Origin of the sequence: Cohnella silvisoli, assembly GCF_021190915.1 — a bacterium.
In the GTDB taxonomy this organism is placed as follows: domain Bacteria; phylum Bacillota; class Bacilli; order Paenibacillales; family Paenibacillaceae; genus Cohnella; species Cohnella silvisoli.
Genome location: NZ_JAIOAP010000015.1, coordinates 115,343 through 173,013, shown reverse-complemented (window position 1 = coordinate 173,013; position 57,671 = coordinate 115,343). Strand labels below are relative to the sequence as shown.

49 protein-coding genes and 1 pseudogene (2 of these 50 running past the window's edge) are annotated in these 57,671 nt (G+C 48.1%); 32 read left to right on the top strand and 18 right to left on the bottom strand.

The annotated features are described in order from the left end of the window. Positions 1 to 369 carry the 5' end (the start) of a sensor histidine kinase gene (locus tag K7P76_RS24695; RefSeq protein WP_232188242.1) on the bottom strand. The gene continues 1,125 nt to the left of window position 1, outside the view, so only the first 369 of its 1,494 coding nucleotides appear in the window; its start codon is at positions 367 to 369; the stop codon falls past the left edge of the window. Positions 370 to 401: 32 nt separating this feature from the next. Then, positions 402 to 782: a hypothetical protein gene (locus K7P76_RS24690; protein ID WP_232188240.1), complete on the bottom strand. Its 381-nt coding sequence runs from the start codon at positions 780 to 782 to the stop codon at positions 402 to 404. Between the two features lie 142 nt (positions 783 to 924). Between K7P76_RS24690 and speD the strand changes: the two genes are divergently transcribed. Next, positions 925 to 1,731 carry an adenosylmethionine decarboxylase gene (speD, locus tag K7P76_RS24685; RefSeq protein WP_232188238.1) on the top strand — a complete coding sequence of 269 codons (807 nt, stop codon included), beginning with the start codon at positions 925 to 927 and terminating at the stop codon, positions 1,729 to 1,731. A gap of 53 nt (positions 1,732 to 1,784) precedes the next feature. After that, the gene (locus K7P76_RS24680; protein WP_232188237.1) at positions 1,785 to 1,997 is read left to right on the top strand and encodes a hypothetical protein; all 213 of its coding nucleotides are present in this window, start codon (positions 1,785 to 1,787) and stop codon (positions 1,995 to 1,997) included. 756 nt (positions 1,998 to 2,753) lie between these two features. Here K7P76_RS24680 and K7P76_RS24675 read toward each other — a convergent pair. Genes K7P76_RS24675 through K7P76_RS24665 form a run of 3 tightly spaced genes read right to left on the bottom strand, consistent with a single transcriptional unit; the run spans position 2,754 to position 7,637 of the window. Beyond that, the gene (locus K7P76_RS24675; protein ID WP_232188235.1) at positions 2,754 to 4,355 is read right to left on the bottom strand and encodes an extracellular solute-binding protein; all 1,602 of its coding nucleotides are present in this window, start codon (positions 4,353 to 4,355) and stop codon (positions 2,754 to 2,756) included. Then, positions 4,352 to 5,827: a response regulator transcription factor gene (locus K7P76_RS24670; RefSeq protein ID WP_232188226.1), complete on the bottom strand. Its 1,476-nt coding sequence runs from the start codon at positions 5,825 to 5,827 to the stop codon at positions 4,352 to 4,354. The genes K7P76_RS24675 and K7P76_RS24670 overlap by 4 nt, the downstream gene beginning before the upstream one ends. Continuing rightward, positions 5,820 to 7,637 (bottom strand): sensor histidine kinase, encoded by a 1,818-nt coding sequence (locus K7P76_RS24665; protein WP_232188224.1) that lies wholly within the window; start codon positions 7,635 to 7,637, stop codon positions 5,820 to 5,822. Before K7P76_RS24665 ends, K7P76_RS24670 begins: the two co-directional genes overlap by 8 nt. A 312-nt stretch (positions 7,638 to 7,949) precedes the next feature. Here K7P76_RS24665 and K7P76_RS24660 point away from each other — a divergent pair, with 312 nt between their 5' ends. From K7P76_RS24660 to K7P76_RS24580, 17 genes and pseudogenes are all read left to right on the top strand, one after another. After that, positions 7,950 to 9,356, top strand: a complete 1,407-nt coding sequence (locus K7P76_RS24660) for an ABC transporter substrate-binding protein (RefSeq protein ID WP_232188222.1) — start codon at positions 7,950 to 7,952, stop codon at positions 9,354 to 9,356. A gap of 78 nt (positions 9,357 to 9,434) precedes the next feature. Beyond that, a complete protein-coding gene (locus tag K7P76_RS24655) occupies positions 9,435 to 10,343 on the top strand; it encodes a carbohydrate ABC transporter permease (RefSeq protein WP_232188220.1) in 909 nt (302 codons plus the stop codon). A gap of 15 nt (positions 10,344 to 10,358) precedes the next feature. Next, entirely contained in the window at positions 10,359 to 11,201 is an 843-nt protein-coding gene (locus K7P76_RS24650) for a carbohydrate ABC transporter permease (protein ID WP_232188210.1), read from the top strand. A 25-nt stretch (positions 11,202 to 11,226) separates the two neighbouring features. Then, positions 11,227 to 13,254 carry a DUF5107 domain-containing protein gene (locus K7P76_RS24645; protein WP_232188202.1) on the top strand — a complete coding sequence of 676 codons (2,028 nt, stop codon included), beginning with the start codon at positions 11,227 to 11,229 and terminating at the stop codon, positions 13,252 to 13,254. 241 nt (positions 13,255 to 13,495) lie between these two features. Beyond that, positions 13,496 to 15,088, top strand: coding sequence for a putative bifunctional diguanylate cyclase/phosphodiesterase (locus tag K7P76_RS24640; RefSeq protein ID WP_232188199.1), 1,593 nt, complete (start codon positions 13,496 to 13,498; stop codon positions 15,086 to 15,088). 39 nt (positions 15,089 to 15,127) lie between these two features. Then, positions 15,128 to 15,703, top strand: a pseudogene (locus tag K7P76_RS24635) (ROK family protein); the annotation flags it as partial. 19 nt (positions 15,704 to 15,722) lie between these two features. Next, complete coding sequence (locus K7P76_RS24630) at positions 15,723 to 16,676, top strand: ROK family protein (protein WP_232188180.1); 954 nt, start codon at positions 15,723 to 15,725, stop codon at positions 16,674 to 16,676. Between the two features lie 87 nt (positions 16,677 to 16,763). Next, on the top strand, positions 16,764 to 17,642 hold the full coding sequence (locus tag K7P76_RS24625) for an AraC family transcriptional regulator (protein WP_232188179.1): 879 nt from the start codon (positions 16,764 to 16,766) through the stop codon (positions 17,640 to 17,642). Between the two features lie 131 nt (positions 17,643 to 17,773). Beyond that, a complete protein-coding gene (locus K7P76_RS24620; protein ID WP_373692483.1) occupies positions 17,774 to 18,727 on the top strand; it encodes an ABC transporter permease in 954 nt (317 codons plus the stop codon). Positions 18,728 to 18,748: 21 nt separating this feature from the next. Further along, the gene (locus K7P76_RS24615) at positions 18,749 to 19,642 is read left to right on the top strand and encodes a carbohydrate ABC transporter permease (protein WP_232188178.1); all 894 of its coding nucleotides are present in this window, start codon (positions 18,749 to 18,751) and stop codon (positions 19,640 to 19,642) included. Positions 19,643 to 19,701: 59 nt separating this feature from the next. Further along, positions 19,702 to 21,366, top strand: coding sequence for an extracellular solute-binding protein (locus K7P76_RS24610; RefSeq protein ID WP_232188177.1), 1,665 nt, complete (start codon positions 19,702 to 19,704; stop codon positions 21,364 to 21,366). Positions 21,367 to 21,480: 114 nt separating this feature from the next. Further along, positions 21,481 to 22,473 (top strand): N-acetylglucosamine kinase, encoded by a 993-nt coding sequence (locus K7P76_RS24605; RefSeq protein ID WP_232188176.1) that lies wholly within the window; start codon positions 21,481 to 21,483, stop codon positions 22,471 to 22,473. Continuing rightward, on the top strand, positions 22,458 to 23,756 hold the full coding sequence (locus K7P76_RS24600; protein ID WP_232188175.1) for a 6-phospho-beta-glucosidase: 1,299 nt from the start codon (positions 22,458 to 22,460) through the stop codon (positions 23,754 to 23,756). Before K7P76_RS24605 ends, K7P76_RS24600 begins: the two co-directional genes overlap by 16 nt. Before the next feature lie 31 nt (positions 23,757 to 23,787). Then, positions 23,788 to 24,972: a beta-glucanase gene (gene bglS / locus K7P76_RS24595; protein ID WP_232188174.1), complete on the top strand. Its 1,185-nt coding sequence runs from the start codon at positions 23,788 to 23,790 to the stop codon at positions 24,970 to 24,972. 93 nt (positions 24,973 to 25,065) lie between these two features. Then, complete coding sequence (locus tag K7P76_RS24590; RefSeq protein ID WP_232188165.1) at positions 25,066 to 26,433, top strand: ABC transporter substrate-binding protein; 1,368 nt, start codon at positions 25,066 to 25,068, stop codon at positions 26,431 to 26,433. A gap of 118 nt (positions 26,434 to 26,551) precedes the next feature. Continuing rightward, entirely contained in the window at positions 26,552 to 27,445 is an 894-nt protein-coding gene (locus K7P76_RS24585) for a carbohydrate ABC transporter permease (RefSeq protein WP_232188164.1), read from the top strand. 13 nt (positions 27,446 to 27,458) lie between these two features. Beyond that, the gene (locus K7P76_RS24580) at positions 27,459 to 28,304 is read left to right on the top strand and encodes a carbohydrate ABC transporter permease (protein WP_232188161.1); all 846 of its coding nucleotides are present in this window, start codon (positions 27,459 to 27,461) and stop codon (positions 28,302 to 28,304) included. Between the two features lie 88 nt (positions 28,305 to 28,392). On the opposite strand, the gene odhB is transcribed toward K7P76_RS24580, so the two are convergent. Together odhB and K7P76_RS24570 are read right to left on the bottom strand one after the other, a co-directional pair. Further along, positions 28,393 to 29,667 (bottom strand): 2-oxoglutarate dehydrogenase complex dihydrolipoyllysine-residue succinyltransferase, encoded by a 1,275-nt coding sequence (odhB, locus tag K7P76_RS24575; protein ID WP_232188156.1) that lies wholly within the window; start codon positions 29,665 to 29,667, stop codon positions 28,393 to 28,395. 5 nt (positions 29,668 to 29,672) lie between these two features. Beyond that, positions 29,673 to 32,570: a 2-oxoglutarate dehydrogenase E1 component gene (locus K7P76_RS24570; protein ID WP_232188153.1), complete on the bottom strand. Its 2,898-nt coding sequence runs from the start codon at positions 32,568 to 32,570 to the stop codon at positions 29,673 to 29,675. 298 nt (positions 32,571 to 32,868) lie between these two features. On the opposite strand from K7P76_RS24570, the gene fliD reads away from it, so the two are divergent. Continuing rightward, the gene (fliD, locus tag K7P76_RS24565; RefSeq protein WP_232188151.1) at positions 32,869 to 34,113 is read left to right on the top strand and encodes a flagellar filament capping protein FliD; all 1,245 of its coding nucleotides are present in this window, start codon (positions 32,869 to 32,871) and stop codon (positions 34,111 to 34,113) included. A gap of 52 nt (positions 34,114 to 34,165) precedes the next feature. Here fliD and K7P76_RS24560 read toward each other — a convergent pair whose 3' ends face one another. The 5 genes from K7P76_RS24560 to K7P76_RS24540 all read right to left on the bottom strand — a co-directional run bounded on the left by K7P76_RS24560 (position 34,166) and on the right by K7P76_RS24540 (position 39,528). Continuing rightward, complete coding sequence (locus K7P76_RS24560; RefSeq protein WP_255678770.1) at positions 34,166 to 35,233, bottom strand: Ger(x)C family spore germination protein; 1,068 nt, start codon at positions 35,231 to 35,233, stop codon at positions 34,166 to 34,168. Positions 35,234 to 35,274: 41 nt separating this feature from the next. Continuing rightward, positions 35,275 to 36,375, bottom strand: a complete 1,101-nt coding sequence (locus tag K7P76_RS24555) for a GerAB/ArcD/ProY family transporter (protein ID WP_232188137.1) — start codon at positions 36,373 to 36,375, stop codon at positions 35,275 to 35,277. Then, a complete protein-coding gene (locus tag K7P76_RS24550) occupies positions 36,362 to 37,903 on the bottom strand; it encodes a spore germination protein (protein ID WP_232188135.1) in 1,542 nt (513 codons plus the stop codon). The genes K7P76_RS24555 and K7P76_RS24550 overlap by 14 nt, the downstream gene beginning before the upstream one ends. A 90-nt stretch (positions 37,904 to 37,993) precedes the next feature. Then, positions 37,994 to 38,866 carry a 1,4-dihydroxy-6-naphtoate synthase gene (locus tag K7P76_RS24545; protein ID WP_232188133.1) on the bottom strand — a complete coding sequence of 291 codons (873 nt, stop codon included), beginning with the start codon at positions 38,864 to 38,866 and terminating at the stop codon, positions 37,994 to 37,996. Next, positions 38,863 to 39,528, bottom strand: a complete 666-nt coding sequence (locus tag K7P76_RS24540; RefSeq protein ID WP_232188131.1) for a futalosine hydrolase — start codon at positions 39,526 to 39,528, stop codon at positions 38,863 to 38,865. The genes K7P76_RS24545 and K7P76_RS24540 overlap by 4 nt, the downstream gene beginning before the upstream one ends. 211 nt (positions 39,529 to 39,739) lie before the next feature. Here K7P76_RS24540 and K7P76_RS24535 point away from each other — a divergent pair, with 211 nt between their 5' ends. Further along, a complete protein-coding gene (locus K7P76_RS24535) occupies positions 39,740 to 40,309 on the top strand; it encodes a ribonuclease H-like YkuK family protein (protein ID WP_373692481.1) in 570 nt (189 codons plus the stop codon). A gap of 51 nt (positions 40,310 to 40,360) precedes the next feature. Here the strand turns inward: K7P76_RS24535 and K7P76_RS24530 are convergent, their stop codons facing one another. Then, positions 40,361 to 41,239, bottom strand: coding sequence for an AraC family transcriptional regulator (locus K7P76_RS24530; protein WP_232188129.1), 879 nt, complete (start codon positions 41,237 to 41,239; stop codon positions 40,361 to 40,363). Between the two features lie 124 nt (positions 41,240 to 41,363). Here K7P76_RS24530 and K7P76_RS24525 point away from each other — a divergent pair, with 124 nt between their 5' ends. The 5 genes from K7P76_RS24525 to K7P76_RS24505 all read left to right on the top strand — a co-directional run bounded on the left by K7P76_RS24525 (position 41,364) and on the right by K7P76_RS24505 (position 45,174). Then, positions 41,364 to 42,425: a Gfo/Idh/MocA family protein gene (locus K7P76_RS24525; protein WP_232188127.1), complete on the top strand. Its 1,062-nt coding sequence runs from the start codon at positions 41,364 to 41,366 to the stop codon at positions 42,423 to 42,425. After that, complete coding sequence (locus K7P76_RS24520; protein ID WP_232188125.1) at positions 42,422 to 43,300, top strand: sugar phosphate isomerase/epimerase family protein; 879 nt, start codon at positions 42,422 to 42,424, stop codon at positions 43,298 to 43,300. Before K7P76_RS24525 ends, K7P76_RS24520 begins: the two co-directional genes overlap by 4 nt. Before the next feature lie 2 nt (positions 43,301 to 43,302). Then, the gene (locus K7P76_RS24515; RefSeq protein ID WP_232188123.1) at positions 43,303 to 44,184 is read left to right on the top strand and encodes a sugar phosphate isomerase/epimerase family protein; all 882 of its coding nucleotides are present in this window, start codon (positions 43,303 to 43,305) and stop codon (positions 44,182 to 44,184) included. Between the two features lie 24 nt (positions 44,185 to 44,208). Then, positions 44,209 to 44,406: a cysteine-rich CWC family protein gene (locus K7P76_RS33240; protein WP_255678757.1), complete on the top strand. Its 198-nt coding sequence runs from the start codon at positions 44,209 to 44,211 to the stop codon at positions 44,404 to 44,406. Positions 44,407 to 44,889: 483 nt separating this feature from the next. After that, the gene (locus K7P76_RS24505) at positions 44,890 to 45,174 is read left to right on the top strand and encodes a late competence development ComFB family protein (RefSeq protein ID WP_232188121.1); all 285 of its coding nucleotides are present in this window, start codon (positions 44,890 to 44,892) and stop codon (positions 45,172 to 45,174) included. An 86-nt stretch (positions 45,175 to 45,260) separates the two neighbouring features. Here K7P76_RS24505 and K7P76_RS24500 read toward each other — a convergent pair whose 3' ends face one another. From K7P76_RS24500 to K7P76_RS24485, 4 genes are all read right to left on the bottom strand, one after another. Then, positions 45,261 to 46,385 (bottom strand): Ger(x)C family spore germination protein, encoded by a 1,125-nt coding sequence (locus tag K7P76_RS24500; RefSeq protein WP_232188119.1) that lies wholly within the window; start codon positions 46,383 to 46,385, stop codon positions 45,261 to 45,263. Beyond that, complete coding sequence (locus K7P76_RS24495; RefSeq protein WP_232188118.1) at positions 46,369 to 47,481, bottom strand: GerAB/ArcD/ProY family transporter; 1,113 nt, start codon at positions 47,479 to 47,481, stop codon at positions 46,369 to 46,371. The genes K7P76_RS24500 and K7P76_RS24495 overlap by 17 nt, the downstream gene beginning before the upstream one ends. Further along, positions 47,478 to 48,974 (bottom strand): spore germination protein, encoded by a 1,497-nt coding sequence (locus K7P76_RS24490; RefSeq protein ID WP_232188116.1) that lies wholly within the window; start codon positions 48,972 to 48,974, stop codon positions 47,478 to 47,480. Before K7P76_RS24490 ends, K7P76_RS24495 begins: the two co-directional genes overlap by 4 nt. Positions 48,975 to 49,145: 171 nt before the next feature. After that, a complete protein-coding gene (locus tag K7P76_RS24485; RefSeq protein ID WP_232188114.1) occupies positions 49,146 to 51,581 on the bottom strand; it encodes a beta-propeller domain-containing protein in 2,436 nt (811 codons plus the stop codon). Between the two features lie 182 nt (positions 51,582 to 51,763). On the opposite strand from K7P76_RS24485, the gene K7P76_RS24480 reads away from it, so the two are divergent. After that, positions 51,764 to 53,152: an MDR family MFS transporter gene (locus tag K7P76_RS24480; RefSeq protein WP_232188113.1), complete on the top strand. Its 1,389-nt coding sequence runs from the start codon at positions 51,764 to 51,766 to the stop codon at positions 53,150 to 53,152. 132 nt (positions 53,153 to 53,284) lie between these two features. On the opposite strand, the gene K7P76_RS24475 is transcribed toward K7P76_RS24480, so the two are convergent. Next, on the bottom strand, positions 53,285 to 53,644 hold the full coding sequence (locus tag K7P76_RS24475) for a hypothetical protein (protein ID WP_232188111.1): 360 nt from the start codon (positions 53,642 to 53,644) through the stop codon (positions 53,285 to 53,287). 304 nt (positions 53,645 to 53,948) lie between these two features. Between K7P76_RS24475 and K7P76_RS24470 the strand changes: the two genes are divergently transcribed. The 5 genes from K7P76_RS24470 to K7P76_RS24450 form a co-directional block, all read left to right on the top strand. Further along, entirely contained in the window at positions 53,949 to 54,389 is a 441-nt protein-coding gene (locus tag K7P76_RS24470; protein WP_232188109.1) for a hypothetical protein, read from the top strand. Between the two features lie 251 nt (positions 54,390 to 54,640). Further along, the gene (locus K7P76_RS24465) at positions 54,641 to 55,258 is read left to right on the top strand and encodes a phospholipase D-like domain-containing protein (protein WP_232188107.1); all 618 of its coding nucleotides are present in this window, start codon (positions 54,641 to 54,643) and stop codon (positions 55,256 to 55,258) included. A 257-nt stretch (positions 55,259 to 55,515) separates the two neighbouring features. Next, complete coding sequence (locus tag K7P76_RS24460; protein ID WP_232188105.1) at positions 55,516 to 56,175, top strand: HEAT repeat domain-containing protein; 660 nt, start codon at positions 55,516 to 55,518, stop codon at positions 56,173 to 56,175. Between the two features lie 281 nt (positions 56,176 to 56,456). Continuing rightward, entirely contained in the window at positions 56,457 to 57,062 is a 606-nt protein-coding gene (locus K7P76_RS24455; RefSeq protein WP_232188104.1) for a class I SAM-dependent methyltransferase, read from the top strand. A 204-nt stretch (positions 57,063 to 57,266) separates the two neighbouring features. Next, positions 57,267 to 57,671 carry the 5' portion of a DinB family protein gene (locus K7P76_RS24450; protein ID WP_373692478.1) on the top strand. The gene runs 123 nt beyond the window's last position, so only the first 405 of its 528 coding nucleotides appear in the window; its start codon is at positions 57,267 to 57,269; its stop codon lies off the right edge, out of view.

Genomic DNA, 57,671 nt, shown 5'->3' with positions numbered 1-57,671 from the left:
GCGAATATGCGATACAAGCGTCCCTTTGAGTTGCAATTCATTCAGAAGATCTGGCGGCGATGGATTTCCGACGATATCGCGGTTCGTGGAAGCGAGAACGCCGGCTTTCCCGTATAACGTCAACTCCAGCACGTTATTGTCTTTATATTGGATATAGTCGAAAATCTGCTGGACGTCTTGCATCGAATGGGATTCCTCGTATCTGCCGTTGATCGCGGTCGTCATTCCATCCAACTGGCTAACGTAGGTTTCTTCTACGGACTTTTGGAGGGTGTAGGAATCGAACAAGACGATGACGGACAGCATAACGGTAGTTACGACGGTGACCAGAATCAGGATTCGAGCTTGAAGGCTAAATTTTCTGAGCACGACGGTTCTCCTATAGGGGGAATAATTTTGGATTATTTGATTTCAAACTCAAAGGTATTCGTTACGTCATAGGGAGTATGGTCATTGTTGTGCAAAGAAACTTTCAAGGTGTGTTTTCCTTTAGCCAAATCCGTGAACACCTTCTGTCCTTCTTTGACCCCGATTTTCTCCCCGTTGTCCAAATACATATGTATGTGGCCTTCGCCGGCCTCGCGCGCCATTCCGTAATGCTCCGGTGAGATCTTCATGTCGGTGTTCACGGTTACTGTGACTTGGTTGCCGGATACGTCCAGCTTAACATCCATCGTAGGCTTGTGATCATGTACTTGTCCGTTGCTGGAATTCGATTTCGCTCCGCTGTTGCAAGCGGTCAAAATTAGACAACATACGAGTAATACAACCATGAATCTCATAAAATACCCCCGATTAATAGACTTGTACGTCTATTATAAAGGTTAATTGTATAAAATTGTTGGGAATTTTTTCCGAAAATTGTTCATCATTGAATCGTAGCGGGGGAAGAGGGGTAATATGAGTTATGAACGGAGGGGAACCATGACACTAACGCCGGAACAGCGAATAACGTTGCATGGCTTTAATAACCTTACGAAGTCGCTGAGCTTTAATATGTACGACGTCTGCTACACCAAAACCAAAGAAGAGCGCGAAGCTTATATTGCCTATATCGACGAGCAGTACAATTCGGACAGGCTGACCAAAATCTTAAATCAAGTATCCGATATCATTGGCGCGCACGTATTAAATACGGCCAAACAAGATTATGTCCCGCAAGGAGCGAGCGTTACGCTGCTGGTGTCGGAGGGGCCGATCGTCGAGGTGCCGACGGAATCCTACGATGAATCGCCGGGCCCGCTCCCGAACGCCGTCGTTATGCAATTAGACAAAAGTCACATCACGGTGCACACCTATCCGGAGTATCATCCAAGCGAAGGAATCAGCACTTTCAGAGCCGATATCGACGTGTCGACGTGCGGGGAAATCTCTCCGCTTAAAGCGCTGAACTATCTCATACACTCGTTCGACACCGATATTATGACGATCGACTACCGGGTTCGGGGTTTCACACGGGACATCAACGGCCACAAGCTGTTCATCGACCACGATATCAATTCGATTCAGAACTACATACCCAAGGGTATCATAGGCCAGTATGACATGATCGACGTAAACGTGTACCAGGAAAACATCTTTCATACGAAGTGCAAGCTTCGCGAATTCGATCTAAACAACTATTTGTTCGGATATACGAAAGATAAGCTGAACCCGGAAGAGCAGAGCGAGATCGCGAAGCAGCTGAAAGAGGAAATGGACGAGATTTTTTACGGGAAAAATCTATATTAAATAGACGCTCCAATGATGTAAAATAGACAAGAACACTTACATGGGGTGATAATATGAGCGACAATAATACGACACCGACCGACGCTTCAGCGGAAGAGCCGAAGAAGCTAAGCCAAGCGGATGCGATCAAACGCATTCTCGAGAAGAAAAAGCAGGCCCAGCGTCAGGCCAACGGCCAGCAAGGCAACCATTCTGGGGGAACCAAGCAGATGAAAACCCAGATCCACAAGGTGCAGAATAATCAGAAGAGACGCACGGGCGTTTAATTTTATGATTCAGGTTACTTATTACTAAGGGCCCCCTATATTTACTGTTTACAATGAGTATTCAAGGCCAAAAGGTACCTACATCGAGCAAGAGCCAGCTACATTTGAAGCACGAGGGCCAAAAAAGTGCCTTCATCGAGCTAGAGCCAGCTACATTTGAAGCACGAGGGCCAAAAAAGTGCCTTCATCGAGCTAGAGCCAGCTACATTTGAAGCACGAGGGCCAAAAAAGTGCCTTCATCGAGCTAGGACCAGCTACATTTGAAGCACGAGGGCCAAAAAAGTGCCTTCTATTGCTCAAAGCAGGGAAGATGGCCGATGCACCTCGCTATAGTCGGAAAAAGTGACTTTAAGCAGGGAAGATGGCCGAAGCTCGCACAATAGTCGGGAAAAACGACTATAGACAGGGAAGAAGGCTGAAGTACCTCGCTATAGTCGGAAAAAGCGACTTTAAGCATGGAAGAAGGCTGAAGCACCTAGCTATAGTCGGAAAAAGCGACTTTAAGCAGGGAAGAAGGCTGAAGCACCTCACTTTGTCACAAAAATCGATCAACAAGGACGGAGAACGGAAGCATTGTACTTGTTTGCCCAAAGTCGCTCCGTTACCCGAAATAAGCATGCGAAGGAGACTGTCGATTAACTTCTTGTTCGATAGTCTCCCAACATGTACTCTTTCCTCTCACCAACCCAATTTCACACACTTAACCCGACGAAACCTAGCTATTTTCCCTCACAAATCTAATTCACTTTATTTCCTTTAATCGATGCCCATCTCCTTAGCCTTGGCATTGACTTCCGCAATCATCCGGTCGAGTCCCTTTTCTTTATACCCGTTGATAATGTCCTGCCATATGACTTCTACGGGGAGCTTGCTGATCATCACGCGGATCATGTCGTCGCTGTCGAAGATCGTGAAGCTGTCCTTTGTCGGTGTGGAAAGCTTCGTCAGCCTGATTTCGAAATTTTGTTTGCTCGTCATTTTCATGGAATAGTCAAGCAGCTCTTGTTGCGCTTTATGCGCTTCTGGCGATAGGCCGACATAGCCCGGTTTAAGTTTAAACATGCCGTCCCAATCCAATAAATTAGCAAGCGTGGAAAATGGTTTGTATTTCGTAAGCAAGCTGACATTCGGATCAATCATAGTAATGGTATCCCCGGTTTTGGTGTAATCAACATCCTTCAAGCCATAATGCCGCATTTCCAAAAACTCGGGCGAATTCATGTAGTCGAACAATTGCAGAATACGATCCATTTTCTTGTCACTGACCTTGGACGAAATATAGCTTTCGGACCAGAAGGGTTTGAATATGGCATGGTATCGGTTGCCGTCCATTGATTTGAGCGGCTTCAGTACTTTGATTTTATCGTAGAAAGCCGTGTCGCCGGGATGAAGCTTGAGCCATCTTTCTTTGTAAATGTTAATATCCACGTTCTGAAATAAACCGGCCGTGATCAACGCCGCAGCTTTGCCTTGAGCGAATTTATCTCTTCCCATCTCGCCTCGTGTTACGGGAAGGTCGGGATCTATTAAACCCGAAGTATAGAAATTTCGGAGCAGCTTTAAAGATTCAACGGAATATTTGGAAAAAACCGCGGGAATATACTTTCCGTCTTCCTTGATCCATTTGAAGTCGCTTCCGCTGCCATCGCTTGTAGCCGCCGGAGAGCTATACAACCAGAACAGCCCGCCAAGCAGGAGGTTTCCTACGGAAGTTAAACCGGTAATATTTTTGTTTTCAGGGTCTTTATTCACGATCGCTTGGAGCATGGCCCTGAATTCGTCCCAAGTTTCGGGCTCTTTAGTGATGCCTGCTTGCTTAGCCAGATCCCATCGATAGATGACGAGCCTGTCCAGTAAGTTATAATCGGTGCTGTCATAGGTTTTGCGCGGAATAAAATAAAGCTTGCCATTGTCCTTCAAGTCTGGAATTTCGGGAGTTGATAAATACTGCGCAAGATGAGGATAGGCGGACAAATCATCGGGCAGCGATTTGATCACGCCTTGGTCTCTCCAATTTTTGTAATACTGAGTGTTAACCGCATCCGTGGAAAAAATATCGGGCAGCTGACCCGTGGAAGCCCACATCTGAAACTGCTGCACGTAGTTCGCACCTGTAATAAGGATTGGTTTTATTGTAATGTTCAGCTTGTTTTCCAGCTGCTGAACTAACGGGTCATCCTCCGTCAAATTCTCGGCAAGATCCCATAGAGCAACGGAAATTTCCATATGCTCGGCGGGGGGAGAGGAATCCGGCTGGACTTGTTTACTACCGGGCACGGGATTACGGCAGCCTGCGATCATGGTTATCAGGATTAAGATGACCATAAGAGAGGCTAATCGTCGTTGCGAACTGCTCATGTTCTCTCCTCCTGCCGTGGTTTGGGATCAGGTTTGCTTAACCCAGGCTTATCTTTAAGCCGAAACTGTCTAGGCGTTTGTTGAGTGTGTTTCTTGAATATTCTTATAAAGTAAAAGTAATCCCTAAATCCGATGTTTTCCGCAATTTCGCCGATTGATAAATCTGTTGTCTGCAGCAGATTTTTGGCTTCCTGCAAGCGCACTTTCGTTAAATACTCCGTAAACGTAAATTTCAATTCTCTCTTGAACAGCTGGCTTAAATAGTTGGAGTTCAAGTAAAAGCTTTTGGAAATGCTTTGTATGGAAATATCGTTACGGTAATTTTCATTCATATATTTGATGATTTCTTTTAAGTTGGCATGTTCCGTCTTGTTCTCCATTTGAAGGGTTTCGGGCTTCTCGAGCTCGCTCAGAAACTCCTTCAGGCTGCCGATCATCGAATCAAAGCTATGAAAGAGATGGTAAAGCTGCTCCTTGCTGAAAATATAGTCGTCTTCCGGCGTATTCGAACGGTCGGAGGAGGCATGGAAATACACGATATTATAAATTTTAAGCGCATGGAGGATGTTCAGGTTTTGTTTGTTCGCCGGCAATAGCATTTCGTCAAGCAAGTCGTGCAATAGGGAGGGGTCCTTCTTCGCAGCGGCTTTCTCGAGCTTCCGTACCAGTTGATTGGCCGTTTCGTCTTTGGTTTCATTTTCTTCCCAATAAAAGCCCTTACGCCCCTGGACAAAGAAATCCCATGCCCTTACGGTAGCTCGTTCTATACTTTTCATCATGCTGTTCATATTCCGTTCCGATCGCACAATGCCCACCCCCAGAATTCCTTCAGGGATAGGCTCCGAGATGGAGTTCTGCAGCGCATCCTGATCTAGGTTTTGCACGAAATAGCCGCTTCGCGCGCTCCCAAGATTGATTCCGATAGATTTCGCGTGCTCGTTAAAGCTTAATCGGCCTTTCCCCAGAGAGACGAGGACATGAAGGGTTTCCGTCGTCAGGTCGCCTTCGGATAAAATTTTATTAAATGTCGCTCGGGACATTTCGGTAGACATATCATCCATTAATTCAAGCAAATATCCTTCTCGTTTTTGTTTGATTTCGTCGATGACTTTGGCGGCCGTTCTGAGCAGCGTGTCAATTTCATAATCGTCGAACGGTTTAAGGCAGTACCCCAATACGCCGTAATTCAATGATTTCTGAACGTACGCAAACTCGGCATAGCCGCTAATCACGATAATTTGAATGTCCTTGTCCAGCTCTTTGATTTTCTTGATGAGCTCTAAGCCTGACATTCCCGGCATCCGGATATCGGTAAACACGATATGAGGCTTTAACTCGTTGACCAGTTGAAGAGCTTTGATACCGTTGTTGGCTTTGCCCGCTACGGAGAAGCCCGACTTCTTCCAGTCGACGCCGGCTTCGAGGCTCTTGATTACCAGATTCTCATCATCCACTAGAAGCACTTTATACATCGCTGTTCCCTCCCGGCAGGATGATGTCACTGGGCATCGTTAACGTAATGCAGGTTCCTTTCCCAGCTTCGCTCTCGAATTTCAACCCATATTCCAATCCATAGGCTAACCTAAGCCTATTATTCACGTTTAATATGCCGAGGCCGTCATTGTCAGGAAGGTCGTTGCTCAATCGGCTTATTGCGGATGGCTTTTCAAGCAGCCTTCTTTGAATTCCCTCTAATATGCCGCCTTCAACGCCGATTCCATCATCCGCGATTTGCAGCACGAGATTGGCTTCATCGTCCACTTTCCCGCTGATCGTGAGCATTCCCTTAGACGTCTTGGGCTCAAGCCCATGGAATATGGCGTTCTCCACGATGGGCTGCAGGATCATTTTCATTACGGGCACTCTTAAGGTTTCCTCGGTGAAATCGTAGGTTACGTCAAAACGTCCTTCAAAGCGTATAAGCTGCAGAAAAACGTAAGATCTAATCGCATTCAGCTCCTGATCGAGGGTCACATAGCCAGAGCCCTTGATGCTGTAGTGAAACAGCTTTCCGAGAGCCTTGGTCATATCCACGATTTTGTTAACCCCGACCTCCAGCGCAACCCCTTTAATCGATTCCAAAGTATTGTAAAGAAAGTGAGGGTTGATCTGGCTGCGCAGGTATGCCGTCGCGGCTTTTTCCTTCTCGATCTCGGCTTCCAGCAGATGAGTGGTCGTCTCCACGAGTTTGTGGGTCAAAATATTGATTTCGCCAAGCATTCCGTTTAGCTTCTCGGCGACAACGTTCATTTCGACGTTTCCTTCAAGCTGCAGGTTCATTTTCAACTCTTTAATATTGCCGGATTTATTGCTGTTAATGAACTTCACGAGAATTTGGATCGGGTGCACAATGTTGTTGATAATCATCGCAAAGGGCAGAGCCATCAGAATTAAAGCAAGAATAACGATTAATATGCTGCGGGTGCGAACGGAGTTAAGCTCTGCTAACAGCGCTTCTTCGGGAACAAAGCTCAGAACGGAAGCTTGGATTTGATCCAGCTTCTGAATTTGGACAGCCCCCTTGATCCCTCCGACGTAATCCGTAAGCTTCTGATTGCTCTCCGGATTACGGCTTAAAGCGCTGATACTTCTTGTGATATCGGGGGAATGGGTTTCCGGGAACACTTTACCGAACCGGTCAATGAGGTAGAAACCGACGCCCGGCTCCGTATTCGATTTGTCGTTATCGAAGAACATGGAATCCACGTTGACGATGACCGCAATATAACCCATTCGTTTCCCGTCGGTTCCGTCGTTCATATCGTTCGAATACATATTCTGGGCGAATACCATGCTGTTCTGTAAATTATTGCTGTAGCTGTATTTTTCTAATCCGCTGACATATACGGTTTTACTGTTCACAATTTCCGTTTCCAGTTGCTGCACGTATTCGATGCCTCCATTGAGGCTGTACCTCGTACCGCTTGTTCCGATCAGGACGATGTCCTCGAACCCTTTCCTGCCGGCCTTTAGGGAAATGATCTTGCGATCCAAGTCTTTGCCCATTTCGTACAACAGGCTGGGATTGGTCTCTGTCATGAATTTCTGCACGAAAGGGTCGAAGCCGAGGTTCAGCATAATCTGACTGATCTCATCTACCTTCTGCGACAAACCGAGCTTGAATTTACGAATCGTATCTTCCGAATATTGATTATTGTTTTTAATGACGATCTGGGAAGTCTGGGTATACAACGAAAATATAATCGTCAGCATGATGATCAGAATACATGTAACCGCTATCAAAATTTGTGTTTTTATGCGCAGCTTTTTCAGCAAACTCATGATGCCACCACCCTCTGTCACCATTCAGAATTTATTAGTTTCACGCTTATCCATTTCTGAATGGTCTCGATACAAACGTGTACCGCCGTCCCAAGGACGGCGAAGTCGTTTTACTTGAGGCAAGAATTATACAGTTTCGCTTTGTCCATGTCTATGTACTTTTATTATATCATCTTCTTTTTCGATAGAAGCGCTCTAACGCATACACCTAAGATTTATCCATTTTTATATAACTAGCGGACATACTTTGCTTGAAATAAATTGCCTATACTCACACTTGTAAACCAAAACACTTACAGGGGGAATTGATCCGTGAACAAGAAAAGAAAGACTTTCGTTTCTTTATTGCTCTCAACTATGTTAGCGCTTTCGGTACTGGCGGGCTGCGGAAAATCAAACAATACGGAAGCGACGGCGACGCCTAGCGCCTCTCCTTCCGAGACGACTCCGGCTGCCGCAACCGAGAAAGCATCCGCGGAAGCTTCCAGCCTTGAAGGAAAAGTCGTTTTCTGGTCCATGTGGAGCAATACGGAGCCTCAATCCAAAGTCATTGACGAGGCCGTCGCCGACTTTAAGGCTGCCAATCCGAAGGTGGACGTAGAGGTGAAGTATAACGGCCGCGATATCAACAAGCTGATTAAACCGGCATTGGAAAGCGGGCAGCAGATTGATATTTTCGAGCAGGATCCCGGAGCGGCGCTAGCCAATCTGAAGGATCATGTGCTCAAGCTCGACGATTTGCTCGCGCAACAGTCTGTCGGGAGCGACGGGAAGACGGTTAAGGATTCTATACTGCCTTCATTAATGGATTGGGTAAAATCTCTGTCCGTAACAGCTGGGCTGGATGAAGGCTATTACGCCATCCCGCAGCAACCTTACGCCGTTCTGTTCTTCTATAACAAGGCTTTGTTCGAGAAGGCAGGCATTACCGCGGTTCCTGCTTCATGGGAAGAGTTCCTTGCGGATTGCGAGCTGCTTAAGAAGTCCGGCGTAGAGCCGATTACGTTCGACGATGCTTACCGGGATTTGTTCATCGGCGGATATTTGGGCAGCGCAATGGGGAGCGATTGGACGGATAAGCTCGTGAAGGACAAAACCGGAGACATGTGGAAAGATCCGATGGTTCTTCAATTCGCGAAAGATATTCAAAATCTCAAAGATAAAGACTATTTCTCCAAGAAAATCGCTGGCAATAAGTACCCTGCAGGACAACAGGATCTGGCTCTCGGGAAAGTCGCGATGTACTTGAACGGCACCTGGTTGCCTAACGAGATTTCCGCAACGGCCGGACCGGACTTTAAATGGGGCTCCTTCCAGTTCCCGATCATTCCGAACGGCAATGACAAAGGCGGCCAACAAGGTCTTACTTTCGGCGCGCAAGGCCTTCTTCTGAATAAGAACAGCAAGAACGTTCCCGCTGCTTTCGAACTTGTTAAATATTTGGTGGGTAAGAAAGCGCAAGAAGGAATGGCTAAACAAGCAGTGGCGATTCCGGCTACCGTCGATACGGAATGGCCTGCGCCGTTAGCTGAAGCAGCTGTTGCCTTCAACAACGCGAAAGTGAACATGCCTTGGGGTTTCGGTATCGATAATGGCGCGGATTTCTCGACGGGAACCGTTATTCCCGTGTTTATGGAATTGGCAACAGGCAAGATTGGTCCCGATGAGTACGTTGCCAAGATGGCAGCGGAAGCCAAGAAATTCTACGCGGGTAAATAATTGATTATATTCTTATGGTCTGAGTGCGGCGGTTCGGTTGATCGCCGCACTCAGATTTTATGATTCGGAGGTGCTGTCATGAGGATGCAAAAATCAATAATCGCGCTGTTCCTATTACCGGCCGTTATTATCTACCTCGTTATTTTTCTCTATCCGACCCTGCGGACATTGGCGATGAGCTTTTACGATATTCCTTCCTTATCAAGCAAGGTTGCCGAATGGAAATTCGTTGGCCTGCTCAATTATGAGGATCTCATGCATAGTTCCTACTTTACCGGTTCGGTGAAAAACGTGCTCGGGATATGGGCGATAGGGGGAGTGCTCATATTCGCCTTCGCCTTTCTTTTTGCGGTCATCTTAACCTCGGGCGTCCGGGGAAAAAATTTCTGGAGATCGCTCATCTTTCTGCCCAACACCGTTTCGGCCGTCGTATTGTCTGTCGTGTGGCTGCAGTATATTTTTAATTCCAGTTATGGATTGCTGACCACGGTATTTAATCGCCTTGGTCTGACGGCGCTCGCCAATATACAGTGGACGGATAACGAGCATATTTATTTCTCGATGATCATAGCCTTCAGCTTCGGGTCGATCGGTTATTTCATGCTTATTCTGAATGCCGGAATCGACAGGATTCCGACGGATTATTATGAAGCCGCTACTCTTGAAGGCGCAAGCGTAGGGACAAAGTTCTTCAAGATCACCTTGCCGCTCTTACGGGATGTGTTTCGCACGACATTGGTTTTATGGACGATTACGGCTTTTAACTTCTTCGTATGGTCCGCGACGTTCGGGCTTGATGATCCGCATACGGTCACGCCGGCCTTCTATATGTATCAGAAGGTGTTTGGGAGAGGGAACAGCGTCTACGTGGAGGAAGTTTTTAACGTTGGATCGGGAGCCAGCGTCGGTATATTAATTACGATAGCCATTCTTGTCGTCTCCGCGCTCATTAATAGATTTTTCCCTAAAGACCGTTTGGAATACTGAGTAGGAGGGGACCTCATGCGTAGCGAACAATCAAAAATAAGAAAACGTCTATGGCCGGCCTATATTCCGCTTTATGCTTGGTTGATATTTTCCATTATTCTATTCGGTTGGGTGATATTGGCGTCGCTTAGCACGACGAGAGACATATTCACGAACTCGCTGCTCGGCAGCGGAGCCCACTTCTCCAATTATATAGATTTGTTCAAAAACCAAGGCATGGGACGTTATTTTCTGAATAGCGTTATCTATACGGTCGCGTCATGCATAGGCATTGTTGTCGTTGCGGCTCCCGCTGCTTATATTCTAGGACGGGTTCAGTTCAAGGGCCGGAGCCTTGTGAGTATGATGTTTGTTTCGGCGCTTGCGATACCCGGTATCTTAATTACGATCCCTTTATTCTCGCTATTCGTCGAGCTTAAGCTTACTGGCTCCATTCTTACCTTGATTTTGATTTATATTTGTACGAACGTTCCGTTTGGCGTATTTTTTATGACGGGTTTCTTTTCTTCCATTCCGAAGGAGTTCGAGGAATCTTCCGCAATGGACGGTTGCGGGCCGATCAAATCATTCATCCAGATCATTCTGCCAATCGCGCAGCCGGGCCTGATCACCTTGTCCATTTTCAACTTCTTAGGGGTTTGGAACGAGTACTTCTATGCTCTTATTTTCGCGAACGATCCGGGAACGCGTACTTTGGCTTTATCCCTTCAGTCTATCGTATACGGCTTTGCCAACACGGGTAATTACGGCGGTATTTTCGCGGCATGTATGGTTGTGTTCTTGCCTAGCTTTATTGTTTATTTGTTCGTATCCAAGAAAATTATTGCAGGCATAACCGTTGGATCCGTTAAGGGATAACACGATTAGGAGATGAAGTGAACAGATGAACGTATATATTTCGACTTTAACGCTGGAAGGCACGAAGTTGGATGGGGAAAATCCGCTTCCTATGTTCAGGAACAGAAACCCGCATAGGGAAGTGGCGGATAACGGAAGCTTCACGCCGGAGCAGAAGATGCATATGGGCGAAGAAGCCGGGGAGAGATATTTGCCTTACCGGATTCAGGACAGGTACACGAGACAACGCGGGAACACGATCTTAAAGACGATAACGCTGGAAAATGATCTGCTGAAAGCCGTCTTTCTGCCTGAATACGGAGGGAGACTCTATTCGCTTAAGGACAAGAGGACGGACAGGGAAATCTTATATAAGAACCCCGTGTTCCAGCCTGCCAATCTCGCTATTCTGAATGCCTGGTTTTCCGGAGGAATCGAGTGGAACATCGGTCAAGTCGGTCATACGTTCACGACTTGTTCTCCCGTTCATACCGCCAAGCTTAGCGACGATGAGGGGAATGAATTTCTCAGAATATATGAATACGAGCGTTGTAAAAATCTATTCTGGCATATCGATTTCCATCTGCCGAAGGGTGCAGAGCAGCTGCAAATTTATGTCCGGATGATCAACGATTACGACAATCCGGTTCCCATGTACTGGTGGACGAATATCGCGGTGGAAGAAACCGTGAAGGCTAGAGTGTTCTCCTCGACCAACGAAGCGATCTATATCGATGCTGGACTCAAAGGATATGGAATCGATAAGCTGCCGCACTTGCCATCGCTTAAAGAAGCTGATGCATCATACCCCGTGAACTTCCCTTTTTCGAGCGAATATTTTTTCCAGACTCCGGTTACTTGTCGCTCTCCTTGGGAAGCCGTCGCCTATGAGGATGGGAGATTGTTCTTCGAGCGTTCTACTTCGTTGCTGCGATATCGGAAAATGTTCTGCTGGGGCAATCATGCGGGAGGCAGACGTTGGTGCGACTTCTTAGCGAAACCGGGCGAAGGCAACTATATCGAAGTACAAGGCGGGTTGACTCCAACACAGCTTCATGGCATAGAAATGCCCGGGAATTCGGTGTGGGATTTCACGCAAATGATAGGTGTATCCAAGGTCGATACGAATTCGGCTTATCAGGACAGTTGGGATAACGCGCGTGAATATATTGAGCGGATTATTGACCAGGACCTCGGAGAAAATGAGGTATATGCGATTCACGATAGGCTGCAGAGTCTTGCCGATAAGTCGCCTGAGAAGATATTGCATACGGGTTCGGGTTGGGGAGCGTTAGAGAGGCTGCGGAGGGAAAAGGCGGATGGCAGATTGATTCCGCGCGGCTTCGAGTTTACGGATGGAAGCATTGCCGAGGCCCAGCACCCTTGGTTGGTTCTTCTACAGGAGGGACACCTACCGGATCAGGCGGTTGAGGAGATCCCTGCGTCTTGGATGATTCAGGACGAATGGATGGAATTGGTTCGGCGGAGTATTGGGGATAAGGATAATCGGACTTGGGTTGCGTTCCTGCATTATGGGGTCATGCTTTATGAGAAAGGGTTGGAGCAGGAAGCCGTTGAAGCGTGGGAAGCTTCATTGAACATAAAACCTGCCGCGTGGGTTTATCGGAATCTTGCCGAGGTCATGAGGATTAGGGGAGAAAAGGACAAAGCTCTATCCTATCTTGAGCAAGCTTATCTCGTCTCGAACAGCTTTCCCGATCGGTCCTTTGCGGAAGAGTATTTAAATCTATTGTTGCAAAATAATGAGTTTGAGAAGGCATGGCGCATTTACGAGTCATTGCCGCCGGAATTCGCCAAGGGCGATCGAATACAGATCATCGTAGGAGCGGCGGCGCTTGAGCTGGACAAAGAAGAGTTCATGAACAAGCTGTTTAATACTGAATTTGCCGTCATACGAGAAGGCGAAGTATTGATCATCGAGCTGTGGTATAAATACAACGCCAAGAAGCTTGCCAAAGAGAGGAATTCGGAGTTGACTCAAGAGCTCATCGAAGAGGCGAAAGTCAAGTTTCCGCCGCCTGCGCATATTGATTTTAGGACGATTGGTTCATAATACGTCTCGTTTAGTAACACGAACAGGCTGCCAGCGTATAAACGCGGCAGCCTGTTTGGCTATGGGGGGGGGGGCGTCACTCGTCTGGCAGCTTCGGGGATGTCAATCCGCTAAACCAGCTGAGCCAGTAACAATTCCTTCCCCCTCCAATGAAGGATTCCATTATTTTCTGGAGAATTGTGTAACTTAAGGTCGTCGTGGTTATTCAAGCTAGCGCATTCGAATGCAGGGAGGGCAAACCATGTCGAATCAAGAACATGAGCAGGGCAAAAATTCTACAATGCAATTGCCTCTCGTTGCTTCTCTGAGAATTTCCGTCATTTATTTGATCTGCGGAGCGCTGTGGATCTTGTTCTCCGATGAGGCGCTGAATGCCATGGTACCGGATAAGAAGATGTTCGCGTACTTCAGCCTGCTTAAGGGCTGGTTTTATATCGTGATGACGGCTTTGTTATTGTATTATTTGATCTACAAAGCCACCCTTCGAATGAGCGTTGCGGAGCGCAAGCTGCAACATCAATATACGGAACTGCTGCATAACCGGGAAGAGCTTCGCAGTATCGCTTTCAAAGATCAGCTTACCGGGCTGCCGAATAGGCTTGCTTTGTATGAGAATTTGACGTTTTTGAAAGATGCGTCGCTTTTCTATGTCGATTTGGATGATTTCAAATACGTGAACGATACGCTCGGACATGCATTCGGAGATCGATTGATTAAGGAAGTTTCAGCTAGAATTGCCGGAGGGCTGCATGCTTCGGAACAGCTTTACCGGCTTGGCGGAGATGAGTGGGTTATCGTCACGCGTGAACCCGAGATTCGGCTTCATGTTAGGGGAGAGCTGCTTCTGAATTTGTTTGATCATCCCTTCGCGGTTGGGGAGCATCGCATGCATATGACCGGGAGTATCGGAATTTCTCGGTTTCCTTCGCATGGCAGAACGCTTGAACAGCTGTTAAAGAACGCGGATATCGCCTTGTACCAAGCTAAGAAGCAGGGGAAGAACGGTTTTGCGTTCTACGAGGACTCTCTGAGCGTTCCCGTTCAGCATCGGGCCGATACGGAGCGCCTTCTAAGGCAGGCTCTAGATAAAGGGGAATTCGAGCTTCATTATCAGCCGCAAATTCATCTTGCGACCTCTCGCGTAACAGGATTCGAAGCCTTGATCCGCTGGAATAGTCCTGAACTTGGACAGATGTCACCGGATCAATTCATTCGGATTGCGGAAGAAACACAGCTGATCGTTCCAATCGGTGACTGGGTGCTCCGGACGGCGTGCGAATTCATCCGCACCGTTCATCAGAAGGGGGATAACGCGGCAATCGTTTCCGTGAATGTATCTGTCATGCAGCTAATCGACAATCGCTTCGTCGAGCGGGTATTGGAATTGCTGAATGAGACCGGCCTTGAGCCTCATTACTTGGAGCTTGAAGTTACGGAATCCATGGTGATCGAGTCATTGGACTTGATCGGAGACAAGTTGGACCGTTTGATCGAATATGGCGTGAATATCGCTTTGGATGATTTCGGCAGAGGCTTCTCATCTCTTAGCCATCTATTGAAGCTTCCGATTACGACGCTTAAGATCGACAAAAGCTTTATCGAACAAATACCGGATAACCAGGAAGACCAGCCTCTAACGGGATTGATCATTCGCCTGGCGAAGGACATGGGAATTAAAGTGGTAGCGGAAGGCGTCGAGAAATACGTCCAACTGGACTATCTTAAGAAGTATGAATGCGATTGTATCCAAGGGTACTTGTTCAGCGAACCGCTCCCGGCTATAATAGCCAGAGATTGGATCAAGACGGCGAGCCTGCCGACTCTATGCTTTTAGAATAAAGCATAGGGAGAAGGAGAGGGGGAGAGATTCCTCTCTTTCTTCAAAGATAAGAGCAGCCTAGTATACTTGACGATCAACGAAGGAATAGGCGCGGGCATCATTCTTAATTCGCAAATTTATTCCGGATTTATGGGAGGCGCGGGAGAAATCGGCCATATCCCCGTAGATCCGAATGGGGAGATCTGCATATGTGGTCAAAGGGGGTGTGTGGAAACCGTTCTTACGAGCTCTTTTATCCTCAAAAAATGCCAGAATCAATCCGCAGAACATGGCCAAGCGGTGCCTCAGTCTTTTGACGAGATTATATCCCGCTACGAAGCAGGAGAGGCATGGTTAGAGCCGATCTTCGACCAGATCGTGAAAGTAACGATGCTTATGATTGCCAGCACGGTCAACTTCATCAGTCCCGAGGTGGTTATTATCGAAGGCTGGATGAACCGATCGGCCAATTTCTCGGAGATGCTTAGAGCGGCCATCGAGAATTTTCCTTTCCCGTTCAAGTTCACTAGGGACAGGGTATTATCCGCTTCCTACGGAGAAAAGGGGGCCCTTTACGGCTCGGCAACTTTAAAGTTACAAAAAATCTTTAGCGCATCCGTTCTGGATTAGCATGGAGGGCTTACCGATCATGAACCAAAAAGTTTATGCAGGCATTGATTTAGGCGGTACCAAAATACTTGCCGTAATATTGGACGAGAGTGGAACGATATTGAACAAATCGGAGCAAAGCACGGATGCTCAAGAGGGCTCCGAGGCCGTTATTCAGAGAATGATTCAATTGATTAAAGACTGTTTAGAGCCGTCGTATCAATTAACCGGCATTGGAGTGGCGACTGCAGGCACATTAAACGCGCAAGAGGGAATTGTAGCTTTAGCTTCTAACTTAGGCTGGAATCAGGTGCCGCTGGGCAAGCGGCTGGAGCAGGCTTTCGGGGTTCCCGTCAACCTGGAAAACGACGCAAATGCCGCGGCTTACGGAGAATGGGCAGCAGGAGCCGGACGCGGAACGAAAAATTGCGTTTATGTGACGGTTTCAACGGGAATCGGAGCAGGGATCGTAAGCGCTGGACGGCTCATTCGAGGCAGAGATTCAAGCGCAGGAGAACTGGGCCATATTACGATTGATTGGAACGGTCCGCGTTGTCTTTGCGGCAATGTCGGATGTTTGGAGCTGTACGCCTCCGGTACCGCTATCGCCAGACGCGCGCAGCAGTTGGCAACTCAGTTTCCGGAGGAAGCGTTAATGCTGACCGGGAGAGCGGGCACAAATCCGATTACCTCCCGCCATGTCGCAGAAGCGGCTTCCAATGGAGATGAATTGTCCGCAAAGATACTCCGCGAAGCCGGCCAGGCTCTGGGGGCAGGACTTGTAAGCATCATTCACGTTATGAATCCGGAAGTGCTTATCGTTGGCGGAGGAGCGGCAAGCATCGGTGCTCCGTTATTGGATCCGATGCATCAAGTCATCGCGGAACGGGGGATTTCCTCGATGGCTGCCGGGGTGAAAGTCGTTTCGCCGTCACTCGGCAAAGAAGCGGGCGCGATTGGTGCCGCGTTGCTGGTCTTCGATCCCATTTCTTAAGAAATCCCAATCCTGTTCCGCATCGTCTTGTGGAGCGGGATTTTTCATTCGGGTAGACTAAGCGAAATGATAACGGAGGTCGAGAACATGACATTCACAAGGACAGAGGATATCCCGAGAGAGAAATTCAAAATGGACAAGCAATACCCTATCTATGTAGCGGACACGGTAGGCGTCACCTCTAACTACCAGAAGCTTCATTGGCACGACGTGCTGGAGATCAATCTGATTAAATCGGGAATAGGGTATTACATCATCAATGGCCAGAAATATGAATTTCAGCAAGGCGACATTCTGTTGATCAACTCTAACGATCTTCATTGCGCTTACGAGACGCAGGACCTGGTCATGCTCGTCATTTCATTCGATATGTCTTGGTTTCTAGCCAACCTGCGCTACGATCCGGAAATTTTGTCGCCCTTTAAGGAGATGGGCATCCATTTCACCAATTTACTGAACCGGAACCATCCGAATATCGATAGTCTCCGCTCGACACTCCTCGAATTGCAAGATGAGCATGTGATGGAACGCCTGTCTTATGCCTCTATGGTTTATTCCCATTTGCTTCGGTTTCTGGCAAGCGTAAATCGCGACTTTCGAACGGAAGGGATAATCAAACCGAAAGAAAAAATGAATTCCGCCCAATTGGAAAAAATGCGAAAGGTCATTCATGCGATGGAGGAGAGATATGCTCACCCTTGGACGCTGGAACAATTGGCTGCGCTCGTCTTTTTAAGCCCTTCCAGGTTCAGCGATATTTTTCGGCGTGTGGTCGGAACGGCACCATTGGTGTATTTGATCCAGATTCGACTGGAACGCGCGGTATTGCTCCTAGAGACAACCAATATGAAAATTACCGACGTTGCGCTGGAGTGCGGCTTTCGAACCCTATCCAACTTCAATCGGTTATTCAAGCAATACATTGGCGTGACGCCAAGGATTTCCAAAAAAAGAATCGTCAGATAACAGTAAGATAGTGTCATTTATCAATCGTTTTGGCGGAGTATTAGCCGCATTTAACAGTTAAAATACAAGAAGAAAGAGGGTATTTAACACAGAGTTAATATTGTGGAAACATCACGAATAGGAGGTTAGCAATGCCTCAAGCCAAAATCCGGGTAGAAAAGGCATTTTACGCGAAGCCGAGCGGAATTGGACGGTTGCTCCGCCAATGGGACATCCAGCTAATGGTATGGCCGGCCCTGCTATTCATTATCGTATTCAGCTACATTCCTATGTACGGCGTGTTGACCGCGTTTCAAGATTACAGCCTTTTTAAGGGGTTCCTTGGAAGCCCCTGGGTCGGGTTCAAGCATTTCGAAATGTTCTTTCATGCTCCCGTATTCTGGGATATCATGCGCAACACGTTGGTCATTAGTCTGTTGAAGTTGATTGTGGGATTTCCCGCGCCGATCCTTCTAGCTTTAATGCTGAATGAAGTGGGAAACCAGGCCTACAAGCGAACCATACAGACGATAAGTTATTTACCCCACTTTCTCTCCTGGGTAATCGTGTCCGGTTTCGTCATGTCAATACTCTCTACGGACAACGGGAGCCTCAATATCCTGCTGCAAAAACTGCACCTCATCGATGAACCGATCAATTTTCTCTCCTTACCCGAATACTTCTGGACCATTCTCGTAACTACGGGGGTGTGGAAGGAAATCGGATTTGCATCAATCGTTTATCTGGCAGCCATTGCCGGCGTCGATCCGCATTTGTACGAGGCGGCATCCATGGACGGTGCAAGCAGATTCAGGCAAATGTTCACGATCACCCTTCCGTCGATCATGCCCGTCATTACCGTATTTTCCATTCTTGCGATCGGAAATTTGTTGCACGCGGGATTCGAAGATATTATCCTGCTAGGTTCGAATCCGGTGCTTCGAGATGTAAGCGATGTCTTAGATACTTACGTGTACCGTATAGGCATATTGAATTCTCGATTTTCTTACGCAACGGCGGCAGGCCTCTTCAATGCGGTGATCAGCGTTGGTTTGCTCATGGGAGCTAACCATTTGGCGCGCAGATCGGGCAACAGCTTGTGGTAAAGGGAAGGAGGGGTCGACGCTATGAAACTTTCAAATGGCGATAAAGCTTTATCTATCGTGATCTATGTTGTGCTGGGCATATTGGGGTTTACCGCTTTTTATCCGTTCTGGAATGCCGCAGTCGTCTCCTTCAATTTAGGAACGGACACGATGCAAGGCGGAATAACGTTCTGGCCGCGCCAGTTCTCTCTGGAAAATTACGAGGTGGTTTTTAAGGACAAGCGGCTTATCGACGGTTTCGTCATTTCCGTGCTTCGAACGGTTGCAGGGACGATCGGAACGATATTGGCCACGTCAATCTTCGCCTACGGAATGACCAAGAAAGAACTCATCGGTCGTAAGCTTTACATGATTGTCTGTATTTTCACCATGTATTTTAGCGGGGGACTTATCCCGAGTTACTTGCTGATCCGAGAGCTCGGGCTAATGAATTCATTCTGGGTTATGGTCATTCCAGGCTTAATCAGCGTGTGGAACATGATCATCTTCCGCGCATTCTTCATAGGAATGCCTGCGGGCTTGGAAGAATCCGCGAAAATCGATGGCTGTTCGAACTGGGGAATTTTTTTCCGGATCATCTTTCCCTTGTCGGGTCCGGTACTCGCGACGTTATCGCTATTCACGGCGGTCTATCATTGGAACGATTGGTTTGCTCCCAGCATCTATATTTCCAATATCGATCTTCTGCCTATTCAGACCAAATTACAGCAGATTCTGAACTCCAACATTATGAATGAACAGATGTCCCAGATGGATTCTTCCGCAAGCAGCCATTTGAACCAGATGAGGTCCGTCACGACGAAATCGTTGTCGATGGCCACCATGATGGTAGCGACCTTACCGATTCTCTGCGTATATCCGTTCGTTCAGAAGTACTTCGTCAAGGGTGTGTTGATTGGCTCGCTGAAGGAATAAATAGGGGTTCAAAGCAATCGCTTTAACCATAGATGAACATTCAGAAGGGAGTCAAAGCAATGAAATTCAGCAAAAAAACCGTTTATTCGACTCTGGTGGCTGCGCTAGTCGTCCTTATGGCGTTAACGGGCTGCGCGAAAAACAACGATTCATCCTCAGCATCCGGTTCACCGGAGGTCAAAGCGACGAGCAGCGGCGATCAGCCGGAAAGCGCCTCCTACGTGTTGGGAGAGCAGCCTTTGGAATTCTCGTTTTACGGACATTACGACTGGTATACGATGCCGCCATGGGGCGAGGACCTGGCAACCAAGTGGATCAAAGAAAATAAGAAGGTAAACGTTCTGCCGATCAGCTCCGGCGGAAACGCGAAGCAAAAGCTGAATACGATGATCGTCGGAAACGAGCTGCCGGATGTCATCTGGATGGAACGCGGAGCGGAAGTGGAGAAGCTCCGTTCGGAAGGGTTGCTCGTTCCCTTCGACGAATATTTGGACAAATATCCGAATCTGAAAAAATGGGCCGGCGAATCGACCTTGAATATGCTTCGTTCCCCTGACGGCAAGCTGTACCAGTTCCCGAATTGGTATACGTCGCAGCCGAACGGGAATGCAGGTTACCTGGTGAATAAGAAGATTTACGAGGAGCTCGGTTCGCCGAGCCTGGAAACGACGGACGATCTGTATGCTTATTTGCAGCAAGTGAAAGGAAAATATCCGGACGTCGTTCCCTTCGAAGCAGGCCAAGGCGCGGAAGCCGTAGATATTCTATCATCGGCTTTTGCGGAAAATCGCCCTTATCTGTACAGCAGCCAACAGATGATGGCCATTCCTTCAGGTAATGAACTGACCTCCGTATTTAGCGATCCCGTTTTCCGCGAATCACTGCAGTTCGCCAATAAACTGTACCGGGAAAAGCTGATCTCGCAGGACGCGTTTACCCAGAAGATGGAGCAAGTCGAACAGAAAATCGTCACGGGCAAAATCGCGGTCTATGCCGCTTCCAGCCCTACGGAATTCGGTTCGAAGGGTAACGCGGCATTGAAAGCCAAAGATCCAAGCGCAGGTTATATTATGGTTTGGCCAATTCACAAGGCGGGGCTCGATAAGAATAAAATTTTCCCCGGCGATTATAAGCAGCTCGGATGGAACGTTAGCGTCATTACCAAATCCGCCAAAAACCCTGAAGCGATCTTCGCCTTCCTGGACTGGTTCACGGGACCGGAAGGACAGAGAACGATCATGTGGGGGCCGGAAGGCCTCTATTGGAAAGGAACGGATGCTGACGGGGCGCCGCTGTTTACCGAGAAGTTCACCACCGATACGCAAGGACGAGATGAATTGATGAACGCCATTGTCAACTTTCAATGGAATGGCAACACCGTCTACGTGGATAGGTCGAAATCGAAATTCGAAGCGACGCTTCCTCCCGAAAAGCGCAGCTGGGAGACGTATTGGCAGACGGAAATTACGTGGAAGACTCAATTCAATACGACGGAGTTCGTCAATCTAGCGCCTGCCGGCGATTCAGAAGAAGGCATTATCTCGCAAAGCGTTACTGAAATCTATGAGAAAGCAAGGGCAAAAGCGGTTATTGGCGCCAAATCCGAGGAGGACGTGCTTGCTGTTCTTGATCAAGCGGAGAAGGACGCGCAGAAGGCAGGGTATGCCCAGCTTCTAAAGTATAAAACCGAGAAATGGCAAGAAAACGTTAGCAATCTTAAATAAATTTGACATAACGGGTTTGGAAACCGGAGTCCCCATAATGCATCATGGTTCAAGCGTTAACGCGTTATGCATCCGGTTTCTAAAGCCCGGTATTTGACATGGGAGCGAGAGGCTTTGAACTATTATTTAGGCGTTGACGGCGGAGGCAGCAAAACGCTCGCCGTCGTATCCGATTCGGCAGGGCGTATTGTAGGACGAGGCGAGAGCGGATGCGGCAACCATCAACTAGGGGTCGATCTTGCTAATCGCAATATTCGGGAAGCAGTCGCTATGGCTTTGTTGCAGGCGAAGGTCGAGCAGACTGAAATCGAGTTTGCGATGTTCGGTTTGGCAGGCGCGGATCGAGAAGCGGACTTTCAAATCTTGCGTCCTATGATTGCGAATATCGGCTTTAATAAACATAGCATTGTATGCGATACGGTCATCGGCCTGAGAGCTGGAACTAAACAGCAGGACGGAGTCGTTATGATATGCGGAAGCGGTACGAATTGTTATGGCATTAATAAGCGAGGGGAAGCTTTTCAGTGCGGCGGTTTTGGTTATGCCTTTGGCGACTTTGGAGGAGGCTCCGAATTGGCAGTGGAAGTTTTTCGATCCGTCATACGGTCTTGGGAAGGTAGGGAGAGAAATACGCTATTAACCCAAGCCACTCTCAGGACGCTCGGATTCGCGTCCGTTGAGCAAATGTTCCATGCCTATTTGGACGAAGGGGTTAGGGTTCCTCATTATTTAGCGAAGCTGTTGTTTGAAGTCGCGGGAGAAGACGAGGTTGCACGCGGCATTTTGCGGCGACAAGGTATCGAGTTGGGCTTGGCTGCCAGCGCGGTCATCCGTAAGCTCGGCATGCAACACGACAAGTTTGATCTCGTCATGGTTGGCAGCGTGCTGACTCGAGGGGATAGCGAGTACTTGACCCCCTATATCCAGAAAGAAGTAAGCGGAATAGCTCCGGACTGCAACATGCGGATTTTGACTATGGAGCCGGTGGCGGGAGCGATCTTGTTAGCCATGGAACAGTCGGGCAGCAATGTTGACAATTCCGTTTATGAGCATCTGGAAGAGAGATTATCCGTGAAGGAGATAAAAACAGCATGGGCGATAGATTAAAAGTTGCCGTAATCGGCGGAGGTTCATCCTATACGCCGGAACTCATAGAAGGGTTTATCAACAATTACGCTACTTTTCCCGTAACTGAAATCGTATTGGTCGATATCCCGGAAGGACTGCGCAAGCTGTCCATCGTGGGAGAGCTTGCCCTGCGGATGGTTGCGAAATCCGGACTGCCGATCGAAGTCAAGCTTACGCTTGACAGACGATCCGCTTTAGAGGGTGCCGATTACGTATCGACGCAAATGCGGGTTGGCTTGCTGGAAGCCCGCGGCTGGGATGAGTCGATCCCCTTGAAGTACGGAATGATCGGACAGGAAACGACGGGACCGGGAGGCATGATGAAGGGTCTTCGTACGATTCCCGTCCTTCTTGATATATGCAGGGATATGGAAGAGCTATGTCCCGAAGCCTGGCTGCTTAACTTCACCAACCCTGCCGGGATGGTGACGGAAGCCATCCACAAACATTCGAATATCAGATCGATCGGCTTGTGCAATTCGCCGATCGCGGCTTATAAATGGCTTTCCTCTTTGTATTCGGTGCCGATTGACAGAATTCATTGCGAGTTTGTCGGCCTTAATCACTTGCATTGGATCAATCATATCACGGTTGACGGCGAGCCGAAGCTACCCGAGCTGCTGGGCAATCGTGACGGGTATTCAGCCAAGAACGTCCCGCAATATGACTGGAATTCCAGCCTTCTGCATGCTCTCGGAGCTATTCCTTCCTATTACTTGAAATACTTCTATCTGCATAGGGAGATTCTGGCAGAGCAGCAAGCTGCCGCGCTTAAGGGCGAAACGAGAGCCGAAACGGTTAAACGTCTAGAGAATGAGCTGTTCGAAATCTACAGCAACCCCGAGCTATCCGAGAAGCCGAAGCAGCTCGAACAGCGTGGTGGAGCTTATTATTCGGAAGCGGCCGTTCGGTTGATGAACTCGCTTCATAACGATTCCGGCGATATTCAGACCTTGAACGTTCCCAATCAAGGGATTCTTGATTTTCTGCCCGATGACGCCTGTATCGAAGTAAACTGCCGGGTAACGAAGCAAGGCCCGATCCCCCAGCCGGTAACCGCGGTCCCCTCATCTGTAAAGGGATTGATACACGCGGTGAAAACATACGAACAGTTGACGATCGAAGCGGCAATTACCGGAGACAAGGAGGTGGCCTTGCTGGCATTGGCCCATCATCCGCTCGTCCCATCGGCGAATGACGCCGAGCGGATGCTTGATGAGATGTTGGAGAAGAACAAAGCGTATCTGTCTCTGTTTTTTTAGCAATTCCATTCCTGGAAAGAGGTGCGTAATTATGAAAGCATTATTGGCGACTTGTATATTGCTTCTCGGTCTGACGTTACCGAATCAAGCTTCTGCGGCAGACGTTGCGTTTAATGAACCTTTAAACGCGGTTAACGGCAATTTATTCGCCGCTTCCGACGGTTGGGGCAACGGCGCGGATTTCGGCGTCGGCTGGAAAGCGGCCAACTTGGAGTTCAACAACGGAATTATGGCCACCCGTTTGGATAATGCGGGTTGTCCTGCCGGTTGCTCCGGCAAAAACTATGCGTCAGGTGAATATTCGACTCTAGCGAAATACGGCTACGGACGAGTGGAGGCGCGGATGAAAACAGCGAAAGGAGCAGGCCTTGTCACCGCCTTGTTCACTTATTCCGGCCCGGCGACAGGTACGTCTAACGACGAAATCGACATTGAGATTCTAGGCAAAGACACGACGAAGCTGGAGACCAACTATTTCACCAACGGCGTAGGTCAGCACAGCACCATTATCGATCTGGGGTTCGACTCTTCGCTGGCCTTTCATGATTACGCTTTTGAATGGTCGCCGTCTTTTATCAAATGGTATGTGGATGGAATCCTAGTACACACCGAGAACGGCTCGCGGGGCACGCTCCCGTCCAGTCCCGGCTACATCATGGTCAATCTATGGTCGGGAGCGGGGCCGGCGGAAGTGTGGACTGGACCGTTTGTCTATCCGGGCGCTCCGGTGCGTGCCTACTACGATTGGATCAAATTTACGCCGGCAAGCGATCTTCCTCCGCCGCAAGTGGACGGAACGGGACTTACCGCTAAATATTATGACAACATGGATTTCACGTCTTTGAAAGCAACCCGCACGGATGCAACCGTCAATTTCGATTGGGGTTATGGCTCTCCGATGACATCCATGGGTGCTGATACTTTCTCTGTTCGGTGGACAGGCAAAGTAATGCCCCAATACACGGAAACCTACACCTTTTATACGAGTTCCGACGACGGAGTAAGGCTGTGGGTGAATAATCAATTGATCATTAATAAGTGGGTTGATCAGGCTGCGACGGAATGGGCGGGAACGATCCAATTGACGGCTGGCCAGAAATACGATATCAAGCTCGAGTATTACGACAATACGGAAGACGCGGTCGCCAAGCTTTCTTGGTCCAGCGCTTCTCGATCTAAACAGATCGTCCCGCAAAATAGGCTGTATCCGAATTAATATGGAGTTGTCCTCCGCAACGATGTTTGTTGCGGAGGATTATGCAACGGTTGGATTAGTGCAGGATAATGAACATAAAAGGAGCGGTCTGGTTTGAAAATCAAAAAGATATTATTCGTCACTCTCATCATGGCTCTCGTATTGGCGCTTGCGGCTTGCGGATCTAAAAATAAAAATGATGAAAGCTCACCATCGCCAACCGGCTCAACGAGCGCATCTCCGGAAGAGTCTGCATCGTCCGGGGCGTTAGAGGCATCTCCTGCAGCCCTTACCGGCGACTTCGAAATACAATACTTCGTCGGAGGATATGGGGACGCTTGGTGGAAAGACGTAATCGATCAATTCCAGAAGTTGAATCCGGACCTTAATATTAAGCAATCCGCCGGGCCTAAGATCAACGATCAAATGAAACCGCGATGGATTCAAGGCAGCCCCCCGGATCTCGTGTACATAGACGGAGCGGGCTCGAACCCTAGACAGATGATCGAAGACGACCAACTCCTGGATCTGACGGATTGGATTAAAGAAGCGAAGAACGCGGACGGAGAAAAAATATTGGATGTTATGATTGCCCAACCGGAGCAGTACGGCGGTAAAACCTACAACATCCCGCTCGTGTTCGGGTCGTATGGAACCTTCTACGATAAAGCTTTGTTCGAGAAGAACGGATGGGAAGTTCCGGCAGACTTCGAAAGTTTCCTGACGCTCAGCGAGAAAATCAAGGCAGCCGGAATAAGCCCTTATGTTCACGCAGGGATATATCCGGATTATATTCTTGGCGGATTCCTGTACCCGGCTATCATCTCGGCTAACGGGGACAACGGGGACATTCTGAAGGACATGGGCGACATGAAAGAAGGTGTTTTCAAAAGCGAGCCGGTCCTTAAAGCATTAAACCAATTACGCGAGGTAGCATCCAAAGGTTATATCGATCAAGGCGCGCCGGCGATTAATCATACCGATTCGCAAATGCAATTCCTGCAGCATAAAGCGGCCATGATCCCGAACGGGCTATGGCTCGAAAGCGAAATGAAGAACGATGCGCCGGCGGATTTCAAATACGGCTTCGTTCCTTCCATTACCCAGGCTAAGGGTGGAAAATATATCGCGCTGCCTTATACGAGTACGATGGCGGTAGCGAAGAAAGCGAAAAACCCCGAGGCCGCCAAAGCGTTTATCCAATTTATTTTCACGAAACAGGCTTCCTTGAATTGGGCCGAGAAAACGGGGGCCTTAATGAACGTGAAGGTTGACCTGGAAGCGTCCAAAGCAGGCGAGACGGCTAAGAACGCCATGAAATATTACAACAGCGATAATACAGTTGTCGCGCCTGTGGTCGTGTTTAACGCTGACGTATTCAAGGTGATGGGCGATGCTACGATTGCTCTGTCGGTAGGCAAAATTAAACCGGAAGAGTGGGCGGACCGCGTCGAAGCGGCTGCCGCGAAGGCCAGAAAGTAAAAAGCTCGAAGCAGTCATGTCGATCCAGTTGACAGATCGCCAATAAGGAGACCCTTAAACGGTTTCTTCCTTATTGGCGGTCTGCATTCCAGACATCTGAGGTAAAGGATGAGAGCCGATGTCCCGTCAGGCGCAAAGAAAAATTTTCATTTTCACGTTCCTTATTCCTACCTTTCTTTTCTTCGGTATTTTCACTCTATACCCAATTTCCAAAGGGATGTATATCTCTTTGTTTGATTGGTCGGGCAGCTCGGAGCATATGACGTTCATCGGATTGGATAACTTTAAGGAAATATTTCGCGATCCGATCGTGTGGACGGCGGTCGGCAACGATTACTTTCTAGTTCTAGGCAAGGTCATAGGCATCGTGTTGCTGGCAACCTTCTTTGCCGTCGCGGTCACCAGGTTTAGGATTCGGGGGCAGCAATTTTTCCGGATCGCCTTTTTTATACCGAATATCATCTCCGCCGTTGTCGTAGGGGTGCTGTGGAGATTCGTATATAATCCTAACATCGGTTTTCTGAATTCTTTCCTGTCGCTTTTTACCAAGGAACAGATTCGTATACCTTGGCTGGGAGAAGAAGCCACGGCATTATGGTCGATATTGTGGCCTTCCATTTGGGCAGGAGTAGGCTTCTATTTCCTGTTGCTCGTTGCGAGCATTCTGAGCATCCCTCCCTCGCTGTACGAGGCTGCGGAAATAGACGGCGCCTCGCAATGTCGGCAGTTCTGGACCCTTACGCTTCCTCTGATCTGGGAGCAAGTGAAGGTAAGCATTCTGCATATCGTGATGACGACGCTAAACGGTTCCTTCGTTATGGTGCTGCTCATGACGGAAGGCGGTCCGGATAATTCGACCCAGGTGCTTGGATCGTATTTGTACCAAATGGGATTTCGGCAGTTTCATATGGGCTTTGCCGCTGCGCTCGGCGTCATCATCCTTATCCTGTCTCTCATTACAACCGTGATCCTCCAGCGTGTATTGCGCCGCGATGCGATCGAATATTCATAGGGGAGGCGCCAGCATGAGCCTTAGCCAACCGACGCGCTTTTTCAAAGCTGTTGCTATTCTGGTCCTTCTCCTGTGGACTGCCGCGGTTCTATACCCGCTTCTATGGACATTGCTCAGCGCGCTAAAGGACAATCCGCAATTTTTGACGAACAAGCCTTGGTCGCTGCCCGAAACGCCGCTCCATTGGAATCATTTTTCCTACGTATGGAAAACCTACCACTTCGGGGATTATTTTTTGAATTCCGTGTACGTGACTGTTATAAGCTCCGTGTTGGCTATTTTATTGTCGGCTACCACAGCTTATGTTTTCGCCCGTTTCGAGTTTAAGGGGAGCCAGGCCATGTATTTCGTATATATATCCGCGATGATGATCCCTCTCATTCTAGGACTAGTCCCCTTGTTTTTCTTGCTGAACGATTTTCATTTGATCAATAAGTTAAACGGATTAGTCGTCGTCTATACGGCCTGGGCGCTGCCTTTCGGAGTCTTTGTTCTGTTCGGATTTTTCAAGACGCTTCCGAAGGAATTGGAAGAAGCTTCTTATATGGACGGAGCCGGGTTCTTCAGAACCTTTTTTCAAATCATGCTTCCGATGGCCCGCTCGGGAATTGTCTCGATCGCGATCATGAACGCATTAAGCAACTGGAACGAATATATTATGGGCACGATTTTCATTAATGAGCCGGCCAAGTACACTTTGCCGGTAGGAATCGCGATCATGCAGGCGGAGATGCAGTATCGGACGGAGTGGGGACCTTTGTTCGCTGGCTTGTTAATCTCGATGGTGCCGGTCATTCTCGTCTATATTTTATTCCAAAGACAGATTGCCGAAGGCATCACGGCCGGAGCGGTTAAGTAGAGGAGAATGGGTCGGCGACAATCAAAAAAACCTTTTCACCTGTGTGCACTTGATGTGCGGAGGCGAAAAGGTTTTTATTTTTCAGAGATCAGCCTTCAAGAAGCAACGTTTCCGGATCTTCGAGCATTTCCTTGATTTTCACGAGAAATTGAACGGCTTCCGCTCCGTCTACGATTCTGTGGTCATAGGACAAAGCAATGTACATCATCGGGCGGTTTTCCATACGCTCCGCGTCGATAGCGATCGGACGAAGTTGAATCTTGTGCATGCCGAGAATGCCGACTTGAGGCGCGTTCAAAATCGGAGTGGACAAGAGGGAACCGAATACGCCGCCGTTCGTGATCGTAAACGTTCCGCCTTGAAGCTCAGACAGCTCCAATGTATTGTTGCGGGCTTTGCCGGCCAATTGACCGATCGTCCGCTCGATTTCCGCGAATCCAAGGCGATCTGCCTCTCTTAGGACAGGAACGACTAACCCTTCCTTGGCCGAAACGGCGATGCCGATATCGTAATATTTTTTAATGATAATGTCTTCGCCATTGATCTCCGCATTAAGCAGAGGGAAAGCCTTCAACGCTCCGACAACCGCTTTGGTGAAGAAGGACATGAAGCCTAAGCCAACGTCGTGTTTCTCCTTGAAGGAGTCTTTGCGGCGTTTGCGTATTTCGAGAATGGCGGTCATATCCACTTCGTTAAAAGTCGTAAGCATTGCCGCGGTCTGCTGCGCTTCGACTAACCGTTTCGCGATCGTCAAGCGGCGGCGGGACATCCGCTTGCGTTCTTCCGGCTTGTTCGAATTCGTCGTGGGTTTGTCCACGGCAGCTTTAGGCGGCGCCGCTTGCGGAGCGGGGGCAGCAGCGTTCGAAGCGGCTGCTCCGGCTGATACGACGTCGCTGGAGTGAACGCGTCCGATAGGGTCGCGAGTTGGCAACGTGCTCAGGTCGATACCTTTTTCCCGAGCGAGTTTTCTGGCTGCAGGAGTCGCTAAGGTCGAGCTGCTGCTATCGCTGACGTTAGCGGAAGCTTGAGCTGCAGGCTGAGCGGGCGCCGCCGCGGGCGCAGGGATGTTTTCTTTCTGCGGAGCTGCTGCGGCCTGAGCCGTTTCCGCTTTCGGAGCTGCGGCTTGACCGGCTTCGCCGATTCTGCCGACGGCTTCGCCGATTTTGACGGTATCGCCTTCGTTCATAAGAATTTCCGCAACGACGCCGTCTTGCTCGGCGCTAATTTCCAAGTTTACTTTATCCGTTTCCAGCTCAAGCAGAAGGTCGCCCTGTTGGACGGTGTCTCCTACTTTGACGATCCATTTCGAAATGGTTCCTTCCGTAATGGATTCACCCATCGCTGGTACTATAATGTCATGCATTGCTGTTACCTCCCGCTTTTAATAGCCGATTTCTTTTTTTGGACTAACGCTTGCGTTACGATGAACGATTGCTCGAAGCTATGGATCTGTTGGTAGCCGCTCGCAGGGCTTGACCGTTTAGGACGTCCGATATAGCCAACGGTCGTACCTTCTTCTGCAAGCTCGCGAATGCGAGGCTCGATGTAGCTCCAAGCGCCCATATTCTTCGGTTCTTCCTGAACCCATAATACTTCGGTCAAATTCGGGAAGCGGTTCATGATCGCTTTAACCTCTTGCTCCGGGAACGGATAGAGCTGCTCTACGCGGGCAATGTGCAGCCAATCGCGGTTAGTGTCAGCGGATTTGTCGAGCTCTTCGGCCAAATCGACCGCGACTTTACCCGTGCACAGAACGAGTCGCTCTACGCGCTGCGGATGCCCGCCAAGACCGGGCTGCTCGAGCACGGTTTGGAACGAACCTTCGCTTAGCAATGAAGCTGGCGAGGCGACGTACGGATTACGGATCATGCTCTTAGGCGCCATTACGATAAGCGGGCGAGCGGATTCCGTATTCGTTATAGCAGCCTGACGGCGGAGCAAGTGGAAATATTGGGCCGCGCTGGTCAAATAAGCGACTGTCCAGTTTTCCTCCCCGGATAATTGGAGGAACCGCTCCATGCGAGCACTGGAGTGCTCAGGGCCTTGGCCTTCATATCCATGCGGCAGAAGCATGATCAATCCGGAGCGTTGCGTCCACTTGGATTGACCGGCCGAAATGAACTGGTCGATCAGAACTTGGGCGGCATTCGTGAAGTCGCCGTATTGCGCTTCCCAGATGACCATCGTTTCGGGAGCATATACATTGTAGCCATATTCCAAGCCAAGAACCCCCGCTTCAGATAACGGGCTGTTGTGGATGGCGAATGAAGCTTTCGCTTCCGGAAGCTCATGAAGCGGGCAGAAGGTGTCGCCGGTTTCGGAATCATGAAGGACAAGATTGCGATGCGCGAACGTTGCGCGTTCGACGTCCTGACCGCTGAGCCTGATCGGTCTGCCATCCGCTAATATAGAAGCGAAAGCGAGCGTCTCCGCATGTCCCCAATCGACTTTCTCGCCGTCATTCAATGCGACTGTCCGGCGTTCTAGAATACGTTGAAGTTTCCCATATACTTTAAAAGATTCAGGCCAGCTCAATAACCCTTTGTTAATGTCGCGCAGTTTATCCATGGGTACGGCCGTGGATGGTCTTTTTTCTCCAAGGCTATAAGCTGCCGGCTGTGCTTGATGAACGGGATCTTTGTGTTCTTGGCCTTTAACTTGATCGTAAGCAGCTTTCAGTTTGTTCAGCACGTCCCGTTTGATTTGCTCGGCCGCTTCGGCCGACAGCGATCCTTCGCGAATCAGTTTGTCCGCGTATAGACGGCTGACGGACGAGTGCGCTTTTATTTTTTTGTAAATGAGCGGTTGCGTTGTTTCCGGATCGTCAGTCTCATTGTGGCCATAGCGGCGATAACCGATAAGGTCGATCAGGAAATCTTTCTTAAAAAGCGTGCGGTATTCACTCGCCATCCGCGCAGCGGCGATGCAAGCTTCCGGGTCGTCCGCATTTACGTGAATGATCGGAATTTCGAAGCCTTTAGCCAAATCGCTCGCGTAATGGGTGGAACGCGAATCGTGGCTTTCGGTCGTGAAGCCGATGCGGTTGTTGACGATAATATGGATCGTTCCGCCGCTCGTGTAGCCTCTAAGATTGTTGAAGTTGAGCGTTTCCGCCACGATTCCTTCTCCGGAGAACGCGGCATCCCCATGCATGACGATGGAAGCGGCCAGATTCAAATTCTGAACCGGGAAGCCCGGTTTGCTCCGGTCTTCTTGCGCCGCGCGGGCAAAACCGCCTACAACAGGATTGACAAATTCTAGATGGCTCGGGTTATTCGCTAAGGTGAGGCGCGTTTCAGCGGTTTGGCCGGAGTGGATGGAACGGTTTGCGCCCAAATGGTATTTCACGTCTCCGGTCCATCCGTAATTGATGCCGATTGAACCCTCGGACGGTATAAGGTTTTTATTAGGCGAGTGGTGAAACTCCGAGAAAATATTGCCGTAAGGCTTGCCCAATACATGTGCGAGCACGTTCAGGCGTCCGCGATGGGCCATTCCCATGACAATGTGGCGCGCGCCGTCGTTAGTGAGCTCATGCACGATCTCGTCCGCAAGCGGAATAAGCGCTTCGACCCCTTCGGCGGAAAAACGCTTCTGACCGACGAAAGTGCGCTGGAGGAAATCCTCGAATTGTTCAGCCTCGAGTAATTTTCTAAGTAATGCTTCGCGTTCGGATACGAGCAAAGAGGTCGAAGGAATAACCCTTTCGGCCCGCTCATTCAGCCATTTGCGTTCTTGTTCGGAATGGACGTGACCGAATTCGAAAGCGATCGGCCCCGTATAAACCTCGCGCAGTTTCTGAACGGCTTCCCAGGCGTTCTTCAGCGGATAAGGCGCATCTTCCCATACGCACTCGGGAGGCAGCTTCTCCAAATCGGATTTTGTCAAACTATATGTGCTTGGTTCGATCATTTTGGCGCTAGCTTTAGGGCTAAGGTCCAGCGGGTCGATGTTGGCCGCAAGATGACCGAATGCGCGTATATTCCAAGCCAATTGACCTGCGGAAATAGCTTTCTTAAGCAAATCGGTTTCTACCTGGGCTGCTCCGTTACGAAGCTCCGATGGATTGGCTCCCGTAAATGGTGTTTTCATCCCCATGGATTCAGTGCGAGGAGGGGCTCCGTATTGCTCGAAAAGCTCGCGATATTGCGGGCTGACGGCTTCCGCATTTTGCAAAAAGATATCGTATTGTTCTTGGACGTAACCTAGATTAGGGCCGAAAAATTGCTGCCACTGTGCTTGCATTTTTTCATTGTCGTCTGACATTGTGCATCCCTCTGCATTCATGTTAGTCATACTGGGAACAGAGTGAACCCTTCTGCGCCCCATACCATTTTAATGCATTTCTTCGTTCAGTAATAGTGATGATTTTGCATCAAAACGATCTATTAAATAGATGGTTCTCCGTTAGCCTTATGAAGTTAGATTGCACTATTAAGGGAGATATGACTCGTGCTTTCGCACATTTGGTTAGGGTTGGGCGAATAACTGGATGATTGTGTAAAAAAATGCCGAGTGATATAGTATAAGCGTATATACTTTTATTTATTGAGGTGATGACAGCATGTTGTATTCCGCTGGATCTGCCAACAGAATCGTACCTCCCGTTTCCTCGTACACGCACTCACCGTTCAGCCAAACGGCTTATCGGCAGCCCACGGGCTCGTGGTTAAAGCCATCTTATAATCCATATGAGCAAATTGCCAAAACCGCGGCGACCGGAATCGCGAATTTTCTCAAGTCGGCCCAGAGCGTTCAGTCCTCGGCCAACAGTTTGCTGCAGAAGAGTACTTCATCCTTGCAAGCAAGAGAAACGGTATCGTCCGACAACAAATCCATTTCAGCGTCGGCGGAAAGCGGTGCTTCATTTCACACTTATCAAGTAACCGTCAGTTCGATTGCCGAATCCCAGAAGAACAGCGGGGCAAGCTTAAATACAGGAAGCTTAACCGGAATTCAAAGCGGGACCAATCAAATCAAGCTGACGATCGGCGGGAAGTCGACTACGATCTCAAGCCATATAGCCGCTAGCGATACGAACGAGCAGGCCTTAACGAAGATAAAAACGGCAATAAACGACGCGAAGACGGGCGTAACCGCCAGCGTTGTTAACGATTCTCATACTGGCACATCCAAACTTGAGTTAAAAAGCGACAAAACAGGCACGGATCAAGCATTCGCTATTGCCGACGTGACTGGCAATGCAGCGACGACGGCGGGGATCACAACGGCGACTACGGCTGCGGCGAATGCATCTTATTCCTTGGACGGAGGAGCGAGCCAGTCTTCCCAAACGAACAGGATCGAGCTTGAGAAAGGGAAGGTTACGGCAACGCTGCTCCAGCCGACTGCGGGTGCCGTCGATATCGAGGTTCGCCCAGACGAGAAGGGAACGGTTGAGCAGGTCAAGAAGCTGATATCCAGCTACAATACGATGCATGATCGGTTAAAGGAAGCTGGGGGATACTTGAACCCGTCGGTGAAAAGAAGCTTGGAAGCTGTCGTAAGCTCCATATCGTATGAACAAATAGGCATCGAGAAAAACGGCGACGGAACGTTGAAGCTCGATGAAACGAAGCTTAAGCAACGGCTAAGCGCGAATTACGAGCAAACAAAGAGGTCGATAAGTGGCAGTAACGGTATGGCTAAGGCGTTGGAGAAAGCAACCGACCGGTTTAACGATACGTCAGCCAGCGCGTTACTTAATCAAAAGATGCAAGCAATGCAGCAATTCGCGGCGTATCAATCATCCATGCAATCCTATATCCAATTACCGACAACCGGATTGCTCGTTAACAGCTTTCTATGATCGGGAAATACGAAGGGCGTTCACGTAAACCGTGAATGCCCTTTTTCACATGTCATTCCGTAATCCCGGTATTCACGATTTGCAAGGAAACACTCGTATTGAATAGAATTTGCGGATACTCTTTATCCCAGTCTAGTTGCTTCCAAAGCTTGGGATGGAACGACATGAGTCTGCGGGCAATGCCGAAACCGTCATGGTTGGCCCGATGCATTTTATGTACGATTGCTTTCGCTTCGTCCGTCAACTGTTCCGATAATGTCCGCTCCAAGTCATGCATGATTTTCATCTTGTACAAATGGTTCCTCGGATCTTCCATGACCGTGACTCTTAACTTTAGATTGAGCTTTACGCTAATTTGTTTATTTTTCGAAACCGTTACTTTAAGTTTACGTTTTAATTTTTTGACTTCAACAGTGACGTAATCGTAGCTGTTTGATTTATTTCTATCCACTGACTTCATCGTCAGTCTTAGGTTAATGTTTTTTAATCCGGCCATCAGCAGATAAAGCCTGGATTCGTCCAGACCCAAAGTGTCCGTCATCCGGGTACCGCTAAACAAAGCGATGCCGGATATGGCTGGAATACCTTCGCGTATAACTAAATAAGGCAATGAAAAGTCATATCCGCGATCTAACGGATGAAGCGTTTGAATATTGACGTGGGGAACTACCGTCGCCTCTTCCGTGCTATTGAGGAGCTCGTCAATATGCAAGCCTATCGTTTTTGAACCGATCATTTTAATGCGGATCATATCCTCCGCTTTCCCTCTCGTTACGGCGATCCTTGCATTCAAGGGACTCTTCGGATCGCGATAATACACATCAAGGTAAGGCATGACGTCATGGTTTCTTACCATTTCTTCTCCAAGCAGAAGCACGCGCATTTTCGCGTTGGAATAGCTTCCGGATATTTCCTCGTTAAGCAGTTCCCTTGCGTGTTGCGTGCTTCTCGCCAATACGGAATGAACTTCGTTTGTATCCTTGCTTCCCGATTCCGTGGACGTGACATCCCGAATGGATACCGTTGCCCGAAGCAATCCATTGGTGCCTGGGTCCATACCGGCTATGCTCACGTTTCTTTCGGTCTTCAATAGCTGTTGATCCCAACATCCGCATAACATTAGGATAACTGCCCCGACCACTGCGTAAGCTAGATTCCTTCTCATACTTCTGCTTGTTCCTTTCCTTTGATATTCAAAAAGACGGAGATGCATAGCAGAATGAGTGGGAGCGCTGCAAGAGAAACGCTCGCAAATATGGCGACGAGATTTTGCAGGATATTGGTCGTGTCTTGATTATGCGGGATGAGCGCAATAATAAAGATGACAATGGATACGAACGGAGCAGTTCCCTTATGCCGCTTCTTACCGAACAAAGCCGATACCGATTTGGCTGCCATGAACAAGTAAGCGATGACTGTCGAGATGACCACAACTGTCCATATCGTCAAGATATACAGATCAGCGCGCTCGAATACCGTGAAAGTTAATGCCTTAACCATATAAAGTACGGGTTGCGGGATAATCTTAAGCTCCTCCGGGCTGAAAACGATCAGGCAGGTGAATACCAAAAAGGTATACAAAAGCGTCGAGAATAGATTGGCGAAGAGGGTTGCTTTCAGAATCCCTTTGCCTCCCCCTTGCACATAGGGATAACTGAATAGGAGGATTTCAAAGCCGAATAGCGAGGTCATGGCTTTTAGCATTCCCTTGAAGATATTTGGAATGCCGGCCTGATTAATCGGCAAGATGTATAGAATATCGGCATCTCGGAACGCATAAGCCGCGATCAGGATTAAGACGAAGATCACCCCGAAGGTAAGCACGAAAAACCGCGCGATCAATCGAATATTTTCTTGTGCCATATAGAGAGACGTCACTAGCAATAACCCCAAGATTATCCAACTTGGGGTGCTTGAGAAAACCCAGTCCCTAACTACGTCAGCGAATTGGACCGCAATAAGGCTGCAAGCTAAGATAAACAACATCGCGTAAATAACATGAACGATTTTTCCTAAGAACTTCCCCAGCAGCAGCGGTAGATATTCGAATAAAGTCATTGCAGGGAATCGCCGGCTCAGCGCCCACATGATCGTGATCAGTAATAATGTGACTCCGCCTGCGAGGATGACCGATATCCAAGCATCGTTCCGGGCGATGGATTCCACCGTGGAGGGCAGGAATAAGACGCTTACGCCAATCTGCGATTGAATAACCAGAATCATCAGCTGCCCCGGCGTAATCTTGTCTTTAGCCGCGATCATCGTTGCCCTCCTCTTTTGCGCCTATTTCCTGAACGAGCTTCTGAGGGTGCGGATCCAAAGGACGTTCGTTCAGCTTCCAGAAGGGAAGGCGAATAATGGCATCTTTCCAATCCTTCACTCGCATGGGGGCAATCGGAGCGAAGTAAGGAGTGCCGAATGACTCCAGCTTGCAAAGGTGTATTAAGATCGCCGTTAAGGCGAAGACGATACCGACAAACCCGAACAGGGCTGCCGCGATCATCACCGGAAACCGCAGCAATCGGACAGAATAACTCATTTCATGAGAGGGGACGACAAAAGAGGCGATCGCCGTCAGGGCGACGACGGTTATCATCGGATAGGATACGAGTCCGACACGAACGACCGCGTCTCCGATGACCAAACCTCCTACGATGCCGATTGATTGTCCGATCGGAGAAGGCAGGCGCATACCGGCCTCTCTGAGCAGCTCGATCGTGAGTTCCATGAATAAGGCTTCCAGAATGGGGGGATAAGGAATTTTCTCGACGCTGCCTTTGATCCGATAGAACAACTCCATGGGGATGACTTCATAATGGAACGATACGACCGCAATATAGAAGGCGGGAAGAGCGAGCGCAATGAAGAAGCTGAAGAGACGCAATAACCGTAGGAAGGAGCCCGCCAAGGAACGGCTATAATAATCGTCGGGCGATTGGTAGAAGGCGAAGAAGGTAACGGGCATAATCAACGTTGCCGGAGATCCTTCCATTAAGAGCGCTACGCGCCCTTCCAGCAGGTTTGCAACGACCCTGTCCGGTCGTTCGGTTTGCAGGATTTGCGGAAATGGAGAAAAGGACTGATTCTCTATGTATTCGAGCAATAGAAACCCGGACATTAAATTGTCCGCGTTGACCTCCGCAATTCTGCGATCGATCTCCTCGACGAGCTCCGGATTGGCTAGATCGTTCAAATACACGATGGATGCCTCCGTCTTCGTCATATTGCCTAAAGTGTATCGGCGAACAACTAGATTCCGGCTATTAATCTGCTTGCGGACAAGCTGGAGATTAACTCTCATGCTTTCGATAAACCCATCGTGTGCCCCTTGAATGGTTTTCTCGTTCTGCGGTTCGGTTACGCTTCTGTCGTTGATGAAGGAGACTTGAACGGCATAACATTCTTCCTTGCCCTCAAGGAAGAGGACGGCATACCCCGCAAGCATGAGGTCGATTGCTTTCTCCAAATTCGAAAGCTTCTCCACAATGGCGGCGGTAAGAACGCGATCGAGGTTTGCTTCGTGCGCCCCGAGCAAAGGCTTTAGGATGAACTGATGGATTTTAATCGTATCGCAAACGGAACTGAGATAGAGGAGAGAGCCTTGCTCGGATAAATAGTCGATCGGTCGGCTAATGAGATCGGCGGTGCGGAAAAGGGCTTCGTTCACGTAAGATATATTGTCTTGAAGCGAGGAAGCCACGTACTTGGCGGTCGGCGCGGTTCGGTTGTTCTTGGCTGCGCTATTGCTTTTGCGCCGATTGTTGGAAAACATCTGTCCTAAAAATCCCATACCCGCGCACCCTCTCTCCTTATCAAACAGAGGGTATTATTTCCAGTACATGATTTCCTTATTCCTCAATGGGTACTGCGCTCACGGAAGTTAACGAAGAGACGCTAAGTCCATCTGCGGGATGAGCCCTTCATGCGTAGCCCGTTCCAATAGGGTCGTGATGGCATTGTAGCCGTCTTCTCCTAAGTTGGCCGTGAACTCGTTCACGTAAAGATCGATGTGCGATTGCGCGACACTCGGATCCATCTCCTGGGCGTGATTCAATACATACTCTTTCGAAGCGTCCGGATGCTGCCAAGCATATTCAACGGACTGACGAATCCATGCGCTGATCGCGGTCAAATCTAGAGAGCGCTTAGCAATGATCGCGCCTAGCGGAATCGGCAGGCCCGTATCGATTTCCCACCAGTTGCCGAGGTCGACGAGCATGCTTAATCCATAGTTCGGGTACGTAAATCGGGCTTCGTGGATGACCAATCCGGCATCAATATGACCGCCCTGCACAGCCGGCATGATTTCGTGGAATGGCATAACCACGATTTCGCCGACTCCTCCGGGAACATTTTGTGCAGCCCACAATCGGAATAACATGTAGGCGGTCGATCGTTCGCTAGGCACGGCAACTCTTTTGCCGGACAATCGGGAAGCATTCGTGGAATTGGCGATAGGGTCACTATTGATGGGGCCATTCGTACCTTCTTCGCCGACCATTAGAACGAGCGGTCCGCATCCCCGCCCAAGCGCGCCGCCGCAGGGCAGAAGCTTGTACTCGGGCTGAACCCACGGCAGCGCGGCGTAGGAAATTTTCATAATATCCAATTCGGTGGAGCTTGCCGCTAGATTATTCGTTACATCGATATCCGCATAAGTCACATCGAATGAAGGAGCGCCGGGGATCAATCCGTGCACCAAGGCGTGAAACACGAACGTGTCGTTGGGGCAAGGGGAGTATGCGATTTTCATGAGAATACCTCCGATAAATGAGTGCTAGCCGCTTCGAGAGCGGCCAATGCTTCCCCGATTCGCCAAGAGGCTCTATCGCGTGGACCGACAATATTAGAGATAGCGCGTATTTCTATGAAAGGGATGCTGCGACTATGCGCCGCGGCGGCAACGCCGAATCCTTCCATAGCTTCTGCGGCAGCTCCGGGAATACGAGCAGTTAACTCCGAGGCCGTTATAGCAGTACCCGTAGCCGTTGATAATGTGAGGATGGGACCATAATTCACCGTCAACACTCCCGATCGAAGAGCTTCAACCAACCGAGAAGATAAATCCGCCGCGACCGGAAGACGGCTAGTCCCGAAGCCAAGCTCATCGATGCTGCTGAACCCATCCAACGTCTGAACGCCGAGATCGGCTGCAATAACCTCGTTCGCCACGACAATCGTGCCGATGTCTGCCTGATTCGGGAATCCTCCGCCGATTCCCGCGCTTACGACGAGATCATATCCGGAGTCCGGAGTTACCATTGCCGATGCCAATGCCGTCGCCGTGCTGACCGCAGCCGCGATCGGACCGACTCCCGCCGCAAGCACCTCGAATCGGCTATCCCCGCGAATACCTCGCAGCACCGCATCTTTCTCTGCATCAACCGCGGTCATCACAAGAACTCTTTTTGCCATCTTATGTAATCCCCTTTGTTCGGGCTTTTGTAGATTAACTTTATTTATTATAGTACCCTTCGCCCAGCGAGTAAAATAACCCGCAAAACAAGTCGGAAAAACGAGTTTTCATAAGTAAGCAAGGATTCATTTGTCGAGCAGGTTCGAGTTCGGTCAACAGCGCCATACAATAGGAAAGGAAAGACAGCATGCGTGGCAGAGGTGATTGGATATGACCATGATGAGTACCATTTCCAGTTGGGATGAATTGAGTTTTCAGAACGTGTCGGAGAGCAACCTTAACCTTGATCATGTCCTCGAACGAATCCTTCGTTTCATTAACCAGGACCCCAAATGCGCATACCATTTTGTTATCGGTACGGACAGTCAGGTTCATCGCGGGCACACCAAATTCGTGACGGGCATCGTTATCCACCGGATAGGAAAAGGGGCATGGGCTTGTTACCGCCAATTAGCCGTTCCAAGACAGCTGCATTCGATTAGAGAAAAACTGGCGCTCGAAACTTCCTTCTCCCAGAGGGTGGCGGGTTACTTCGATGCGGATGTCGTCATGAGGATGGAAGACTTGATCCTCCCTTACGTGTATCAAGGAGCTATGCTCGAAACTTATATCGACATTGACGCGGGTACGGAGCCGATCGTGAATAAAACGGCACTGTACGTTCAGGAGATGGTGGATCGGGTAGATGCGATGGGGATGTATGCCCCGCGAGTGAAGCCGGATGCTTACGCTGCTTCTGCTTATGCGAATCGATATACGAAAAATCGAATGGTGTTGTAGAAAAGAACAAAGTGCGCAGGCATCAATCGGCCGGCGCACTCTGCTTGTCCTTTACGAATCGTTGCTTCTCCATTCCGAAGGAGATATTTTCTTCAGCTGTTTGAATGTTCGGCTGAAGTAAAAGATATCGCTAAAGCCCGTTGCAAGGGCAATTTCCGAGATATTCATTCGCGTGCTGCGAAGCAAACTCTCCGATTTGTTAATTCGAACCAAATTAATATATTCGATCAACGATTTGTCAGTCACTTGCTTGAACAATCGGCTGAAATGGAATCGGCTAAGGCCTACATGATCGGCAAGCTTCTGCACGGTCAGCTTATCCCGGTAATACTCGTCGATGTAAGTAAACACGGGAGCAAGACGTTCCAGATCCTTAAGTTTGTGCCGATATTCATCCTGATCCTTCAGCGTTGCGACATAATGGCGAACGAGGAGGGAGAGCAAGCGGTACAGGTGCGATTTGATCGATAATTCATAGCCTAGTTCCTTACGTTCTAATTCGTCTATTATTGAGAGCATGCAGCTAGTGATATCCGCGTCGTCCGATATTCGATTTTGAAACAAAATCCGGTTCTGGGAAATCGGAGTTATGAACTTCGTTTCAACTGCATCGACGGAATGGCTGTGAAGCATAGAGATATCGACGATCATCGCATAATAAGACAAACCCTCGGCTGTGCTGATTCCATAGTGAAGCTCGTTGCTGTTCACGACGCATAAATCGCCGGATTGAAATTGATAAGGGACGGATCCGCACTCGATCATCGCTTTTCCGGACACGAAAAATAAAAATTCCATATGTTCATGCCAATGATGGGGAAATAATGTCGTACCCACCCCTAACTCATAGGTTTGGCGAGGATGGATCTTCATTGGGAACGACGGATCGGGCATCGGCATCGGTTCGCGCAAAGAGGCAATCTTGTCCATATTTTCCACTCCTGAAATCGCACGATTGTACAAACATACAGCATGCTTCTTCATGGTAACTAAGGCTAATCCCATTATAATACGAATTAAGAATAAATGTTATCACAAGGGAGAGTTGAACTTAGTGAATCCGATTCGAATTGGCGTCATCGGTACAGGATCTATTTCGGAATGTCATCTGAATGCATACGCTAGTAATTCGCAGGCGGTCATTACCGCGATTTGCGACGTGAACGAAGCGCGGGCTCGCCAAGCAGCGGCCAAATACGGCGCGGACAAGATCTACACCGATTATCGCGAGCTGCTCGCCAATCCGGATATCGATGCGGTCAGCATTTGTACATGGAATAACACCCATGCTCCAATTAGCATCGCCGCGCTCGAAGCCGGCAAGCACGTGCTGGTGGAAAAGCCGTTGTCCCGGACTCTGGATGAGGCTTTTGCGATCGAGAAAGCCGTTCGTGCTTCCGGCAAACTGCTTCAAGTCGGGTTCGTACGCCGATACGATCCGAACGTGAAAATGCTTCGTGCATTCGCGGAGCAAGGCGAGTTCGGAGAAATCTATTACGCCAAAGCTTCGACACTGCGGAGACTGGGCAATCCCGGAGGCTGGTTCGCGGACGTTGAACGTTCCGGCGGAGGCCCATTGATCGATATCGGCGTTCACGTAATCGATCTGTGCTGGTACTTGATGGGTCGTCCGAAGGTGAAGACGATAAGCGCCAATACGTACAAGAAGCTTGGCAATCGTTCGAATATCGAGCACCTGTCCTCTTATAAATCGGCAGATTACGATGCAACCAAGAATACGGTCGAAGATCTGGCGAATGCGATCATTCGCTTCGAGAACGGCGCATCCTTGATGGTCGACGTAAGTTTCACGCTGCACGCGAAGCAAGACGAGGGAGCCGTGAAGCTTTATGGCGACAAGGGCAGCTTCGAGATTGACCCGGCAATTGCCATCGTCACCGAGAAGCACAACACGATCTTGAACATTCAACCGCAAACCGACAGCACGGCGGGCTTCGCGGGTCAGCCTGCATTCGATAGCGAAGTTAACCATTTTATCGATTGCATCGCGAATGGGACGAAGCCGATCAGCCCGGTCGAAGACGGCGTGGAAATGATGAAGATCCTGTGCGGCATCTATGAATCTGCGGCCAAGGGCGAGGAAATCAGGCTATGAAAATAGGGATAAGTTCTTATAGTTTATGGCAGGCGATACAAACCGGCGAAATGGACATCATCCAAGCCATCGGTCATATCGCGGATATGGGCGGCGAACACGTGGAAATCGTTCCGCTCGGGTTCGATCTGATTGCTAATCCCGAACTAATCGATGCGATCAAACGCAAAGCGAACGAAGTCGGAATCGATATTTCCAATTATGCGATCGGTGCTAATTTTGCCGGCTTGGACGAGCAAGCGTATGAACGGGAAATCGAACGAGTTATGAGGGAAGTCGATGTTGCCGCTGCTCTCGGGGTTAAGTTAATGCGTCATGATGTCGCGAATTCCGAGGATAAATCCATTCGGCAATTCACAAAAGATTTGCCTAAGCTGGCGGAGGCTTGCCGCAGAATCGCCGACTATGCCGCCCAGTTCGGAATTACGACTAGCGTGGAAAATCACGGCTATTACATCCAAGCAAGCGATAGGGTTCAAGCTTTAATCAACGAGGTGGATCGTCCGAACTTCCGGACAACGCTCGATATCGGAAACTTCGTTTGCGTCGATGAAAATCCGGTTACGGCTGTTCGCAAAAACATTCCGTATGCTTCCATCGTACATGTGAAAGATTTTTACATCAGGCCGGAAACTTCCGACCCGGGAGAAGGATGGTTTCGTTCCACGGGAGGCAACTACTTGCGCGGAGCTATCGTCGGACACGGCGATCTCGATATTCGATCGGCGTTCCGAATCGTGCATCAATCGGGTTATGACGGATATTTGTCCATTGAATTCGAAGGAATGGAACCATGCAAGGAAGCAACGAAGATGGCGCTTAACAACGTTCGGAGATTATGGGAAGAAACGAAACAAGCTGAAGGGGTGCGGTAAATATGGCGGACATCATCCAGCCTTGGAAAATCGGAGTTATCGTGGACAGCTTCCGCGTTGGCGTTCGTCAGGGGCTCGTTAAAGCACGTGACGTCGGAGCTGACGGGGTACAAATTTATGCCGTTGCAGGAGAGATGGATCCAGCGAATCTATCATCGGCCGCCCGGAAAGAATGGAAAGACTATATCGAATCGCTAGGATTGCAAATCTCGGCATTGGTTGGCGATCTTGGCGGCCACGGATTTCAGGATAAAACGGCTAATGCCGCGAAAGTCGAGAAGTCGAAGCGGATTCTGGATCTGGCCGTCGAACTCGGTACCAACGTTGTGACGACCCATATCGGAATCGTGCCGGACGATCGAAATAGCGAAGTGTACGAGTCCATGCACAACGCTTGCGCGGAATTAAGCCGGTACGCGACGAGCATGAACGCGTACTTCGCAATTGAGACGGGGCCAGAAACGGCAGCTCATCTGAAGAGCTTCCTGGATGGTCTCGGTTCCAAGGGCGTCTCCGTCAACTTCGACCCGGCCAACATGGTCATGGTCACCGGCGACGATCCGGTTCAAGGGGTTTATACGCTTAAGGATTATATCGTTCATACGCATGCCAAAGACGGAATTCGGCTTCGCGAGGTCGATCCCCGCCTAATCTACGGCGCTCTTGGCTTTGAGCCGCTCGATCATGATAAGATAGCGGCGGATGCCGAGTCCGGCGATGCGTTCAGAGAGGTTCCGCTAGGTGAGGGCGGCGTGGAGTGGGACGGTTATCTTAAGGCGCTGAGGGACATCGGTTATAATGGATATCTGACCATCGAACGCGAAGTAGGGGCCAATCCGGAAGCGGATATTACCAAGGCGGTTCAATTTTTGAAAAGTAAGTAATCCGAAGACGGGAGGGGCATTAACTTGACGCCGGAAACGAATAGCGCGAATAGCTGTCCCCTCTGCAGCAAGGACAACAATTGCGGCAACCTCGTAGGTGTGCCGCAAGGCGCTTGCTGGTGCAGCAAAGAAAAGTTTCCGCCGCAAATATTCGGCCAAATCCCTCGGGACCAACTCAATAGATCTTGTATTTGCAAGTCCTGTCTCGAGAAGTTCAAATAGGCAGCAGTCGAAGCGTGGGCAGAACGGGGCTGTCGTAGAAACCTGATGGAAATATACAGTTAATTAAACACCTGAGGTTTGGAAAAATAGAATTAGAGGGAAAAGTGCAGTTATTTCGGCTAGTCAGATCGTATTTTGACTTGAATCAAGCGAATTAAATGTACTTTTCCATTTGTTCTTCAATCCGGATTAGCTTCAATAAAACATAAATGTATTTTTCCAATTGTTCTGCATCGCTGCAGAACAATTCGATTGCCTAGGCTGCAAATCTGGACATGCTCGAATTGGGGCTATCCATCAAGTCTTTTCATACTTTATGGGAAAGCCCCGTTCTCCATTTTAAATGACGTTAGTGGAGCGGTTTACTAAATTCAGGGTGCATCCGCATGAATCTGCCCATATCAGCCATTGCCGAGGTAATTTGTTAATGTGCTGAGTGCCTTTTTCCGATATAATGATTATCAAACGAGGAGGAGGGTGCAGATGAAATTTTCTCGCGAATTGTCTATTCTGAATGTTATGGAACCTATCGTCAGCGACTTGTTCGATAATAATTACGTAAAAACCGGCGCTCTGAAATGCGATTGTGAAAAATGCCAGATTGATATTATATTGCTAACCTTGAATCATTTGCCCCCGCATTATACCTCAAGTCAAACAGGGGAAGCTTTCATTAAAGCGAGTTATTTAAATTCTCAGCTGCAATCCGATGTACTTAGGGAAATAACGGAAGCCGTCAAGATTATCGAGAACAATCCTAATCACTAAAACTGAAATAAATGGAAGGCGCACAAAGATCACCCATTAGCTTGAATGGGGTGATCTTTTTTTATGTACAATTGGAAAACTTTACATTATTTCACCGGCCCCATCGCCCCGATCTTAATATCGACGGACACCTTGATTTTGGCGTCGGACAGCTCGTCTGCCCAATGATCCTCCACTTTCTTGTATTGCTTGTGTTCATAAGAGCGGGCATAAAGGCCAAGCCCGATCGGATCGATATGATGCTGCTGTATTTTTGCGATTAAACTTTCGAACTGGCCCTCCATTTGTTCGGCCACCTTTTGTTCCAATGCATTCGCGTTTTTGTAAACATCATAAGGAAACAGACGCTCCGAAAGGGTAACGGCCGACTTGATGTTGATATCGAACTGAAATCGGCCTTGTCGGTAAGAGGTTTTGATTTTCGTCTTTATTTTTCCTGCCGAGAAGCTCAGCGTATCCGTTTCAAACGGTCCGGACTTGGGCTGGCCTGGAATCAAATAAGAGAAGCTGACGCCCGGTTTGGCTTTTTTTTGAAGGATGCTGAGCAGAACGGTTTCTTGAGGTCCCAGCGATGCGGCATAGGTCCCATTCTTATGAAGCAGTGTCGTACCTGTTAGAAGTATGACTTTGTTTTTCAACTTGATCTCGGCCATAGACGGCGTTATTCCCGTATCGATAAATTGCCGGCGCAACTCCTGGGCGGTCGTATTGGCCGTTTCCGAAACCGCGCTCTTCGTATCGACCATACCCCGCAGCAGGGAGGGAATCATCGGTTGATCTTCCAGATTCAAATAAATGATTTCCGAAACGGGTCCGTCTACTGCAATCATCCGGTCCGTTATCGTATTCCTAGCATCGCGAAAAAAAATATCCGTCAAACGAAACCAGTCCTTATGCTGCAGCATTCGTCTGCCTATTAGAATGACTTGAACATTTCTGCCCTGAACGAAGCCTGGGGATTGTTCGTTTTGCATCGTTCTGGATTGGCGGAGCGCACGGGCTTTTACGTCGATTTCATGGGTCTTCTTCTTAATGTTCTTGCCGAATACCGGTGAGGAGGTGTATATGTGTAATTCATCATTCTGATCAAGATCCAAACAGAGCGCAAGAGGGAGAGCCGAATCTTCTAGATTCAATTGATCGCTGCTGCCTTTAAGGATGAGGCAGACGATGGCGGCGGCTAGCAGGGCAATGTTAAGCCTTGCCTTCATGAGCAGGTCTCCTTTTGCTTGATTTGCGTATCCACAAATAAACGGCTAGGCAAACCGGGAATACATATTCCGTGCCGAAACCGATCCAAGTGAGCAAATTCTCCAAGCGATCGCTCTGGTTGAAAGTAGGGGAATAAATAATCGTGCCTATAGCAAGCAGGACGCAGAGCCAAGTCATATGTCCGCGATGATCGCTTTGACGGAACAACCAGCTTGTGCAATAGGTCGTCAAATACATGGTGGGTATCCATACTAGGGAATATAGGAACAAGTGGTAAGCGATGAAGATGACTTCTATCCGTTCGACAAATTTGAATTCGATTGATTTCAGAACGCTGATGACTACATCGTTATAATTGCTGATATCGTCGGGGCTGTAATACAGAAAGCAAATGACCGTAAAAAACAAGTAAACCACCATCGATAATGAGGTGGAGATGAGGATGCCGGTTGCCGCTTTCTCCTTGTGTTTCAAGAAAGGGTACAAAATAAACGTTGCCGCCATCCCAAGACTGGGATAAATCGTTTCTTTTACCGCGGATAGAATGGGCTGCCACCCATCCTTGAACATAGGAAGCAAATGAAGCCAATGGGCATTTTTAAGAGTAAGTATATAAACGAATGGAATCCATAAGGACATGTAAGCGATGAGCTCCGCATATCTTCCTAATACACTGGGACCATGCTGGGCGATTGCATATGTAGGAATAAGCAGCAAAATCATCAGAATGAAATTGGGAATAGTGGGGAGAAGCCATGCTTTCGTAATTAGAATCGTACGGGTAAGCCCATCGTACAGGATATAAAAATAATAGAGCGACAGAAGCAGAGAAATGACTTTTCCTGCCCACATTCCCATAAATCGCGTTAGTAGATCCAGCAAGGTACCTTCAGGATGGTTCTTCATGACCCGAATGATAGCGATGCTCGCTGCAGCACTTATTACCCAACCTATAATAATGGACATCCAGCCGTCCGTTCCAGCCGTTTCGGCTAAATTTCTCGGCAACGAAACAATGGAGACATTTACCTGTAGGCCTGTAATGATAAAGATATACTGTAAGAGCGTAATTTGATTGTTTGCATAATCTTTCATTCCGACTCCTCCCCAACACGGCTTTTCCCTTGTCTTTTTATTTGTATTGGCGTTGTGCTTAACGGTCGTTTGTTCATGAGCCACAGTGGAACTCGGACCAACGTGTCTTTCCAGTCCGTAAAACGTACCGGCGCAAACGGGCTGCCGTAAGGAACCCCAAGCGATTTAAGCGCGATCAGATGTCCGATCATGATCATTAAACCAATGATTAATCCGACAAATCCGAATAAGGTAGCTAGGACCATCAACATAAAACGAATGAGTCTCGCCGCTGCAACCATATCGAAGTTAGGCAGGATAAAGGAAGATATGGCGGTAAAAGAGACAATGATAACCATAATATTGCTTATTAAGCCGGCCTGTACGACAGCTTGCCCTATCACGATACCTCCAACGATTCCAACCGTCTGCCCTACCGGGGCGGGAAGACGAATTCCCGCTTCGCGCAGCATTTCCAGCGTGATTTCCATAAAAATGGCTTCAACGAATGGCGGAAAAGGCACTTGTCCCCGAGACTCCCCAAGCGTCAACAGCAGTTTTAACGGAATGATTTCAAAGTGATAGGAAATGACGGCAATATAAATCCCGGGCAGAAACGCGGCAGTGAAAAAAGCGAACAGGCGCAGCAGCCGCAAAAAAGTTGAAATCGGCCACCGGGTGCTATAATCGTCAACGTTCTGAAAAAAGGACATAAACGAGACAGGCGTGACCAGAACGCTTGGCGAACGGTCTACGACAATGACGCATCTTCCTTGCAAAATTTGCGAAGCGGCGGCATCGGGTCTCTCGGTGGAAATCAGTTGAGGGAAAATAGAGAACGGACTGTCTTCGATAAATTCCGTCAGTTCTCCGGTATTAATAATGACATCCACGTCGATCTGCTGAATTCGTTCTATTAAACGCTTTAGCAAATTCGGGTTGACTACATCTTCCAAATAGAGTACGGATACCGTCGTTTGTCCCCGTTGACCTACGGTTAGCCTCTTCAATTTAAGTTCGCGATTGGGAATATAGCGGCGGATTAAAGCGATATTTTGTTCGCCTGTCTCAACGAACCCTTGATGTGCTCCTTTTAACGAAGCCTCCAGCTGAGGGTCTTCGATCGCCCGCTGCGGCCAGCCTTTCGTATCCAAGGAATAGGCTTCCGATCTTCCGTCCACGAACAAAACACTGCTGCCCTGCAATATGGACAGTTTAATTTGCGACCAATTCAATTGCGGCTCGATATGCCCGACCGTCATCATTAATTCGCCGCCTGCTTCGCCGCTGCCGGCTTCGAATAGAAGCGGACGGAGCACATCTTGATTGATTGAAATTTTATCCGTCAACCCGTCAAGGTAAGTCAGAACAGCCTGTTCTCCTGTTTGTTTTATCCTTAATTTGCGCATAATCAAATCGGGCGTGTCCGAGAACACGCATTCCAGTTGGGTAATCATTTTCACTAATTCAGTAGGGATTTCTTCGTTATGAACATCATTGTGTTGATCGACCATTAGTATGTCATCCTTTATCTTCCAGATGGTGCAGTCCATATGTTTTCCAATTGACATTGTCATTATGCAAGATAATCAGCTCAACTTAGTTATAGTAGAGACGATACGCAATAAGAAAGAGGCCTGGGGAGATTCCCTCGGCCTCTTCATCCGTATATGCTTATGTGATGATTATCGAGCAGGTATCGGCGTAATTGAAGGGCCGCCCGGTTCGACCTGGTAGGTTGGCTCAGGAGGCGCAGGATAAGTCAGTTCCCCGCGCTCTTTCAGGCTGCTCATATCGTTAGCCTTAAGCATACGATCGGACAGTGTGTAGAGAGTATCTCCCGCATAGAGAATGCGTCGGACGGATTTGCCGTAATCGAATCCGTATTGGCCGCTCTTGATCAGATCGTCTTGCGACAGATGAGTTATTCTGCCCTGCAAGGTAAATCCTTTGTCGAGATCAACGTGATACACGTAAGCCCCTTGATAGGTGAACTGCCCGTATTCGGGGAAGCCTCCCTGTTCAATGGTTCCCTTGTTTTTGACTTCCATCAACTCGACGGGAAAAGCCATCAGCCCTTTGGATTTGGAAAACAGAAGCGCTTTGTGATTGCTTAGCAGCTCTGAGTTCGTGCCCCGGTCGCCTATCGTTTCCTTGAATTTCTCTATCGGGTGGCTGACGTCGGATACGTCGAACAGCGCGATTTTCATCCCTTGGTAGAACGCCATCGTTGCATCCGGACCCGAGCCCTTCGAAGGAATCTCGATCGTTTCTTTGCCGAACCCGATAAGATGGTTGTCGTCGTAAGGATGCAGGTAATCGCTATAACCGGGAATTTTCAACTGCCCGAGCACGGTCGGTTTCGCCGGATTGCGCAAGTCGATCGCAAACAAAGGATCTACATTGCGGAACGTTACAATATAAGCTCTTCCGCCCATGAATCGAGTGGAGTATATGCGTTCGCCGGGAGCGAGATTGGCTAAAGTTCCGACTGTCTTCATCTGTTCATCCAGCATATAAAGGTTATTAGAGGATTTTCCCTCGCCGCTTGCCCAAGTGTCCCCCGTCGTAGTGGCAATGCGGAAGTAACTGTCATGCTCATCCATCGCGAATTGATTCAAGACCGTACCCGGCACCGAGCCCTCGCCGATATAGACGATGTTGCCTTGGTCCAGCCTGAATTTGTATACCTGAGTTTCTTGACGGTAGGTATCCCCTTTGGGAATGTATTTGGCAATGGCTACGTAAAGGTGCTTAGCTGAAGCGTAGATCGTCTGCCCGGAGCCGAGATAGGCGGAAACTTGCATTTCTTGAGCAGGCCGATCGAGATCGAGCACTCCGATTATTAGGATGCTGTTGTCGGACGAATCGGGAAAATAACGAATATCGCTAAGCGGAAGCTTCTTTAAATCGCTCGATTTGCTAGAATCGCCATACAGAGGCTCGAATTCGCTGGACGGGCTGCTATTTCCGGTGCCTGTTGTGGATTTGGTCATCGGATAATACATGTAGTTATTCTTATTCGTTATGACATATAAGGCGCTGTCGATCTTACGAGAGGAAATGTAAGTGCCCTCGAGTTGAGTTTCTCTAATAAGCTTAGGCTGTCCTGAATCGCTAAGCTCGTAAATTTTAGTTAGTACGGTGCTGCGGAAGTCGCGAGGCGGCATGATGCCCATTTTGGCGTCGGAGCTGATACTCGTTTGCGGAGCAGCGCCTCCCTCCATGAAGTTTACCGGCATAGGAATGGCTGAATTGTTTTGCCCGATAACGATCAATTTTTTGTTATCGACGTACAATTCTTGCGGATTGAACATTTCGCCCGGCATGTATTCCAGCGTTGAAGCAAGCTTGGGAGCGGACGGATTAGAGATGTCAGAAATGAGAATACGGGACCCGCTCAGCTGATAGATGAATTTACCATCGGTTTTAGCCCAATCGGCTTCGTCTACGCCTTCGACCTGTACGTTCGTCTGGGAAAACCCATTGCTTTCGCCAGCGGATGGGGCTGAGGAAGCTGTAGGGACAGCGGCTTTATCAATCGTTGTTGTCGAGCCTTGCGCTGCTTCGGCAACAACGCCGCCGCGCCGGAAATAACCGTTACTACTTTCGATCTGCTTAAGCAATTGTTCCAATTTCTTCGTTGTACCGACTACGGGGAGCTGAGTTGGATCGTTTATGCTTATGATTTTGCGGAAACCATCCCAAGCGACGACGGTTCCCAGCGATTCGGATATTGCCCGCAAAGGAACCATTATCATTTTCCCGCGCAACGAGGGTGCGACATCGAGTTTCACCGACCGCCCATTGGCCGTTAGTAAGGTCGATCCTATCGTTAGAGTTGCCGTACGGTTGCCGCGGCTTAACGTGACGGTTTTTGGTTGTCCCGAATTCAACTTCGGCGATACTTGGGCCTTAAGAGCATCCGCAACTTCGCACAAAGGTACGATCACCGTTTTCTTGTCTACGAATGCGGGAGTGGATAACGATAAGGGGACGCCATTAATCTGAACCTTAACGTTTGTTTGCGCGTATACCGTTTGATTCGTAGATCCTGTTACGGAAGGTGCCGCAAGCATTACGCACATGAGCAACGTGGCGAAAATAGCTTTTTTACGCATCAATATATCCTCCTTGGGATAAGGTCTCATTATTGCAGGGCAGTGAATGTGTTGGATATGTATTTTGACGCAAACTGGTATGTTTTGGTTGCACACGTTTACGAAGAAGATGTTAGCTGCTGTCCCTATGATCTGTTAATATATTCGAATAGGTAAGTTAATAGTTGGAGAGAAGGATTAAGATGTCGCAGAAAAAAACCAATCGCACAGTGGTAACTATAGGGTTGCTCTCTGCTCTGTTCATAGGAGCTTTGGACTCAACCGTCGTAACGACTGCAACGACTAGCATTGCCAAGGAATTACAAGGGTTAAGCCTAATAAGCTGGATATTCTCCATCTACACGCTAACGACTTGCGTCACGACGCCGATCTTCGGCAAGCTGGCGGACTTGTTCGGAAGAAAGTCCATTTTCACGATTGGCCTGTTATTATTCTTAGTGGGATCCGTATTGTGCGGAGCGGCTCATTCGATGACCGAGCTGATCTGGTTTCGGGCGATCCAGGGGATGGGCGCAGGTGCGTTAACGCCGGTTACATTTACGATTATCGGAGACCTGTACACGGGAGAGCAAAGAGGCAAAGTGCAGGGGATTCTGGCATCCGTATGGTCGGTAGCCGGTTTGCTTGGACCTTTCGTAGGCGGCTACTTCGTCGATGAGATCTCTTGGCGCTGGATTTTCTATATGAACGTGCCCGTGAGCATCGTATCCTTTATTCTTGTTTTCGGATTTCTGCATGAACGATTCGCTAAGGTGCCCAAGAGTATCGATTATTACGGGGCGTTAACCTTTACCGTGTGCATATCGAGTCTATTGCTTGCTTTTCTGACCGGCGGGAAAACCTATGCTTGGGATTCTTCGACGATTCTGATCCTTTTCGCTATTGCGGCCGCATTCCTTATCGTCTTCTTAGCGATAGAAGCAAAGGCTAGGGAGCCGATGCTTCCGTTGTCGTTATTCCGCGATAGAAGGTTATCCGTTCCTTATGGACTTGGGTTTTTCGGGTTTTGCGTCGTGGCGGGGGTGACCATCTATATTCCCTTATGGGTTCAGAACGTGCTTGGTTACAGCGCAACGACTTCGGGCTTGATGTTGATGCCGATGTCCATCGCATGGCCGTTGGCTTCGAATTTATCCGGGAGATTCATGTTCCGCTTCGGCGCGAAAATATTCATGTCGGCAGGAGCAGCCCTCGTGGCTGGAGGGGCGTTATGGCTCTTTACCCTTAATATGAATTCCTCCTATTGGCAAGTGATCGGAATCGTTATCGTCGTTGGTTTCGGTATGGGCTGCATCAACGCACCGGCCATCGTTACGATTCAGAATGCGGCCGCCGGTAATATGCGAGGGGTAGCTACTTCGACGAACGCGTTAATGAGCGCATTAGGTCAAACGATCGCAGTAGCCGTATTCGGAATGCTGTTCAATCGCGTTGTTAAAGAGGATACACCCTTACAGATGGCCGACGGGATGCATTTGATTTTCATAGCCATTCTTGTTATTGCTCTCGTTAACCTGTTCGTGGCTTACTTATTGCCTGCTGCGCGTAAGTCGGCGGAGAGCAGGGGATGAGAAGTGAGATGAGCATTATAAAGCGCTACTAGCAACGGAGTATAAGCTGCATGATAGGGAAAGCCCGCATGAATCTCACGGGCTTTCCCTATCGTGCAGCTTTGTTTTGTTAGTTATGCGTTGAAGGTGGAATTAGTTCTGGATGACCGGATTCGGATTCACGTAGAGAAAGGGAGTCCGCGTGGTGACATAGGTTCCTTCCAACAGCTTCTCGGATAAAATATGGGTTTTGATCAAGGCCGAGATTTTGGAGGGGTCTGCCTTGAGCAATACTTTCCACAGTTCGGGATCGGGGATTGCTTCAAGTAGCAGTTGATCGTTGTAATGTTTCTTGTCTTGATAGATCAGCTTAAGCGTATAATCCTGAAGATGAAATTGTACGTCCGCAGGATAGGCGGCAATGATCTCTTGACGAAGGGATTCCAATTCTTCCTCCAGTTTCTTCTGCTGAGTTTTCAGCTCGCAGAAACGAGCCAGCTTGTATTCGTCCATTTGCTCACCACCTCTGAGATTATGGTTGATCTCTATGAGGGTGAGCGGGTAATTATGCGTTGATCGTCCCCGGTGCCTGAGAATTGTGCTAATTTGGAGCAGCTCAACTGCAGAATACTATCTTAATTCTCGCGGGATCCAATTCGCGTAAAGTAAAGATAAATACTTCGTAAAACATTAGGGGGCAGGATAGTTTAATCACTACGCGAATAACTCTAATATGGAATATTTATGAAGTTCGTGAATACAAGAACGTTATGTGAAATAGCCGAAATGCGAAAAAAGAAAAAACCGGAGGTCAGTAATGATAAATCAGATTTCTGATCTCAAACTTAGAGAAGTATTAAATACAGTAGTTACTTCACCTCATCAATTTGAAAATGATGAAATAATATCAGCCGTAAGTAATTATACTCCAAGCCATTCTTGCAATTCAGCAGCATTAAGGTACGTTGCAATCATTGCACATATCGCTTTTTTTAGAGAAGACCTGGAAAGATCACTATTAAAGATTGCTGTTAGACCATTATATTATTATGGAATTTCTGACCCCAAAGCTGCAGTTGGTTGGATACAAAATAATATTAAAGTAACGAATATTTTCAGTAGGCAAGGGGATTACGTCACTACAAAATTCGGAAAGAAGTGGATAGAAAACAATTTAGTAAAGAAACAAGAAATGATTGGCGAAATAATTAATGAAATTATAAAAGAAGATGAGGAAAATCCATTAGTGATATTGTAAGTATTTCAAGAAGCGGCTACATCACCTAACACCATATTCACGCATCGGGGCATTCGCCCCTCGGTCCGGCAGAAGTTAGATGAAGACTCGAGGATGCAATAGGCAGAAGCAGGGAAGTCGATTCAGCCGGACACATCCGCACCACCCAACCGCATCGCGGCCAGTCGCTTCGCTCCTTTAGGGTGGTGGGACGTCGTGAATACAAGAACGTTAGACGCAATTGCCAAATTCAAAATCTAAGGAGTAACCCAATGAAACTTATCTTTCTTAGACCTGAAATTCCAAATGAAGCTTTAGATGAAATTGTATCAATGATTAATAGAACAAGAGGAGTTCTTAGAGTCGCAGTTGCATATTTTACACACCCTACAATTGCACAAGCATTGATATCAAGAAAAATTAACGGTTTTAGCACTCAATTGCTTATTAACACTTCGGATATTCTTCGCCCGATTGACATAGGTACAGAGATCGTAATTTCAAAACAGCTTTTTGATGTAATAAATGAAGCTAATTATGATTCTGAATTGCAGATTAGAAGCCTTGGAATAAGAGCTAAAGGAAAATATCAAAATATGCACCATAAATTTATGGTGTCGGATGATGAGCTCATCTTTGGATCAGTCAATTGGACATATGCTGCTATACATAACAATTTTGAATGTTTAGCAATGACAAATGACAAAAAGTATATTAATGAATTCATTAGTGAGTTTGAAGCTTTGTGGGTTGTAGCTCAAGAACTTTACACTAATAATGGTCAACTCAGAAGTATTATGTGTCCGAAATGTCAGGACTCTGAAGGTGTAGATTTTGAGAGTTATGGATTAATTTGTACTTTCTGTGGGCATGAATTTAAATTGAATTAATATTTTTATGTATTTCGAAGAAGTGGCAACAGCGTCTAACACCATATTCACGCATCGGGCCATTCGGCCCTCGGTCCGGCCGGAGTTAGAAGTGGATTCGGAGAGGCATTTCAGCAGCAGGGAAGATTAATCAGCCGAACACACCCGCACCACCTAACCGCATCGCGGCCGCCACTTCGTGGCTTAAGGTGGTGGGGCGTCGTGATTACAAGAACGTTAGGTGAAATTACCGAAGAGCAAAGAAAGGAGACAGATACTTGGATTACTATAGATATATACATGATTCCTCAAAAAGTTTAGAAAACAAGATTGACGAACAAATTGATGAGTTTTGGCAATGGTCAAAGAATCAAAAACAAATTTATGAATGGGAAGCATGTTATCCTGAATGGGGTTTAATAAATACATTACTTGAACGATTAGTACATTCTATTGATTTTACTGTATGGGATCAAAAAACGATTAATAATATTCTATTTCTAATTGCTCGAGATAACGAATGTGAGGTATTGATTGAAACATTGAGTCAAAATCCAGCGTGTTTAATTTATTTCGCTAAGGAAGGCTTAATGTATCAGGACGATAGCGTAAGATGGCAGTTTGCCCATTACCTTACCAAGATAGCAGACGAATATCCTGAAGTAGAAGATATAATATTGAAATACTCTAATGACCATGTTGAATATGTAAGACGAAGAGCATTGCTTGCTTTATCGTATATCAAATCTAAATATGTAGAAGAAAAAGCAATTGAAGCTTGGAATTCAAACATGGAATACCAAAAAAACGCTGCATTAGAAGCCCTGTATCAAGTGAAATCTCCACAATTAGAAAAGTATTTGAAATTGGGATTAAATGATTCATTTGAACATGTAAGGGAAAATTCAGAAAGAATTATAAATTTATATCGTGAGTAATTCGAAGAAGTCGGTAACTTCACCTAACACCGTGTTCACGCATCGGGCCATTCGGCCCTCGGTCCGCCTGAGGCATTTTCGAGTAAGCGGATTCAGGCGGACACACCTGCGAGGCTAACTGCGCAAGTGCAGCCGGTCACTTCGTGACCTTAAGCCTCTCGGCGTCGTGAACACAAGAACGTATGTGAAATCCCCTTAAATCCAACCATCATAAGATATCAATATGATCAGAATAAAAAAGAGTTATTGATTGAGAATAAATATTAAAATGAGGTTGACACATGAAGAACTGGGATGAACATTATATAAATGGAAACTTTACAAACTGGGATCTTTTATATCCATCGCAAGAGTTGGTCGCTTTTATTGCTACTATGACCTTCCCGAAGAAGAAGGTAGCTTTGGATGCTGGATGCGGTGCTGGTCGGGAAGCCATATTTCTTGCCCAGCAAGGTTGGGATGTAATTGGGGTGGATATAAGTACCGAGGCTCTTAGAATTGCTGCTGAACGTGCAAAGGAGGTTGGAGTGGAAGTTGACTGGCGCCAAGGGGATATCTTGAACTTACCAGTGGAGAATAAATTCATAGACTTTGTCAATGATCGTGGCTGCTTTCATTCGATCGTTGAAGAAAACCGGGATCAATATGTCAATGAGATTGCCCGGACTCTCAAACCTGGCGGGATGATACTACTAAGAGGTTGTCGTGACGAGAAAGAAGAAGGACATTTTGTTCCCGTGACTGAAATATCGGTCGACCGATACTTTGGCAAATATTTTGATCGAGGATCGGTGCTACCGTTACAAATGGTCACAGGTCGCGGTTATAACCATGAAGGAATGAAAGGAAACCTAGTAGTATTGAAGAGAAACGGAAAATATCTTTGATGGTATTTCAAGAAGAAGGGGACATCACATAACACCGCATTCACGCATCGGTCCTGATGGCCCTCGGTCCGCAGAAGCAGTTGGCAGGGAAGCAGATTCAGCGGACACACCCGACTCCCTAAGATAAGAGCTATCTAAGGGAGTCGGGCGTCGTAAATACAAGAACGTTAGGTGAAATTCAAATAAACAACCTGGAGGAAAAACATGTTAAACATGAATAATATCTATCTCATTTCAGACATACCTGGTTATTCGCCTCAAATTAGTCGTTTACTGTCGATGATGAATTATGCAAGGTTTACAACATTAGAATCTACAAAAAATTTATCTGTAAATCAATTGGATTTTTTATTAGATTCTGAGAGCAATTCAATTGGTGCGTTGTTGATGCATTTCGCAGCGGTAGAATACGCCTATCAATTGGAAACTTTTGAAAAAAGGGATTTGAATGATGAAGAGATGTCGATCTGGGGAGCGGCTTTGGATCTAGGTGAAGAAGGAAGGAAAAAGATTCGGGGAAATGATCTGAATTATTATGTAGATAAATTAAATGAGGTCAGAAATCGAACATATGAATTATTTAAAACCGTTGATGATGACTGGTTATAT

Bases quoted from the DNA above. Each gene is read 5' to 3' on its own strand.
- K7P76_RS24690 (WP_232188240.1), bottom strand. From the start codon at position 782: ATGAGATTCATGGTTGTATTACTCGTATGTTGTCTAATTTTGACCGCT.
- K7P76_RS24475 (WP_232188111.1), bottom strand. From the start codon at position 53,644: ATGGACGAATACAAGCTGGCTCGTTTCTGCGAGCTGAAAACTCAGCAG.
- K7P76_RS24465 (WP_232188107.1), top strand. From the start codon at position 54,641: ATGAAACTTATCTTTCTTAGACCTGAAATTCCAAATGAAGCTTTAGAT.
- K7P76_RS24495 (WP_232188118.1), bottom strand. From the start codon at position 47,481: ATGAAAGATTATGCAAACAATCAAATTACGCTCTTACAGTATATCTTT.
- K7P76_RS24670 (WP_232188226.1), bottom strand. From the start codon at position 5,827: ATGTATAAAGTGCTTCTAGTGGATGATGAGAATCTGGTAATCAAGAGC.
- K7P76_RS24530 (WP_232188129.1), bottom strand. From the start codon at position 41,239: ATGGACAAGATTGCCTCTTTGCGCGAACCGATGCCGATGCCCGATCCG.
- K7P76_RS24555 (WP_232188137.1), bottom strand. From the start codon at position 36,375: ATGATCGCGGCTAAAGACAAGATTACGCCGGGGCAGCTGATGATTCTG.
- K7P76_RS24570 (WP_232188153.1), bottom strand. From the start codon at position 32,570: ATGTCAGACGACAATGAAAAAATGCAAGCACAGTGGCAGCAATTTTTC.
- K7P76_RS24620 (WP_373692483.1), top strand. From the start codon at position 17,774: ATGCCTCAAGCCAAAATCCGGGTAGAAAAGGCATTTTACGCGAAGCCG.
- fliD (WP_232188151.1), top strand. From the start codon at position 32,869: ATGTTGTATTCCGCTGGATCTGCCAACAGAATCGTACCTCCCGTTTCC.
- K7P76_RS24580 (WP_232188161.1), top strand. From the start codon at position 27,459: ATGAGCCTTAGCCAACCGACGCGCTTTTTCAAAGCTGTTGCTATTCTG.
- K7P76_RS24600 (WP_232188175.1), top strand. From the start codon at position 22,458: ATGGGCGATAGATTAAAAGTTGCCGTAATCGGCGGAGGTTCATCCTAT.
- K7P76_RS24500 (WP_232188119.1), bottom strand. From the start codon at position 46,385: ATGAAGGCAAGGCTTAACATTGCCCTGCTAGCCGCCGCCATCGTCTGC.
- K7P76_RS24665 (WP_232188224.1), bottom strand. From the start codon at position 7,637: ATGAGTTTGCTGAAAAAGCTGCGCATAAAAACACAAATTTTGATAGCG.
- K7P76_RS24650 (WP_232188210.1), top strand. From the start codon at position 10,359: ATGCGTAGCGAACAATCAAAAATAAGAAAACGTCTATGGCCGGCCTAT.
- K7P76_RS24645 (WP_232188202.1), top strand. From the start codon at position 11,227: ATGAACGTATATATTTCGACTTTAACGCTGGAAGGCACGAAGTTGGAT.
- K7P76_RS24680 (WP_232188237.1), top strand. From the start codon at position 1,785: ATGAGCGACAATAATACGACACCGACCGACGCTTCAGCGGAAGAGCCG.
- K7P76_RS24485 (WP_232188114.1), bottom strand. From the start codon at position 51,581: ATGCGTAAAAAAGCTATTTTCGCCACGTTGCTCATGTGCGTAATGCTT.
- K7P76_RS24545 (WP_232188133.1), bottom strand. From the start codon at position 38,866: ATGAAAATCGCATACTCCCCTTGCCCCAACGACACGTTCGTGTTTCAC.
- K7P76_RS24615 (WP_232188178.1), top strand. From the start codon at position 18,749: ATGAAACTTTCAAATGGCGATAAAGCTTTATCTATCGTGATCTATGTT.
- K7P76_RS24640 (WP_232188199.1), top strand. From the start codon at position 13,496: ATGTCGAATCAAGAACATGAGCAGGGCAAAAATTCTACAATGCAATTG.
- K7P76_RS24480 (WP_232188113.1), top strand. From the start codon at position 51,764: ATGTCGCAGAAAAAAACCAATCGCACAGTGGTAACTATAGGGTTGCTC.
- K7P76_RS24505 (WP_232188121.1), top strand. From the start codon at position 44,890: ATGAAATTTTCTCGCGAATTGTCTATTCTGAATGTTATGGAACCTATC.
- K7P76_RS24520 (WP_232188125.1), top strand. From the start codon at position 42,422: ATGAAAATAGGGATAAGTTCTTATAGTTTATGGCAGGCGATACAAACC.
- K7P76_RS24675 (WP_232188235.1), bottom strand. From the start codon at position 4,355: ATGAGCAGTTCGCAACGACGATTAGCCTCTCTTATGGTCATCTTAATC.
- K7P76_RS24550 (WP_232188135.1), bottom strand. From the start codon at position 37,903: ATGGGATTTTTAGGACAGATGTTTTCCAACAATCGGCGCAAAAGCAAT.
- K7P76_RS24560 (WP_255678770.1), bottom strand. From the start codon at position 35,233: ATGTTATGCGGATGTTGGGATCAACAGCTATTGAAGACCGAAAGAAAC.
- K7P76_RS24535 (WP_373692481.1), top strand. From the start codon at position 39,740: ATGACCATGATGAGTACCATTTCCAGTTGGGATGAATTGAGTTTTCAG.
- bglS (WP_232188174.1), top strand. From the start codon at position 23,788: ATGAAAGCATTATTGGCGACTTGTATATTGCTTCTCGGTCTGACGTTA.
- K7P76_RS24540 (WP_232188131.1), bottom strand. From the start codon at position 39,528: ATGGCAAAAAGAGTTCTTGTGATGACCGCGGTTGATGCAGAGAAAGAT.
- K7P76_RS24490 (WP_232188116.1), bottom strand. From the start codon at position 48,974: ATGGTCGATCAACACAATGATGTTCATAACGAAGAAATCCCTACTGAA.
- K7P76_RS24515 (WP_232188123.1), top strand. From the start codon at position 43,303: ATGGCGGACATCATCCAGCCTTGGAAAATCGGAGTTATCGTGGACAGC.
- K7P76_RS24630 (WP_232188180.1), top strand. From the start codon at position 15,723: ATGAACCAAAAAGTTTATGCAGGCATTGATTTAGGCGGTACCAAAATA.
- K7P76_RS24655 (WP_232188220.1), top strand. From the start codon at position 9,435: ATGAGGATGCAAAAATCAATAATCGCGCTGTTCCTATTACCGGCCGTT.
- K7P76_RS24585 (WP_232188164.1), top strand. From the start codon at position 26,552: ATGTCCCGTCAGGCGCAAAGAAAAATTTTCATTTTCACGTTCCTTATT.
- speD (WP_232188238.1), top strand. From the start codon at position 925: ATGACACTAACGCCGGAACAGCGAATAACGTTGCATGGCTTTAATAAC.
- K7P76_RS24455 (WP_232188104.1), top strand. From the start codon at position 56,457: ATGAAGAACTGGGATGAACATTATATAAATGGAAACTTTACAAACTGG.
- K7P76_RS24610 (WP_232188177.1), top strand. From the start codon at position 19,702: ATGAAATTCAGCAAAAAAACCGTTTATTCGACTCTGGTGGCTGCGCTA.
- odhB (WP_232188156.1), bottom strand. From the start codon at position 29,667: ATGCATGACATTATAGTACCAGCGATGGGTGAATCCATTACGGAAGGA.
- K7P76_RS24625 (WP_232188179.1), top strand. From the start codon at position 16,764: ATGACATTCACAAGGACAGAGGATATCCCGAGAGAGAAATTCAAAATG.
- K7P76_RS24470 (WP_232188109.1), top strand. From the start codon at position 53,949: ATGATAAATCAGATTTCTGATCTCAAACTTAGAGAAGTATTAAATACA.